The 53,705-nt window shown below is 64.2% G+C and carries 58 protein-coding genes, 1 tRNA gene and 6 pseudogenes (2 of these 65 only partly in view); 41 read left to right on the plus strand and 24 right to left on the minus strand.

All coding sequences use genetic code 11. The features are described 5' to 3' along the window. Positions 1–1,111 carry the 3' portion of a sensor histidine kinase gene (locus tag ACZ1G0_RS11845; protein WP_472737125.1) on the plus strand. Its footprint begins 149 nt before the window's first position, so only the last 1,111 of its 1,260 coding nucleotides appear in the window; its start codon lies off the left edge, out of view; it ends in the stop codon at positions 1,109–1,111. 86 nt (positions 1,112–1,197) lie between these two features. Here the strand turns inward: ACZ1G0_RS11845 and ACZ1G0_RS11850 are convergent. Further along, a tRNA-Thr gene (locus ACZ1G0_RS11850) sits at positions 1,198–1,273 on the minus strand. A gap of 42 nt (positions 1,274–1,315) precedes the next feature. Continuing rightward, a complete protein-coding gene (cobT, locus tag ACZ1G0_RS11855) occupies positions 1,316–2,320 on the minus strand; it encodes a nicotinate-nucleotide--dimethylbenzimidazole phosphoribosyltransferase (RefSeq protein WP_472737126.1) in 1,005 nt (334 codons plus the stop codon). A 68-nt stretch (positions 2,321–2,388) separates the two neighbouring features. Here cobT and ACZ1G0_RS11860 point away from each other — a divergent pair, with 68 nt between their 5' ends. Next, entirely contained in the window at positions 2,389–3,132 is a 744-nt protein-coding gene (locus ACZ1G0_RS11860; protein ID WP_472737127.1) for an adenosylcobinamide-GDP ribazoletransferase, read from the plus strand. Positions 3,133–3,191: 59 nt separating this feature from the next. Here ACZ1G0_RS11860 and ACZ1G0_RS11865 read toward each other — a convergent pair whose 3' ends face one another. Further along, positions 3,192–3,704, minus strand: coding sequence for a CarD family transcriptional regulator (locus ACZ1G0_RS11865; protein ID WP_472737128.1), 513 nt, complete (start codon positions 3,702–3,704; stop codon positions 3,192–3,194). A 267-nt stretch (positions 3,705–3,971) separates the two neighbouring features. After that, positions 3,972–4,310, minus strand: coding sequence for a ferredoxin FdxA (gene fdxA, locus ACZ1G0_RS11870; protein WP_472737129.1), 339 nt, complete (start codon positions 4,308–4,310; stop codon positions 3,972–3,974). A 124-nt stretch (positions 4,311–4,434) separates the two neighbouring features. Here fdxA and yddG point away from each other — a divergent pair, with 124 nt between their 5' ends. Then, positions 4,435–5,304 (plus strand): aromatic amino acid exporter YddG, encoded by an 870-nt coding sequence (gene yddG, locus ACZ1G0_RS11875; protein ID WP_472737130.1) that lies wholly within the window; start codon positions 4,435–4,437, stop codon positions 5,302–5,304. Here yddG and ACZ1G0_RS11880 read toward each other — a convergent pair. The 3 genes and pseudogenes from ACZ1G0_RS11880 to ACZ1G0_RS11890 form a co-directional block, all read right to left on the minus strand. After that, positions 5,290–5,652, minus strand: coding sequence for an RNA-binding S4 domain-containing protein (locus tag ACZ1G0_RS11880; RefSeq protein WP_472737131.1), 363 nt, complete (start codon positions 5,650–5,652; stop codon positions 5,290–5,292). The genes yddG and ACZ1G0_RS11880 overlap by 15 nt on opposite strands. Beyond that, positions 5,653–8,407, minus strand: a pseudogene (locus ACZ1G0_RS11885) (helicase-related protein). It lies immediately after the preceding gene. An 18-nt stretch (positions 8,408–8,425) separates the two neighbouring features. After that, positions 8,426–8,980 carry a tetratricopeptide repeat protein gene (locus ACZ1G0_RS11890; protein WP_472737132.1) on the minus strand — a complete coding sequence of 185 codons (555 nt, stop codon included), beginning with the start codon at positions 8,978–8,980 and terminating at the stop codon, positions 8,426–8,428. An 84-nt stretch (positions 8,981–9,064) separates the two neighbouring features. On the opposite strand from ACZ1G0_RS11890, the gene ACZ1G0_RS11895 reads away from it, so the two are divergent. Together ACZ1G0_RS11895 and ACZ1G0_RS11900 are read left to right on the plus strand one after the other, a co-directional pair. Then, on the plus strand, positions 9,065–9,349 hold the full coding sequence (locus ACZ1G0_RS11895) for an SCP2 sterol-binding domain-containing protein (protein WP_472737133.1): 285 nt from the start codon (positions 9,065–9,067) through the stop codon (positions 9,347–9,349). Then, on the plus strand, positions 9,349–10,281 hold the full coding sequence (locus tag ACZ1G0_RS11900; protein WP_472737134.1) for an alpha/beta fold hydrolase: 933 nt from the start codon (positions 9,349–9,351) through the stop codon (positions 10,279–10,281). The genes ACZ1G0_RS11895 and ACZ1G0_RS11900 overlap by 1 nt, the downstream gene beginning before the upstream one ends. A gap of 22 nt (positions 10,282–10,303) precedes the next feature. Here the strand turns inward: ACZ1G0_RS11900 and ACZ1G0_RS11905 are convergent, their stop codons facing one another. From ACZ1G0_RS11905 to ACZ1G0_RS11930, 6 genes are all read right to left on the minus strand, one after another. Further along, positions 10,304–10,975, minus strand: a complete 672-nt coding sequence (locus ACZ1G0_RS11905) for an ABC transporter ATP-binding protein (protein WP_472737135.1) — start codon at positions 10,973–10,975, stop codon at positions 10,304–10,306. Then, positions 10,968–12,278: a lipoprotein-releasing ABC transporter permease subunit gene (locus tag ACZ1G0_RS11910; RefSeq protein WP_472737136.1), complete on the minus strand. Its 1,311-nt coding sequence runs from the start codon at positions 12,276–12,278 to the stop codon at positions 10,968–10,970. Before ACZ1G0_RS11910 ends, ACZ1G0_RS11905 begins: the two co-directional genes overlap by 8 nt. A 79-nt stretch (positions 12,279–12,357) precedes the next feature. Beyond that, the gene (locus ACZ1G0_RS11915) at positions 12,358–13,362 is read right to left on the minus strand and encodes a GGDEF domain-containing protein (protein ID WP_472737137.1); all 1,005 of its coding nucleotides are present in this window, start codon (positions 13,360–13,362) and stop codon (positions 12,358–12,360) included. Beyond that, complete coding sequence (locus ACZ1G0_RS11920) at positions 13,359–13,964, minus strand: heme NO-binding domain-containing protein (RefSeq protein ID WP_472737138.1); 606 nt, start codon at positions 13,962–13,964, stop codon at positions 13,359–13,361. The genes ACZ1G0_RS11915 and ACZ1G0_RS11920 overlap by 4 nt, the downstream gene beginning before the upstream one ends. A gap of 105 nt (positions 13,965–14,069) precedes the next feature. After that, a complete protein-coding gene (locus ACZ1G0_RS11925; RefSeq protein ID WP_472737139.1) occupies positions 14,070–15,635 on the minus strand; it encodes a trimethylamine methyltransferase family protein in 1,566 nt (521 codons plus the stop codon). Between the two features lie 148 nt (positions 15,636–15,783). Next, positions 15,784–16,896: an acetoin utilization protein AcuC gene (locus ACZ1G0_RS11930; protein WP_472737140.1), complete on the minus strand. Its 1,113-nt coding sequence runs from the start codon at positions 16,894–16,896 to the stop codon at positions 15,784–15,786. A 98-nt stretch (positions 16,897–16,994) separates the two neighbouring features. Here ACZ1G0_RS11930 and ACZ1G0_RS11935 point away from each other — a divergent pair, with 98 nt between their 5' ends. From ACZ1G0_RS11935 to modC, 5 genes are all read left to right on the plus strand, one after another. Continuing rightward, positions 16,995–17,468 (plus strand): NUDIX hydrolase, encoded by a 474-nt coding sequence (locus ACZ1G0_RS11935; protein WP_472737141.1) that lies wholly within the window; start codon positions 16,995–16,997, stop codon positions 17,466–17,468. 86 nt (positions 17,469–17,554) lie between these two features. Further along, complete coding sequence (locus tag ACZ1G0_RS11940; protein WP_472737142.1) at positions 17,555–17,962, plus strand: DUF1178 family protein; 408 nt, start codon at positions 17,555–17,557, stop codon at positions 17,960–17,962. 40 nt (positions 17,963–18,002) lie between these two features. Then, positions 18,003–18,680, plus strand: coding sequence for a molybdate ABC transporter substrate-binding protein (modA, locus tag ACZ1G0_RS11945; RefSeq protein ID WP_472737143.1), 678 nt, complete (start codon positions 18,003–18,005; stop codon positions 18,678–18,680). Beyond that, positions 18,677–19,375, plus strand: a complete 699-nt coding sequence (gene modB / locus ACZ1G0_RS11950; RefSeq protein WP_472737144.1) for a molybdate ABC transporter permease subunit — start codon at positions 18,677–18,679, stop codon at positions 19,373–19,375. Before modA ends, modB begins: the two co-directional genes overlap by 4 nt. Then, positions 19,375–20,424 (plus strand): molybdenum ABC transporter ATP-binding protein, encoded by a 1,050-nt coding sequence (gene modC / locus ACZ1G0_RS11955; RefSeq protein ID WP_472737145.1) that lies wholly within the window; start codon positions 19,375–19,377, stop codon positions 20,422–20,424. Before modB ends, modC begins: the two co-directional genes overlap by 1 nt. On the opposite strand, the pseudogene ACZ1G0_RS11960 reads toward modC, so the two are convergent. Both ACZ1G0_RS11960 and ACZ1G0_RS11965 read right to left on the minus strand, forming a co-directional pair. Next, a pseudogene (locus tag ACZ1G0_RS11960) lies at positions 20,414–20,925 on the minus strand (NUDIX domain-containing protein). The gene modC and the pseudogene ACZ1G0_RS11960 sit on opposite strands and share 11 nt — an antisense overlap. A gap of 64 nt (positions 20,926–20,989) precedes the next feature. Next, positions 20,990–21,385 carry a DUF983 domain-containing protein gene (locus ACZ1G0_RS11965; protein ID WP_472737146.1) on the minus strand — a complete coding sequence of 132 codons (396 nt, stop codon included), beginning with the start codon at positions 21,383–21,385 and terminating at the stop codon, positions 20,990–20,992. A 164-nt stretch (positions 21,386–21,549) separates the two neighbouring features. Here ACZ1G0_RS11965 and ACZ1G0_RS11970 point away from each other — a divergent pair, with 164 nt between their 5' ends. The 4 genes from ACZ1G0_RS11970 (at position 21,550) to ACZ1G0_RS11985 (ending at position 23,531) form a co-directional block, all read left to right on the plus strand. After that, positions 21,550–22,053, plus strand: a complete 504-nt coding sequence (locus tag ACZ1G0_RS11970; protein WP_472737147.1) for an EF-hand domain-containing protein — start codon at positions 21,550–21,552, stop codon at positions 22,051–22,053. A gap of 56 nt (positions 22,054–22,109) precedes the next feature. Next, positions 22,110–22,718, plus strand: a complete 609-nt coding sequence (locus tag ACZ1G0_RS11975) for a sigma-70 family RNA polymerase sigma factor (RefSeq protein ID WP_472737148.1) — start codon at positions 22,110–22,112, stop codon at positions 22,716–22,718. Continuing rightward, a complete protein-coding gene (locus ACZ1G0_RS11980; RefSeq protein WP_472737149.1) occupies positions 22,711–22,971 on the plus strand; it encodes a hypothetical protein in 261 nt (86 codons plus the stop codon). Before ACZ1G0_RS11975 ends, ACZ1G0_RS11980 begins: the two co-directional genes overlap by 8 nt. Before the next feature lie 92 nt (positions 22,972–23,063). Next, positions 23,064–23,531 (plus strand): periplasmic heavy metal sensor, encoded by a 468-nt coding sequence (locus tag ACZ1G0_RS11985; protein ID WP_472737150.1) that lies wholly within the window; start codon positions 23,064–23,066, stop codon positions 23,529–23,531. Here ACZ1G0_RS11985 and ACZ1G0_RS11990 read toward each other — a convergent pair. Continuing rightward, complete coding sequence (locus ACZ1G0_RS11990; RefSeq protein ID WP_472737151.1) at positions 23,528–24,892, minus strand: diguanylate cyclase; 1,365 nt, start codon at positions 24,890–24,892, stop codon at positions 23,528–23,530. The two genes, ACZ1G0_RS11985 and ACZ1G0_RS11990, sit on opposite strands and share 4 nt — an antisense overlap. Before the next feature lie 75 nt (positions 24,893–24,967). Between ACZ1G0_RS11990 and ACZ1G0_RS11995 the strand changes: the two genes are divergently transcribed. The 5 genes and pseudogenes from ACZ1G0_RS11995 to ACZ1G0_RS12015 all read left to right on the plus strand — a co-directional run bounded on the left by ACZ1G0_RS11995 (position 24,968) and on the right by ACZ1G0_RS12015 (position 27,720). Next, on the plus strand, positions 24,968–25,246 hold the full coding sequence (locus tag ACZ1G0_RS11995) for a DUF3572 domain-containing protein (protein WP_472737152.1): 279 nt from the start codon (positions 24,968–24,970) through the stop codon (positions 25,244–25,246). A gap of 4 nt (positions 25,247–25,250) precedes the next feature. Then, positions 25,251–25,952 carry an HAD family hydrolase gene (locus tag ACZ1G0_RS12000; RefSeq protein WP_472737153.1) on the plus strand — a complete coding sequence of 234 codons (702 nt, stop codon included), beginning with the start codon at positions 25,251–25,253 and terminating at the stop codon, positions 25,950–25,952. 1 nt (position 25,953) lies between these two features. Then, positions 25,954–27,113, plus strand: a pseudogene (locus ACZ1G0_RS12005) (M20 aminoacylase family protein). A gap of 142 nt (positions 27,114–27,255) precedes the next feature. Then, positions 27,256–27,423 (plus strand): hemin uptake protein HemP, encoded by a 168-nt coding sequence (gene hemP, locus ACZ1G0_RS12010; RefSeq protein WP_472737154.1) that lies wholly within the window; start codon positions 27,256–27,258, stop codon positions 27,421–27,423. Positions 27,424–27,444: 21 nt separating this feature from the next. Then, complete coding sequence (locus tag ACZ1G0_RS12015) at positions 27,445–27,720, plus strand: DUF1289 domain-containing protein (RefSeq protein ID WP_472737155.1); 276 nt, start codon at positions 27,445–27,447, stop codon at positions 27,718–27,720. On the opposite strand, the gene ACZ1G0_RS12020 is transcribed toward ACZ1G0_RS12015, so the two are convergent. The 4 genes from ACZ1G0_RS12020 to dksA form a co-directional block, all read right to left on the minus strand. Continuing rightward, the gene (locus ACZ1G0_RS12020; RefSeq protein ID WP_472737156.1) at positions 27,703–28,173 is read right to left on the minus strand and encodes a Dps family protein; all 471 of its coding nucleotides are present in this window, start codon (positions 28,171–28,173) and stop codon (positions 27,703–27,705) included. The genes ACZ1G0_RS12015 and ACZ1G0_RS12020 overlap by 18 nt on opposite strands. 86 nt (positions 28,174–28,259) lie before the next feature. After that, a complete protein-coding gene (locus ACZ1G0_RS12025) occupies positions 28,260–28,670 on the minus strand; it encodes a hypothetical protein (protein ID WP_472737157.1) in 411 nt (136 codons plus the stop codon). An 82-nt stretch (positions 28,671–28,752) separates the two neighbouring features. Further along, on the minus strand, positions 28,753–29,892 hold the full coding sequence (locus ACZ1G0_RS12030; RefSeq protein WP_472737158.1) for an FAD-dependent monooxygenase: 1,140 nt from the start codon (positions 29,890–29,892) through the stop codon (positions 28,753–28,755). Between the two features lie 72 nt (positions 29,893–29,964). After that, the gene (dksA, locus tag ACZ1G0_RS12035) at positions 29,965–30,387 is read right to left on the minus strand and encodes an RNA polymerase-binding protein DksA (protein ID WP_472737159.1); all 423 of its coding nucleotides are present in this window, start codon (positions 30,385–30,387) and stop codon (positions 29,965–29,967) included. Positions 30,388–30,590: 203 nt separating this feature from the next. Between dksA and ACZ1G0_RS12040 the strand changes: the two genes are divergently transcribed. From ACZ1G0_RS12040 to ACZ1G0_RS12080, 9 genes are all read left to right on the plus strand, one after another. Further along, positions 30,591–31,427, plus strand: a complete 837-nt coding sequence (locus ACZ1G0_RS12040; RefSeq protein WP_472737160.1) for an AAA family ATPase — start codon at positions 30,591–30,593, stop codon at positions 31,425–31,427. Between the two features lie 78 nt (positions 31,428–31,505). Beyond that, on the plus strand, positions 31,506–31,964 hold the full coding sequence (locus ACZ1G0_RS12045; RefSeq protein WP_472737161.1) for a GNAT family N-acetyltransferase: 459 nt from the start codon (positions 31,506–31,508) through the stop codon (positions 31,962–31,964). Beyond that, positions 31,964–32,257: a hypothetical protein gene (locus ACZ1G0_RS12050; protein ID WP_472737162.1), complete on the plus strand. Its 294-nt coding sequence runs from the start codon at positions 31,964–31,966 to the stop codon at positions 32,255–32,257. Before ACZ1G0_RS12045 ends, ACZ1G0_RS12050 begins: the two co-directional genes overlap by 1 nt. Further along, complete coding sequence (locus tag ACZ1G0_RS12055; RefSeq protein ID WP_472737802.1) at positions 32,223–33,323, plus strand: DUF2927 domain-containing protein; 1,101 nt, start codon at positions 32,223–32,225, stop codon at positions 33,321–33,323. The genes ACZ1G0_RS12050 and ACZ1G0_RS12055 overlap by 35 nt, the downstream gene beginning before the upstream one ends. Before the next feature lie 29 nt (positions 33,324–33,352). Next, positions 33,353–33,517, plus strand: coding sequence for a hypothetical protein (locus tag ACZ1G0_RS12060; RefSeq protein WP_472737163.1), 165 nt, complete (start codon positions 33,353–33,355; stop codon positions 33,515–33,517). Next, entirely contained in the window at positions 33,518–34,699 is a 1,182-nt protein-coding gene (locus ACZ1G0_RS12065) for a vWA domain-containing protein (protein ID WP_472737164.1), read from the plus strand. A gap of 113 nt (positions 34,700–34,812) precedes the next feature. Then, positions 34,813–35,079, plus strand: coding sequence for a hypothetical protein (locus ACZ1G0_RS12070; RefSeq protein WP_472737165.1), 267 nt, complete (start codon positions 34,813–34,815; stop codon positions 35,077–35,079). After that, positions 35,037–35,657: a DedA family protein gene (locus ACZ1G0_RS12075; RefSeq protein WP_472737166.1), complete on the plus strand. Its 621-nt coding sequence runs from the start codon at positions 35,037–35,039 to the stop codon at positions 35,655–35,657. Before ACZ1G0_RS12070 ends, ACZ1G0_RS12075 begins: the two co-directional genes overlap by 43 nt. A gap of 27 nt (positions 35,658–35,684) precedes the next feature. Continuing rightward, positions 35,685–36,389: a M48 family metalloprotease gene (locus ACZ1G0_RS12080; RefSeq protein WP_472737167.1), complete on the plus strand. Its 705-nt coding sequence runs from the start codon at positions 35,685–35,687 to the stop codon at positions 36,387–36,389. Between the two features lie 20 nt (positions 36,390–36,409). Here ACZ1G0_RS12080 and ACZ1G0_RS12085 read toward each other — a convergent pair. After that, positions 36,410–38,217, minus strand: a pseudogene (locus tag ACZ1G0_RS12085) (extracellular solute-binding protein). A 270-nt stretch (positions 38,218–38,487) separates the two neighbouring features. Between ACZ1G0_RS12085 and ACZ1G0_RS12090 the strand changes: the two are divergent. Both ACZ1G0_RS12090 and ACZ1G0_RS12095 read left to right on the plus strand, forming a co-directional pair. Continuing rightward, a complete protein-coding gene (locus tag ACZ1G0_RS12090; RefSeq protein WP_472737168.1) occupies positions 38,488–39,273 on the plus strand; it encodes a 3-hydroxybutyrate dehydrogenase in 786 nt (261 codons plus the stop codon). A gap of 72 nt (positions 39,274–39,345) precedes the next feature. Continuing rightward, positions 39,346–40,353 carry a patatin-like phospholipase family protein gene (locus ACZ1G0_RS12095; RefSeq protein WP_472737804.1) on the plus strand — a complete coding sequence of 336 codons (1,008 nt, stop codon included), beginning with the start codon at positions 39,346–39,348 and terminating at the stop codon, positions 40,351–40,353. A 6-nt stretch (positions 40,354–40,359) separates the two neighbouring features. Here ACZ1G0_RS12095 and ACZ1G0_RS12100 read toward each other — a convergent pair whose 3' ends face one another. Beyond that, a complete protein-coding gene (locus ACZ1G0_RS12100; RefSeq protein ID WP_472737169.1) occupies positions 40,360–41,409 on the minus strand; it encodes an ABC transporter ATP-binding protein in 1,050 nt (349 codons plus the stop codon). Between the two features lie 4 nt (positions 41,410–41,413). Further along, positions 41,414–42,214, minus strand: coding sequence for an IclR family transcriptional regulator (locus tag ACZ1G0_RS12105; RefSeq protein ID WP_472737170.1), 801 nt, complete (start codon positions 42,212–42,214; stop codon positions 41,414–41,416). A gap of 146 nt (positions 42,215–42,360) precedes the next feature. Between ACZ1G0_RS12105 and ACZ1G0_RS12110 the strand changes: the two genes are divergently transcribed. The 11 genes and pseudogenes from ACZ1G0_RS12110 to ACZ1G0_RS12160 all read left to right on the plus strand — a co-directional run bounded on the left by ACZ1G0_RS12110 (position 42,361) and on the right by ACZ1G0_RS12160 (position 53,026). Then, a complete protein-coding gene (locus ACZ1G0_RS12110; protein ID WP_472737171.1) occupies positions 42,361–43,608 on the plus strand; it encodes an ABC transporter substrate-binding protein in 1,248 nt (415 codons plus the stop codon). Positions 43,609–43,727: 119 nt separating this feature from the next. Continuing rightward, complete coding sequence (locus ACZ1G0_RS12115; protein WP_472737172.1) at positions 43,728–44,636, plus strand: carbohydrate ABC transporter permease; 909 nt, start codon at positions 43,728–43,730, stop codon at positions 44,634–44,636. After that, a complete protein-coding gene (locus ACZ1G0_RS12120) occupies positions 44,633–44,998 on the plus strand; it encodes an MmcQ/YjbR family DNA-binding protein (RefSeq protein ID WP_472737173.1) in 366 nt (121 codons plus the stop codon). The genes ACZ1G0_RS12115 and ACZ1G0_RS12120 overlap by 4 nt, the downstream gene beginning before the upstream one ends. A 40-nt stretch (positions 44,999–45,038) precedes the next feature. Continuing rightward, positions 45,039–45,845, plus strand: a complete 807-nt coding sequence (locus ACZ1G0_RS12125; RefSeq protein WP_472737805.1) for a carbohydrate ABC transporter permease — start codon at positions 45,039–45,041, stop codon at positions 45,843–45,845. After that, positions 45,845–47,956, plus strand: a pseudogene (locus tag ACZ1G0_RS12130) (alpha-galactosidase); the annotation flags it as partial. The gene ACZ1G0_RS12125 and the pseudogene ACZ1G0_RS12130, both read left to right, overlap by 1 nt. A gap of 60 nt (positions 47,957–48,016) precedes the next feature. After that, positions 48,017–48,781 (plus strand): SDR family NAD(P)-dependent oxidoreductase, encoded by a 765-nt coding sequence (locus ACZ1G0_RS12135; RefSeq protein ID WP_472737807.1) that lies wholly within the window; start codon positions 48,017–48,019, stop codon positions 48,779–48,781. After that, on the plus strand, positions 48,778–49,683 hold the full coding sequence (locus tag ACZ1G0_RS12140; RefSeq protein WP_472737174.1) for a 2-dehydro-3-deoxygalactonokinase: 906 nt from the start codon (positions 48,778–48,780) through the stop codon (positions 49,681–49,683). The genes ACZ1G0_RS12135 and ACZ1G0_RS12140 overlap by 4 nt, the downstream gene beginning before the upstream one ends. Continuing rightward, entirely contained in the window at positions 49,680–50,300 is a 621-nt protein-coding gene (locus tag ACZ1G0_RS12145) for a 2-dehydro-3-deoxy-6-phosphogalactonate aldolase (RefSeq protein ID WP_472737175.1), read from the plus strand. Before ACZ1G0_RS12140 ends, ACZ1G0_RS12145 begins: the two co-directional genes overlap by 4 nt. Continuing rightward, positions 50,297–51,157 carry an SMP-30/gluconolactonase/LRE family protein gene (locus tag ACZ1G0_RS12150; protein ID WP_472737176.1) on the plus strand — a complete coding sequence of 287 codons (861 nt, stop codon included), beginning with the start codon at positions 50,297–50,299 and terminating at the stop codon, positions 51,155–51,157. Before ACZ1G0_RS12145 ends, ACZ1G0_RS12150 begins: the two co-directional genes overlap by 4 nt. 71 nt (positions 51,158–51,228) lie before the next feature. Further along, positions 51,229–52,202 (plus strand): annotated as a pseudogene (locus tag ACZ1G0_RS12155) (beta-galactosidase); the annotation flags it as partial. Between the two features lie 5 nt (positions 52,203–52,207). Then, a complete protein-coding gene (locus ACZ1G0_RS12160) occupies positions 52,208–53,026 on the plus strand; it encodes a beta-galactosidase (protein ID WP_472737809.1) in 819 nt (272 codons plus the stop codon). 8 nt (positions 53,027–53,034) lie between these two features. Here the strand turns inward: ACZ1G0_RS12160 and ACZ1G0_RS12165 are convergent, their stop codons facing one another. After that, positions 53,035–53,705: the 3' portion of a type I glyceraldehyde-3-phosphate dehydrogenase gene (locus ACZ1G0_RS12165; RefSeq protein WP_472737177.1), read on the minus strand. The gene runs 328 nt beyond the window's last position; only the last 671 of its 999 coding nucleotides appear in the window; its start codon lies off the right edge, out of view — the gene reads right to left on this strand; its stop codon occupies positions 53,035–53,037.

Consider the following 53,705-nt stretch of genomic DNA (forward strand, 5'->3'; position numbering starts at 1 on the left):
CCTTGCCGTGCTGTCCCCGGACATCACCTACAACATCGCCGATCTGCCCAACCGTACCGGCCAGACCGCGGCAGAAACCACCGGCGCTGTCACCGCCAAGTTCGCGTCTTTCTGCAGCGACCCGATTGTCCTCGCCCGGATGGGCGACGGACCGTGGCTGCGCATTGACGGCAACCCGGTGTGGGGCTGCGACGCCAGCCCGGCGGACCTCAGATTGCTGGCTGTGTTTTTGGCAATTGTCGCCATGGGTACGATGATTACGCAGGCGCTCAACCTGTCGGCAGGCTTTACCTCCTTTGCGCACCAATTGCGCAACCGCCGCCGCGTCGGGGGGCCGACGCAGTACAACGCCACCGGCCCGCAAGAGCTGCGCGAGATTGTCGCCGCGGTGAACGGCTATCTGGAACTGGAACGCGAGCAACTGGCCAGCCGCGCCGCTGTTCTCTCGGGCGTCAGCCACGATCTGGGCACGCCTGCAACACGCCTGCGACTGCGGGCGGCCCTGATCCCGGACACCGAGCTGCGCCAGAAATTCGAGAATGACATCGACACAATGACCGGCATCATCGAAAGCGTCTTGAACTATACCAATGTCGAAATGAACGCCGAGACGCCGCGCCAACTCTCGCTCAGCTCTCTCGTGGATGCGATCGTGGCGGATTACCACGACACCGGGCGGCCAGTGAGGCTGCATCACAGCAAAGAGGTGATCGTTCAGGGCGGGCGCTCCATCTTCATGTCGCGCCAGGGTCAGGGCATCGTCCCAGGGGAACAGGACGTCATCGTCTGCGCGCGTCCTGTGGCCTTGCAACGCGCAGTTACCAACCTGATCGAAAACGCCCTGAAATACGGGCGCCGCGCCCATATCTCCATCGAGGCAACCGCCGCGACTGCGACCGTTGTGGTCGAGGATGAAGGCACCCAGTCCTGTGCACAAGACATCGAGGCCCTCATGGCCCCGTTTCAACGCGGCGAGGACACCGCCACCATCGACGGCCACGGATTGGGCCTGACGATTGTTGCGACGATCGCCAAACTGCACGGCGGCACTTTGGAATTTGAAGACGGATCGAGGGGCGTCGCAGCACGGCTCGAAATTCAGCGCAATTGAGACGCGCGCACTCAGTGTTTCCAAGGCGACCTGCACGCAGGTGCAGCTGCCTAAAACACAACGAAGTCTCAACCTTTTGGCAAAGATGGTGCCCCCACACGGACTCGAACCGCGGACCTACTGATTACAAATCAGTTGCTCTACCAGCTGAGCTATAGGGGCACTGCGCAGCCTGTTACCGGGCTGCGCGGGGTTTGGCAAGCCTCAAGCGCCGTCTGAAACGCCTGCTTCTGCAAAAGTTGCCATGCCGGAGTGGCAGGCCAAGGCCGCCTTTAGAATTCCGATGGCCAGCGCGCCGCCGGACCCTTCCCCCAGCCGCATGTCCATGGACAAAAGGGGCGTTTTTCCAAGCGCTTCCAGCACGCGGCCATGGGCCCCCTCGGCCGAGACATGGCCCGCCACGCAGTGATCCAGCGCGCCCGATTGCGCCTTGGCCAGCACCAAGGCCGCTGCGGTGCAGATGAAGCCGTCCAAGATGACCGGGATGCGGTGGTGGCGGGCGGCGGCGATGGCGCCGGTCATGGCGGCAATCTCGCGCCCGCCCAGACAGCGCAGCACCTCTAGGGGCGCGCGATCTGTGTGCAGGGCCAGACCAGTGGCTACGGCGGTTGTCTTGGCGGCCAGCCCCGCGTCGTCCACGCCGGTGCCCCGCCCCGTCCAGTCCGACGCCTGCCCGCCCAGCAAGGCCGCCGCGATGGCCGCGGCGCAGGTGGTGTTGCCGATGCCCATTTCGCCCGTCACCAGCAGGTCAGCCGCCGGGTCCACGGCCTGCCAGCCAGCGGAGAGGGCCGCCAAGAACTCGGCCTCCGACATCGCGGGGGCGGTGGTGAAATCGGCGGTGGGTCGTTCCAGATCAAGGGGGTGCACGTCCAGCTTGGCCCCGAAGGTCCGAGCCAACTGGTTGATCGCCGCCCCGCCATGTTCAAAGTTGGCGACCATTTGCACCGTCACCTCTGCTGGAAAGGCAGACACGCCCTGTGCGCAAACCCCGTGATTCCCGGCAAAGATCACGATCTGCGGGGCCGTGATCGTGGGGCGGGGATCGCCCCGCCACGCGGCGTACCATTGGGCCAAATCCTCCAGCCGCCCGAGGGCACCCGGTGGCTTGGTCAATTGCCCATTGCGATCCGCAGCAGCGGCAGCCGCCGCAGTGTCCAGGGCGGGCGCATTTGACAGGGCGTCCAAAAACGCGGCAGGGGTGGCAAACATGGGCGAACTCCGGTCTGTGTGGATCACGATGGGACCAGATAGCCCAAGGTTTCGGAAAGGAACAACTGATGAAACGAGCGTTTATCACAGGCGATCTGCGTTTGGCGGTGTCCCTTTTGACGCGGTTTCCAATTCATGCGGATTTTTCGAGTGGGCGGACGGCGCAGGCGGCTTGGGCCTATCCGTTGGCAGGTGTCCTTGTGGCCGGGCTGGGTGTGACCGCTGGCGTGGGGGCGCTGTGGGCTGGGCTGCCCGCGATCGCGGCGGCCCTGATCTGCCTGACCGTGCTGGTGATCACCACCGGGGCCATGCACGAGGACGGGTTGGCCGATACCGCCGATGGGCTGTGGGGCGGATGGACGGTGCAAAAACGCCTTGAGATCATGAAGGACAGCCATATCGGGGCCTACGGTGTCATCGCCTTGGTGCTATCGCTGGGCCTGCGGGCCGCGCTGTTGGCGGTGGTTCTGCCCCTCGCCCCGTGGTGCGTGCTGGCCATTGCCGCGCTGTCGAGGGCGGGCATGGTCGCGGTGATGTGGGCCCTGCCCCATGCGCGATCAACGGGGCTGTCACAGGCCACCGGGCGGCCCGGCGGGGTATGCGTGGTGGGTGCAATCCTCGTGGCCGGGATCGTCGCCCTTGCAAGTGGCGTTGCGCCCTTCGGATTGATCGTATCGGCCGCAGCTGCCACCGTTGCTGTGGCCGCGATTGCCAAGGCCAAGATCGGGGGGCAAACGGGCGACATCCTTGGAGCCACGCAGCAAGTCACTGAAATCGCTTGCCTTATGGTCGTGACCATAGCCCTGACGTGACAGGCGGAACGTGAAAAGGGCGCCCCACTGGACGCCCTTTTGTGTGGTTTGTTCGCGCGTCAGGCCGCTGCGACGCGCGCCGTCAGAACGGCACCGATCCGTTCGGAGGCGAGGGTTTCATTGCCCCCTTCGACCGCCCCAAGCTCGCGGGTCAGACGTTCCAACGCGGCTTCGTACAACTGACGTTCGGAATAGGATTGCTCGCGCTGATCATCGGTGCGGTGCAGGTCGCGCACAACCTCGGCGATGGCGATCAGATCCCCGGAGTTGATCTTTTGCTCATACTCTTGCGCACGGCGGGACCACATGGCGCGCTTGACCTTGGCCTTGCCCTTCAGGGTCTTCATGGCATGGGCCACGACGTCCGGGCTGGACAGGCCGCGCATGCCAACTTCGGTCGCTTTGTGGGTCGGGACGCGCAGGGTCATCTTGTCTTTGGCAAACGAGATCACGAACAATTCCAACGCAAAGCCCGCAACTTCCTGTTCTTCGATGGACACGATCTGGCCAACGCCATGGGCCGGGTACACAACGAAATCATCGGGACGGAATTCTGGTTTGGACTTGCTCATATGCAGGACCCTTTCTCACGTTTTTCAGCGCAAAATGCCACACAGCCAGACAGGTCCGGCCGGTTTGCACATCGCGCTTTTCAGTTTTTCGGCGCAGGGGTGGCAGACACCCTGCGAGCGACAGGCACCCATCGCATGAGTATACATACCATAAAAACCGGCCCCATGTAAGGGCCACACAGCTAGGATTGCGTGAAAACAGACCTATTCACAGCACCTTAGCCCACCCAAAGGTGTTGACTTTGCGCGTTTCCAGCGATTCGCCGATCAACCGCCCTCGCCCGCCGCCTCGGAAAAATGCGACTCGAGCTTGCCTTCCTGACCATCCAGCGCCTCTGCATCGGGCAGAGGATCTTTCTTTGTGATGATCACGGGCCACGCCTCGGAGTACTTGCGGTTGAACTCAACCCACTTTTCCATGTCAGGCTCTGTGTCCGGGCGGATCGCGTCGGCGGGGCACTCAGGCTCGCACACGCCGCAATCGATACATTCGTCCGGGTGAATCACCAGCATGTTCTCCCCCTCGTAGAAACAATCCACGGGGCAAACTTCGACGCAGTCAGTGTATTTGCAAGCGATGCAATTGTCGGTAACGACATAAGTCATGGGAAAGGTGCCTTGGTCCGTTGCTAACTTGCGGTGGGTTTAGTCCGCGTTTTCGAGTTATTCAAGCACCCGAAGGTGTCAACCCAGATTGACAGACAGCTATCGCGCAGATGGACAGGTTTCAATGACACAAAATGCCGCCACCGCCCTTGGGTTCGGGGCGGTCGTGACCTGGGCGCTGTTGGCATTGTTCACGGCTGCCGCAGGTCCCGTGCCCCCGTTTCAACTGGCGGCCATGGCCTTTGCCATTGGCGGCGGTGTCGGGGCACTCTCGTGGCCCTTTCGCCCACAGGCACGGGCCAGCCTGCGCCAACCGTGGCAGGTTTGGGCGGTCGGCTGTGTCGGGCTGTCGGCCTATCACGTGATGTATTTCTTTGCCTTGCAGAACGCCCCGGCGGTAGAGGCGTCTTTGATCGCATATCTCTGGCCCCTTTTGATCGTTGTCTTTGCGGCGCTGCTCCCGGCGGAGGACTTGCGCCCCGGGCACATCATCGGCGTTGTTCTAGGGCTGGCGGGGGCTGTGCTGGTGATAACCGACGGGCTGTCCACGGGTCTGGCAGGCGGGCTGCAATCGGGCCATGTGTTTGCCATGGCCTGCGCCGTGATCTGGTCGGGCTATTCGGTCCTGACGCGCCGGTTCGGGGACGTCCCCACGGATGTCGTCGCGGGCTATTGCCTCGTGTCGGCTGTGGTCTGCGCAGCGCTGCACGGCGCGTTGGAGGAGACGGTTTGGCCCGCAGACGCACGGGCCTGGGCCAGCGTGGTCGGCCTTGGCCTGCTGCCCATGGGGCTTGCGTTCTACGTCTGGGACTACGGATGCAAGCGGGGCAATATCATGGTGCTGGCGGCCCTGTCCTACGCGGCCCCCGTGCTGTCCACCTTGGTCCTGCTGGCCGCCGGGGTCGCCGTCTGGCACTGGTCCATCGGCGCGGCCTGCGCCTTGATCACGCTGGGGGCGGTGATCGCCAGCCGGTCAAAGTCAAAGGCCCTTTAGCGCATCGGTCTGACGGCGGTCCCGCCCGGTGGGACGCCCGCCCACACGATCCTCGATCTTGGGTTTGGGGACAGGCGGGGCGGAATGATCGGCATAGCAGGCCTGCGCCTCGGGGGCCGGGCCGCGCCGCTTGGGCACATCGGTGATCTCGATCACCCGCACCCACGTGCCCGTCGCAAAGGTCAGCGTGTCCCCTGCCCCAACCTTCATCGCCGGTTTCAACGCCTTTTCACCATTGACCCGGACGTGCCCCCCCGCAACCAGTTTGGTCGCGAGGGAGCGTGTCTTGAAAAACCGCGCCATCCAGAGCCACTTGTCCAAGCGCTCTTTCTCGGTCGCAACTTCCATTCAGGTGTTCTTGAGGCCCGCCAAGGCGGCCGCAAAGGGATTGTCCGGGTCGATCTTCTTTTCCTTGCGGGGCGGACGGGCGGTCGCGTTCTGCGGCGGCTTGGGGCCGCGCTTGGGCTTGCCCTTGCCTTTGCCGCGCGGGGCGTTGTCCCCACGGGGACGCCCGCCGCCCGCGTTACGGCGCTTGGGTTCCCACTTGAACGTGTAGAAGACCTCGCCTTCGGGCGCTTCGACCTGCGCATCGTTTTCGGGGGTACTTTCGGGGTGGGTTTCGGGGGTGTTTTCGGGGGGCGCCGTTTCGGCCTCTGCCGCCTCGGGTTGCGCCACCGCTGCCGGGGTCTGTTCGCCTTCGGGGGCCTTGGCCGCGGGCTCGGGGGTGGCTTTCACCTTGGGCCGCTCGCCCCGCTCCGCGCCATAGCCCAGACCCTGCATCAGGTCCGCGAATTGTTCCAGCGTCATGCCCGTGATCGACAGCATGTCCGGCGTCGCCTCGAAGCCGCCGCGGGTGTCCGCCGCGCGCAGCATGTCCGCCAGCCGTTCCAGCATGTCGATGCGGATCGCGCGCGCCCCCGCAAGGCGATAGCCTGCGCGGGTAAAGTACCCCTCTGGCATCCCTTCCAGACCGGGCACAGTGACCAGACCGGGGGGCGGTGCCTCGGGGAAGTCTTGCAAACCGGAATGCAGCGACCACAGCACCAGCCGCAGACGCGTGGGCGCGGGTTTCAGCAGAAGCGGCATGAAGATCGTAAATTGGCCGAACCGGACACCGTGTTTGCGCAACGCGCCACGTGCGTCTTGATCCAGCGCCTTCACATCGTCCGCCACCTCCGCCCGGGGCAGAACGCCCATGGCCTCGGCCAGTTGGAAGGCAAAGCCTTTGGCCAGCCCCGTGATCGTCTCGTCCCGCTGCATCGCCAGCATGGGTTCAAAGGCCGCCGCCACCTTGCGGTCGATGAAATGTTGCAGGCGGCGCTGCACTTTCTGCATGACCTCGGGGCCGGCCTCGTCATCGACAAACGCCTCGACGGCGGGCTTCAACGGCTCCGCCCCGGCGACAAGTTTGCCCACCGCATGTTCGCCCCACATCAGGCCACCTTGTTCGGTGAAATCCATCTCGGTGTCGGGGGCGTTGTAGAAACGATCGGCGCGCAGGTGGAATTCGGGGCGCAGGGCCGCCGTGGCCGCTTGGCGCACGGTCTTTGCCTCGTCCGGGGTGGCCGAAGCCTCTTGCCGGAAACGGAACCCCTCCAGACGGCCCAGGACTTCGCCCTCGACTGTCACTTCACCCTTGTCATTTATGTCGGCCACGAGGCCCTCCTTCATCTTCAACCGGCGAAGCAGAACACTGGTCCGCCGGTCAACAAATCTTTGTGTCAACGCACCGTGCAGTGCGTCAGATAGGCGGTCTTCTACGGCACGCGTGGCGTCTCGCCAATGCAATTCGTCCTGAACCCAGCCTTTGCGCTGCGCAACATAGGTCCAAGTGCGAATAAAAGCGAGGCGTTTGGACAGGGTGTCGATATCCCCATCCGTCCGGTCAATGCGTTTGACCTGCCGCGCAAACCAATCCGTCTGCACCTGCCCGTGTTCATGCAGGAACTCGAACAGACGCGCCAACAGGCTTGCGTGTTCCACATTGCTGATGCCGCGAAAGTCCGGCACCCGGCACACGTCCCACAGCAGACGCATGTCCCGCGCGTCGCGCAGGCGCACGCGGATCCCCTCCAGTTCGCTGATCGCCTTGAGGGCGGCCACATCATCGGCCTCGCGCCCGCGCACAAGGCGCATGTCATCGGGGGCTGCCTCGAGGCTGTTGATCAGGGCTTCGGGGCTGCCAAAATCCAACTGGTTGCTGCGCCATTGCAATTTCTGGATCGGGGTGAAGCTGTGGTTGCCAATCGCCTCGACCACGCCGTCGTCCAGCGGGCTGGCCTCGCCCGTCACACCGTAGCTGCCCGGCGACATGTAGCGCCCGGCCCGGCCTGCGATCTGCGCCAGCTCGTTGGGGGCAAGGGGCCGGATGCGGCGGCCATCGAATTTGGAGGTCGCGGCGAAGGCCACGTGTTTGATATCAAGGTTCAGACCCATACCGATGGCGTCCGTGGCGACCAGATAATCCACCTCTCCCTCTTGGTACATGGCGACCTGGGCGTTGCGGGTGCGGGGCGACAACGCTCCCATGACGACCGCAGCGCCCCCTTTTGGCGGCGCAACAGTTCCGCAATCGCATAGACCGCATCCACGCTGAACCCCACGATGGCGGACCGGGGGGCATGCGGCTGATCTTTTTGGAGCCCGCGTACGTGAGATCAGAAAACCGTTCCCGCCGCAAAAACTGCGCCTCGGGCACCAGTTCGGCGATGGCCCCCTTCATGGTGTCGGCGCCCATGAACAGCGTCTCGTGCAGGCCGCGCATGTGCAGCAGACGGTCGGTAAAGACATGGCCCCGCTCGGGGTCGGCGCACAGCTGGATTTCGTCGATCCCCACAAAATCCGCGCCAATGCCCGTCGGCATCGCCTCGACGGTGCACACCCAATAGGCGGCCCGGGGAGGTACGATCCGCTCTTCACCCGTGACCAGCGCCACCACCGATGGCCCCCGGATTGCGACGATCCTGTCATAAACCTCGCGCGCCAGCAGGCGCAGGGGCAGGCCAATCACCCCCGTGCGATAGGACAGCATCCGGTCGATGGCATAGTGGGTTTTGCCCGTGTTGGTGGGGCCTAGGACAGCCGTAACCTGTGCCTGTCGCATCTTGTCCCCTCCGGGGTCTTAGAGGGCGGAACCTGCGGTTTTCGCAACCAACCGCGCGCGCACGTCATCCATACCATCCATGTGCGGGTGGATGGCAAGGGCCGCGTCCAATGCCTTAAGCGCCGCGTCCGGGCGATCCACACGTTCCAGAACCGCTGCCACGGCGGTCATCGCGCCAAAGTGGCGGGGGTTCAATGCCAGTGCACGTTCCAGATCCGCCATGGCCATGCCGAACCGTTCCATGCGCAGAAAGGCCGACCCCCGGATCACCCAGCCTTCCGCAAACTCGGGCGCGTGGTCCACCACGGCGGTCAGGTGGTCGAGCGCCGCGTCAAAATCCTGCGCCTCGACCGCCTCGCGCCCTTCGCGCAACAGCAGGTCCATCGCGGCAGAACCCGACCGCGACCAGCGTTCCAGCACCTCGTTGCCGATCTTGCGCGCTTCGACCGGTTCGGCGGACTGCAACTGGGCCAGCAAATCCTCCACCTCCTCCGTCTGGGCCATGCCGGACGTTGCGTAAGAAACAGCCAGCGCGGCCAGAAGGGAGTTGTATGCCAGAGGTAGGTATTTCATCTTGCCTGTAATCTTAGGCCCGCGCGCAGGAATTGCGAGGGCCTTTGCACCGATCCAGGACAACAATCAGGTGAGGACACCGAAATGAGCGATATCGTGAACCAGGCCGTGGCCGTTTTGAACGAAAAGATCGGCAGCTTTGACGGATCCGTCAAGTTCGTGATCGAAGGCGAAGGGGCCTTGATGGTCGACAGCGACGGCGTGCGCGCAGGCGACGAAGAGGCGGAGTGCACGATGACCGCCGACGCCGAGACCTTTCAAGGCATCCTGAGCGGGGACGTGAACCCGACCTCCGCCTTCATGACCGGCAAGCTGACCGTGGACGGCGATATGTCCGAGGCGATGAAGCTGGGTGCCGTGCTGAGCTGATGTCAGCCCCCGCCCCCTATTTCGCGGACATCGCCCGCGGACCCGAGGGTCACGCGCAATGGGTGACGGCCAGTGATGGTCGTCGCCTGCGCGTGGGGCTTTGGCCGCTGGAGGGGGCAAAGGGCACGGTCCTGATCTTCCCGGGCCGTACCGAATTCATCGAGAAATACTCCGACGCGGCGGCGGAACTGGCCGCGCGCGGGTATGCAAGTGCCGCCATAGACTGGCGCGGGCAAGGCCTGGCGGATCGTACGGGGCGCGACGCCAAACAGGGCCACGTGGACAACTTTGCCGAATACCAGCTGGATGTGGCCGCGTTCTTGTCTGTGGTCCGTGACGCGGGACTTCCCGAACCCTTGCATCTGCTGGCCCATTCCATGGGCGGGTGCATCGGGTTGCGCGCCTGTCTGGACGGACTGCCCGTGCGCAGCGCCGCCTTCAGCGCACCTATGTGGGGCCTGACCTTGACGCCCGGTCTGCGGGTGGCGGCGTGGGGCGTGTCCACTGTGGCGGGCTGGGTTGGGCAATCTCTGCAGTACGCCCCGGGCACGGATGCAGCCGCGCGCCCCGCCTCTGTGCCCTTTGACGAGAACCGCCTGACGACCCACCGGCCCATGTACGACTGGATGCAGGACATGGTGCGCGCCCGGCCCGAATTTGTGTTGGGTGGGCCATCGCTGGGCTGGCTCAATGCGGCCCTGCGCGAGATGCACAGCCTCGCCCGGGCGCCGGTGCTGGATTTGCCCGGGGTCTGCGTGCTGGGCACCCGCGAGGATATCGTGGAGCCGGAGGCCATTCACATCCGCATGAACGCCTGGGATCGTGGTCGGCTGGATGTGATCGAAGGCGCGCTGCACGAAGTCCTGATGGAAGGGCCCGCCGTCCGGACCGCCGCCTACGACAGCTTTGCCACCCTGTTCGACACCGCCTAGGCCTGCGGGCTTGGCGCATCGGTCAACGCGCCCCCTGCAACCGCACCACCCGGTCCATGCGGGCCGCAAGCTCCATGTTGTGTGTCGCCACCAAGGCCGCCAACCCTGTATCGCGCACCAAAGCGACCAGAGCATTGAACACGGTGTCAGAGGTTGCGGGATCAAGGTTGCCCGTCGGCTCGTCCGCCAGCAAAAGCGCCGGAGCGTTGGCCAGCGCGCGACAAAAGGCGACGCGCTGCTGCTCTCCGCCGGACATCTCGGCCGGGCGGTGTGTCACGCGATCCGACAACCCCACCCGCGCCAACAAATCACGGGCCCGGTCCGCCGCCTGATCGGACGGGATGCCATTGGCCAGTTGTGGCAAGGTGATGTTTTCGAGGGCCGAAAACTCCGGCAGCAGGTGGTGGAATTGATAGACGAAACCGACATTCTGCCGCCGCATGCGCGTGCGTTCTCGGTCCCCCCGCCCGGTCATATCCTGACCGGCGATCTGCACTTGCCCTTGGTCGGCGCTGTCCAGCAGGCCCGCGATGTGCAGCAGTGTCGATTTCCCGGCACCGGACGGCGCGACAAGGCCCACAATCTCTCCGGCACGGACGGTCAGATCCACACCGGACAGGACTGTGATCTGCGTCGCAAGCCCCTTGTTGTAGTGCTTTTGAACTCCAGTCAGCTGTAGGGCCAGATCATTCATAGCGCAGCGCCTCGACCGGGTTCATGCGGGCCGCCCGGCGCGCCGGAAAGATTGTGACGACGAAAGACAGCCCAAGGGATAGCGCAACTGCGGACATGACATCGCCCAGTTCCAGACGCGCGGGAAGGGTGGACAACAGGCGCACGGACGGATCCCATGCGCCCCCGCCCGCAATCATGTTCACGGCTTGGAAGATCGGATCAATGTAGATGGCAAAGGCACAGCCCAGAACCACACCGATGATCGTTCCAGCCACACCGATGGAGGCCCCGCAGATGAAAAAAACGCGCAGGATCGTGCCCTCGCTGAGACCCATCGTGCGCAAGATACCGATATCGCGCCCCTTGTTCTTGACCAGCATGATCAGGCCGCTGGTGATGTTGAGAGTCGCAATCAGGACAAGGATCGACAGGATGATGAACATCACATTATCCTCCATCTTGAGGGCCTGCAGAAACGCGCCAGAGCTGTCTTTCCACGTCCACAGCAGGGTGCCATCGCCCCCTGCGGCCAGAAGGTCCAATGCCCAGTCATCCACGCGTTCGGGATCCTCGACACTGACTTGGATCGTATCTGCCACGCCCGTGCGGTTGAAGTAGGTCTGCGCCTCGTCAAATGGCATGAACACCCGCACCCGGTCGATATCCCACCGCCCGACCTGAAAGATGTAGGTGACGGTATAGGCCTTTACCCGGGGGCTGGTGCCGAAGGCCGTGCGCACCCCGTCGGGCGAGATCAGCCGGATGCGATCGCCGACGTCCACCCCCAAGGTCCGCGCCACGCCAGAGCCGATGGCAATCCCGTCTGCAAAATCCGCCGGGTCGCCCATGGACCATTCAGGCTGCGCAATGCGGGGGATATTCCACAAATCATCGGGGGCGATGCCGATCACCTGAACGCCCGCGTTGCGACCGCGCCCGGCAGCCATGACCTGTCCCTCGATCACAGGCGTTGCCCGGACAACGCCCGGGACCTGCCCGATCCGGGCCGCCCGTTCGGCATAGTCGGCCATGGTGCGGGTCAGGCGGTTGGTCGCTGGATCCACCACACCGGTCGAGCTGACAGCGACGTGGGGGTTTGCTCCGACAATTGTATCCACGAATTCGTAGCGAAAGCCTTCGCGGACCGCCAATGTGGCGATCAGCGCCCAAACAGCCAGCGCGATGCCAATCAACGATATCCAGCTCATGACGCTGATGCCGCCCTCGGCACGGCGGGCGCGTAGGTAGCGCCACGCGATCAACCACTCAAAACGTGCAAAGGGTACGGGGGTTGGGCCACGTTGGGCCTCCTGCTCAATCATTTCGATGCAACGTGGTGTATCGCTGGCCGGGGGTCAAGCCGGGTCAGCGAGACCGCCAGTCGCAGCGCAGCATTCCGCCCTAGCTGGCCAGAGCAGAGCCATGATCGCCCGGAAAAAACGTCGCCTGCGCCCGCCCTTTATGCTTGCTTTCATAAAGCGCATGATCGGCATCTGCCATCATTTGATCAATGTCCACAGGATCATAGGCCGTGGAAACGGTGATGCCGATGCTGCCTGAAATCTTGCAAACCTGATCATTCCAGACAATCGGCCGCTCCAACCTCTCGATGATCCGCTCGGCCACGGAACCAAGGGTTTCGAAATCGACACAGTCGGGAAACAATAGAACGAATTCATCACCGCCAACCCGTGCAATCAAATCGCCTGGTCGCGTCGCGCTGTTCAAAATGTCCGCGACGACCAGCAGAACGTGGTCGCCGGCCGCATGGCCGAAGGTGTCATTGACGTGCTTGAAGTAGTCGAGATCCAGATTCATCAGTCCAAAGGGGCGTTGCCTTTCGCCCTGCGTCAGCCGGCCAAAGGCGTCTTCCAGCGCGCGACGATTGTGCAGGCCTGTCAGTCCATCCGTCTCGGCCTCTTTTTCTGCGGCGGCGCGTGCGTCGGCCAACCTTTCTGTCAGGCGACGGCTTTCGGTCATGGCAGCGGTATTGGCCTCAATCAGGAAAAGGATTTCGACTGCATTGTCGCAATGAGCAAAATCCGTCGCAGTCAAGCCATAATCCCGCACCGCGTCGTGGATGGAATAGCCCAACGACAATTGCAGCAGCCCACCACCGTCGCCCAGAGGTTGCACAAAACCCCTGAGCTTGGTCCGAGGCTCTGCCCGAAATTCGAGCGCGAGGGCTTTGCCAGCCGACGCAATCAGATCCTGTGCCCCCATAAACGTCAGTTTGGGGCGCACCGGCACGAACAAATCGTCAAGAGTTTGATCTTGCAGTGACACGCCCGGTCTGAGCCGTTGCAGCGTGCGCCCAGCGTGCAGGATCTGTCCCTGAGCGTCAAAGACGAGGGCCATTGGCATCAATTCATCCAATGCCGCAGCATTCAGTTGCACGACCGTCATTCCGCAGCTCCATTTTGCGCCAGATGGAACGTGCGCCCGGATGCAAAGTCATGCTGCACAATGCGCACTTCGATGGTTTGGGCATAGCCTTCATCAGCCGCGTAACCGTCGTGCACATCCAAAACGGCCAAGGCCCCATAGTCATCCGCCATCGCGCGCAGCACCCCCAAGAGCAGTGGCCCCGCACCCGCGACACCCCACCAGGTGTGCAATTGAAATGACCCGTCCTGCCTTTCATCCACCGAGATCTGCGGCAAGGACAGGTTTGGCATCGCGAGCCGACCGCGGTCGTGCAACTCGTTCAACGATATCAAAAAATCTGCAAACCCCTCACCGCCAAATCGCAAAAGCCTGCGCACAGCCTCTAGGCTTGGGGTCGTCACGAGGTATGCACCGATGTCTTCCAGTATCTCTTCCCGCGCACGGCCCAAAACCTGCTCCACACCCGTCAGAAGTCCTTGGGTTTCCGTGTCCGCATAGGACAACAAAGCCTCGTAACGCCGTTCCCGTAGGCCAGCCTTCACGACGATGCGATCCCACATCTCGGCACCGTAAGTATTCAGCACAAATCCCTGCACACTGGCATTTATCAAACCGTGCATCGCAACGCTCCTTTCGGAACGAGGCTAGAACGAAAACCCTAACGCAAACCTAAGCGCAGGCCGGGGTATGGTACCAAAACGCCGAAAAGTGACCGAAATGATCGACTAGAAGTCTGTTGGCGCGCCGCCTTCTTCTTTGCGCTTGGCCACAAACGTGGCCAGTTCTTCGCGGATGCCCGGGTCCATGTAAGGGGCCTCGAACCCATCGACGATATCCCGGTACATCTTATGCGCGCGATCCGGGGTCCAAACCGCACCAGCCGCGTCCCAGGCCTCATAGTTGCGCCAATCGCTGAGGAACGGCTGGTAGAAAGCGTCCTGATAGCGGTCCTGCGTATGCTGACAGCCAAAGTAGTGGCCGTCCTTACCCACCTCTTTGATTGCATCGATGGCGATGTCATCCGGGGTGGTGGCGGTGATTTGCGGGTCGAAATAGCGTTGGATCTGCTGCAAGACCTCGCAATCCATGATGAACTTTTCGGGCGATGCGATCAGCCCGCCCTCCAACCAACCCGCCGCGTGATAGACCACGTTTGTGCCAGATTGCACGGCGGCCCACAGGCTGGCGGTGGTTTCCCACATGGCTTGCCCGTCGGGCACGTTGGCTGCGCACACACCGGACGAACGGATCGGCAGGCCGTAGAACCGGCCCATCTGGCCCGTCATCTGCGTGGCGCGGATGTATTCGGGCGTGCCAAACGCGGGCGCACCGGATTTCATATCCACGTTGGACGTGAAGGTGCCGATCGCCACGGGCGCGCCCGGGTTGATGTATTGCAGCAGGGCAATCGCGGCCAACCCCTCGGCCAGTGACAGGGTGACGGCGCCGGACATGGTCACGGGGGCCATGGCACCCGCCAGCGTGAACGGGGTCACGATCACCGGCTGGTTGCGCCGGGCGTGGATCATAGCCCCCTCCAGCATGGGGAAGTCGTGTTTCAGGGGGCTGACAGAGTTGATGTTGGTGTACATGTGCGGCTTTGCGTCAAACTCCTCACGTGTGATGCCTGCGGCGATCCGTGCCATCTCCATCACGTCCTCGACCCGTTCCCGACCAAGGGAGTAGGCATGCACCACCTTGTCCGCCAAGGTCAGCTTGGTGAACAGGCAATCCAGGTGCCGCACGCTGGCGTGTACATCAATGGGTTCCACCGGGTAGCCGCCGGCAAAGTGGGTGCAGTTAAAGTACTGGGTCAGCTTGATGAAATCCTCGTAGCCCTGCCAGTCGCCAGACCGTTTGCCCCGCTTCAGATCCCACATGTTGGGCGGGCTGGAGACGTTGCCAAATGCCATGTACTGCCCGCCGATGGTCAGTTTCTTGGCAGGGTTGCGCGGGGTGATGTCGAACTGACTGGGGGCATGGCCCAGCATTTCCATCAGGAAATCTTCGTCCATTTTGACGTTGGTGCCGTCCACCGTGCAGCCAGCTTCCTTTAGAAGGCGGCAGGCCTCGGGGTTCAGGAAATCAATGCCGATCTCTTTGAGGATGCGAACCACCCCCTTGTGGATGGCCTGCACGCCGTCGGGGTCCAAAGGTTCTGTCGGGCGGTCATTGTTCAGGGGTTGCTTGAAGGGCATCTGTTCGATGACAGCCGTGCCCGCGCGGTCCGCGTGGCCCCGGCGTCCCCCGGCACGGCGGCGGCGGGGTGGATCGATGGTCGCGTCGGTCATGGGCATCCTCCGGTTGGCTCGCTTCATTGCACACCGTGGGACACGGGGCGGCCTGCCAATGGGCGACGAATACAGGGGGGATATGTCGCAAACGGTAGGGTGGGACTTGTCCCACCGCCCGGGCGGCAGCGGCGGGATAAATCCCGCCCTACCGTGTCCGTAGTGCTGCTACGCGGTCCGTGATCGCCGGGCGCAAAGGGCCGAGACGCGGCGCATCGCGCAAGGTGGTGAACAGGGTGTCGGGCGGGTTGCGCGCGCGGGAGTGCCCTTCCCATGTCAGGGCACGCTGGACGGCCTCGGCCTCAGGCGTCAGTCGTTCTGGAATGTCGTGTTTGTTCACGGTCGCCCAGACCCCTGCCCAAAGCCGTCCGACCGTCCAGGGATTGTAGCCCCCACCGCCCAGCACCACCGTGCGCGGGGCGACATCGCACAGGGCGGAGACGATATCCCAATGGGCGTTGTTGGACAGGGACAGACGGGACAACGGGTCCTCCTCCACCGCGTCTGCCCCGCATTGCAGCACAAGCGCATCAGGGGCAAAGGCCTCGACCACCGGGCGGATCAGATGGTCGCGGATATAGGCCATTTCGGTGTCGTTCAGCCCGCTGGGCACCGGCAGGTTGTAGACCTGCCCCACGCCTCGATCCGACAGCGCGCCCGTAAAGGGCCAACGCCGTTCCTCGTGGACGGAGATTTGCAGCACGTCAGGGTCAGCGGCAAACCCATGTTCCACCCCGTCCGGATGATGGGCGTCGATATCCACATAAGCCACCCGCGGTGCCCCGTTGCGCTGCAGGGACAGGATCGCCAGCACAGGGTCGTTGAGATAGCAAAATCCATTGGCCCGGTCCGGCATGCCGTGGTGGGTGCCGCCGCCGGGGTGATAAATCACTCCGCCTTCGCGCAGCAACTCTCCGGCCAGCAGGCTGGCGCCCGCAGCGGTGGAGGGTCTGCGCCACACCTCGGGGTAAATCGGGTTGGTGTGGGTACCAAGGGTGTGGCGGACCTTCATCTCCTCAGTGGCAAGCTGCGTCGCCTCGGCCTGTTGCAGCGCGGCCAGATAGTCCGGCGTGTGCCACACCTCAAGGGCTTTGGCCTTGGCGCGAGGGGAGGTCACGAACTGCTTCCGCTCCAACCACCCCATGGCCCGCGCCAGATCCGTCGCCGTCGAGACCCGCGGGATCCGCAGCGGATGCCAGCCGCCATAGCTGGACCCACGATAAATCTCTGACCCCAAAAACAGAGGTCTGTCCAATGCCATTGCGTGTCGTTCCCTTGCCTATTTGATTTCAAAGGTAAAACGCTCTATGTTGTGTACAAGCCGTCAGGTCAGGAACGGCAGCAGTGACACAAAAGAAAATGACATACGCACGCCCGATCAAACAACGCCCCCTGAACATGGGGGGCCATAAGAAACGCGAGATGCGCACCCAGTTCGGTGCCCTGTGCTGGCGCGAGAAGAACGGCAAGGTGCAAATCCTGATGGTCACCTCGCGCAACACCAAGCGTTGGATCATCCCAAAAGGCTGGCCCGCCGATGGTCAGACCGCTGCCCAAAGCGCCGCCGCCGAGGCCTGGGAAGAGGCCGGCGTGCAAGGCAAGGTCGGCACCCAGTGCCTTGGTCTTTACACCTATTTCAAGATTTTCCCCAAGATGAAGCTGCCGGTGATGGTCGCCGTCTTCCCCCTCAAGGTGTCCAAACGCAGCAAGGACTTCCCCGAAGCATCCGAGCGGCGCAGCAAGTGGATGTCCCCCAAACGCGCCGCCGCCAGCGTGGCAGAGCCGGAGTTGCGCGGCATCTTGCAGACTTTTGATCCAAAGCGGTTGACGTAAGCCTTGCGAGACGGGGCCGTCTGCCTACATGCTGGACAGACCGAGATGGGGCCGACGACATGGGTCCGACATAGGGCACACGACCGATGATCCGCTATGCACTGAAATGCGACCAAGGGCACAGCTTTGACAGCTGGTTCAAATCCGCCGATGCCTTTGACGGGCTGGCGGAGAAAGGTCTCGTGTCCTGCGCCGTATGTGGGGGCACCAAGGTGTCCAAGGCGATCATGGCCCCGGGCGTCGCCACCGAAGGGGCCCTGACCGCCCCCGCCTCGCCCGCCGAACAGGCCATCACGGAAATGCGCAAACAGCTGGAGGCGCACGCAGACTACGTCGGCACAGATTTCGCCGCCGAGGCCCGCGCGATCCATGACGGCGAGGCACCGGATCGCCTGATCTGGGGCAAAGCCAAGGTGGCGGATGCCAAGGCACTGGCCGAAGATGGCGTTCCGGTCATGCCCCTGCCGTTCGGTCCCAAGGACAAGGCCAACTGATCCGCTTGCCCTTCGGGTGCGCTTGCCCGACAGTCGGCCCATGATCCTGCGCGCCTTACTTTTGCTCCTGCTCGCCCTGCCCGCCCATGCGGAGGCCCCCCTGCGCGTCTTCGCGGCGGCCAGCTTGGGCGAGGTCCTGCGCACCGCCAGCGCGGCGTGGGGCGGGCCTACGCTGTCTGTCTCCGTCGCAGGGTCCGGCACGATTGCGCGACAGTTGGATCAAGGCGCGCCTGCGGATGTCGTGATCCTGGCCAATGCCCAATGGATGGCCTGGCTTGTGGAACGAGGCCATGTGGGGGCCGCCACCGATGTCACCGCCAACCGTCTTGTCATGGTGGGATATGGCGATCTGACTGCCCCGGACGCACGGCTGGCCCTCGGCGATCCGCGCAGCGTCCCGGCGGGTCGGTATGCGCAACAGGCGCTGACCGCCCTCGGCCAGTGGGATGTTTGGCAAGACCGGTTGATCCGCACGGGCGACGTCCGCGCGGCCCTGACCTTCGCCCTGCGGCGCGAGGCGGATTTCGCCGTGGTCTACGCCAGCGACCTGCACGGGCTGGAGGTGCCCATCGTGCGCCACTTTGATCCCGCCACCCACGACCCGATCCTCTACCCCGCGGCCGCCCTGACCCCACGGGCCCAACCCTTCATCGACTGGCTGCGCAGCCCCGCTGGCCAGGTCCTGTTCGCGGACTTCGGGTTCGCGACCCTGCCATGATCGACCTGCCGCCAGAGGCGTGGGAGGCCCTGCGCCTGTCCCTGCGCGTGTCCGGTGTCGCAACCCTTGTGACCCTGCCCATCGCCCTGCTAACCGCCTACGCCCTTGCGCGCTGGCGGTTTTATGGGCGGGACCTGCTCAACGGCATCACCCTGTTGCCACTGATCCTGCCCCCGGTTGTCACGGGCTATTTCCTGCTGCTCGCCTTTGGGCGGACCGGGCCGTTAGGGCAGTTTTTCGAGGCAACCTTCGGCCTGACCTTCGCCTTTCGCTGGACCGGGGCCGCCCTTGCCGCTGGTATCATGGCCTTCCCGCTGGTGGTGCGCACCCTGCGACTGGCGATCGAGGCTGTAGACCCCAAGCTGGAACAGGCCGCCGCGACCCTTGGGGCCTCGCCCCTGCGGGTGTTTTGCACGATCACCCTGCCCCTGATCACCCCGGGTCTGCTTGCAGGCGCGGTCATGGGCTTTGCCAAGGCGATGGGGGAGTTCGGCGCGACCATCACCTTCGTGGCCAATATCCCCGGGCAGACACAGACCCTGCCCACGGCGATCTACGGGTTCCTGCAAATCCCCGGGGGCGAGGCGCAGGCTTGGGGGTTGGTCGTGATTGCCGTCACCGTGGCCCTTGGGGCGGTGCTGGTGTCCGAATGGCTGGCCCGCCGCGTCGCCGCCCGCATACGGGGAGAGCGGTAATGCTGCAGATCGCCCTGTCTCACAGCTTTGGCACCTTTACGCTGGATGTGCGGTTCACCGCGCCCGCTGGCGTGACAGTTCTGTTCGGCCCCAGTGGATCGGGCAAGACCACCGTGGCCCAAGGGGTGGCGGGGCTGCTGCGAGCCAAAGGCCTGGTCTCGGTCGCGGGCACAACCCTGCAGGACGAGACCCAATGGCAGCCGCCCCACCGGCGCGGGATCGGCTATGTCTTTCAAAACCCGCGCCTTTTTCCGCACCTTAGCGTAGCGGGCAACCTGCGTTACGGCGCGCCGAGGGACGTGGACCTATCCCCGATCCTTCACATGCTGGACATCGCGCCCCTGCTGCCCCGCCGCCCCGCATACCTGTCCGGCGGAGAGGCGAGCCGCGTGGCCCTTGGGCGCGCGCTGCTGTCGAACCCACGCCTGTTGATCCTGGACGAACCCCTTGCCGCCCTCGACGCCGCCCGCAAATCCGAAATCCTGCCCTACCTTGAACGGCTGCGCGACCACGGGACGCCCATGCTCTACGTCACCCACGCCATGGAGGAGGTCGCCCGCCTGGGCACCACCCTTGTGGTTCTGCGCGACGGTAAAGTGATGCGCAGCGGTCCCGTGGCCGATGTACTTGCCGATCCCGCAGCGACCCCCGACCTTGGCCCGCGCATGGCAGGCGCGGTGCTGAACGGGCGGGTGCGCGGCACAAGTGACGGGCTGACCGAAGTGGCGATCAAGGGCGGCACCCTATGGTTGCCGGGCACACCGGCCCCCGTGGGGGCGGCGTTACGGGTGCGTATTCTGGCCCAAGACGTGTTGCTTTCGACCCAAGCGCCCGTCGGCCTGTCCGCCCTGAACACCTTGAAAGGCACGGTCAAACAGATCCAAGCGGGCGCAGGCCCGGGCGCTGTGGTGGCGGTGGACGTCGCGGGGGATACCGTGCTTGCCCGGATCACGAAAAAATCTTTGCGCGACATGGGGTTAACCTTGGATCAAACCGTCTGGGCCATTGCAAAAACAGTGTCCGTCGGGCCAGAGGCGATCACCCCCTAAGCCACCGAAACACCGACGCAGGACCAGAATTGTCGAAGAACGGGACATCCGATTTCGCAGCACCGCGCAGATGCGCCGCCACTTCGGCCAGCACAACCTCGGTGATGAAGGGCACGTCCAGCGCGCGGGCCTCGGACAGGGGCACCCAATGCAGGTGGCTCAACTCGTCTTCGGCCTGGGCAAAGTCATCGGGGTCCGTGATCAGGTCACCGGCATCCACCAGAAAGAACCGCGCATCGAAATGCCGGGGCCGCCCGGGGGGGTGATGGCGCGAAAGATGAACCGTAAGGGACTGGCATCGCTCAACTTTTGGCCCGTTTCCTCTTGCAACTCGCGCAGGGCGGCACCGGCCAGCGCAGCGGGCGGCGTGTCCGACGCCTCGGCCAAACGCGCCGCCATTGCACCAGACAGCCCCTCTGCGTGATCGCCCGGATCCACAGCACCGCCCGGAAAGACGTACTTGGACGGCATGAATACCGCCCCTGCCCCGCGCTGACCCATCAAAACCCGATCACCGCGTACCAGCACGACGGTGGCGGCGTCCTTCACCGCGACTCGTGTCGATTCACGCACGAGTCCGCCCAAACCCGTGCATCCTATTGGCCCATTGGATGCCCACGATGACCCCCTTGAGGCGCGGCAGCAGATACAGGGACATGGCCACCGTTGCGATCAGGGAGACCGTGACAAGGATCATCGGATCCGGCAAAAACTCCGTATAGCCCCACAGCATCGCCGGCCCGACAATGTGGCCCACGATCAGGATCGTCAGATAGGCCGGGCCATCGTCGGCGCGGTGGTGGTGCAGCGGCTCGTCACAGACGGGGCACTGGGTCGTGATCTTGAGATAGCCGTCAAACAACTCTCCGGCGCCGCAGCTGGGACAACGACAGCGCCAGCCGCGCAGCATCGCTGGTTTCGACGGCCGGTCCGGCAATTGATCGTGTGTATCTGTTGTCATGTTCTTCACCCATTCGCGAAAAACACCATAGGGCGACGGTCCCCGCCCCAACCATGTGACAGAACCGACGCGCGGCGGGGTGTCGCAACTTTTGTGAACTTTTTGCGACGGAAGTTTTCGCACCGCCCGTGAAAGGGGCATCAACCCACTAAGGAGATGTCAAAATGACCACCAAATTGAACCTGACCCGCGCCCTGACCGTGACCGCCATTGTCCTCACCGGTGGGGCCATGCTGCTGACCGCAGGGGCCGAAGCCCGCGAGGGACGCGGCGGCCATGAACGCCCCACCTTCGAGATGCTGGACACCAACGGCGACGGGGCCATCACAAAGGCCGAGCTGGAAGCCCGCGCGGCGGTCCGCTTTGCCACCATGGACACGGACGGCAACGGCACCCTGTCGTTGGAGGAACTGCAAGCCGCCGGGGCCGAACGGGTCGCCAAACGGGCGGAGCGGATGATGGAACGCCTCGACACCGATGGGGACGGCGCGATCAGTCAGGCAGAGATCGAGGCACGCGGCCAGGGCCGTGGTGGCAATCGGGGCAAAGACCGCGCGGACCGCATGTTCGACCGGATGGACGCCGACAAGGACGGCAGCATCTCGGCCGAAGAGTTTGCTGACGCCCCCGGCCCCCGAAAGGGCGGCACAGGCCCGCGCCGCGACTAGGACCAAACCGGGCCAATCCGTCACCGGGTTGGCCCACCCGCCTCAAACCGCTACGCATGACCATGGACCCCGCGCACCCGATGTCAGACCTTGAACACCTGAGCGATGATGCTCTGCTGCTGGTGTATGCCGGGGGCGATGTGCAGGCGGCGGCTGTGCTGACCGAACGGCTGGCTCCGCGCTGTCTGGCCTTTGCCACGCGCATGCTGTCTGGCGACCGGGCCGAGGCGGAGGACATCACCCAAGAGGCGATGCTGCGCCTGTGGCGGCACGCGCCCAAGTGGGACGCGGGCGGTGCGGCGCAACCGGGCACTTGGCTGCTGAAGGTCGCGGGACGCCTGTGTATCGACCGTTTGCGGCGCAAGCCCCTGTCTGGCAGTGACCCGGGCATCGACGATGTGGCCGAACCCGTGGACCCCGCCCCAAGCGCAGAGGCGCAGCTGCACAGCGCCGCGCGCCTGTCCGCGCTGGACGCGGCCTTGGCCCAACTGCCGGACCGGCAACGCCAAGCGGTGGTGCTGCGCCACATCGAGGGGTGGTCCAACCCCGAAATCGCCGACGCGCTGGACATCAGCGTCGAGGCCACCGAAAGCCTGACCGCCCGGGGCAAACGCGCCCTGACCGCGATCCTGGCCCCGCAACACAAGGAGTTGAGCCATGGCTAGAGACCCATTGGACGATCTGTTCGCCGCCGCGCGCGCCGACACGGATCAGCCCCTGCCGGGGGATTTGCACGCGCGTCTTCTGGCCGATGCGGACCGCGAAGTGCCGCGCCCAGTGCAGGCGCTGCGTCCCAATTCCAGTGCCAAAGGTTGGCGCAGCTTCCTTGCCGAATTGGGGGCTGGCCCGCCCTTGCGGGGCTGTCCACAGCGGCGCTGGCCGGTGTGTGGATCGGCGTGGCGCAGCCCGTGGATCTGAGCGCCCTGCCCCTCGCCACACCCTATGACGATACGACGGACCTGACAGACTACTTCCCGGATTACGCCGGCCTATACGAGGATATCTAAGCCATGGCTGACCCCCAAATCCCCCGCCGCGCCCCGCGCTGGATGAAGATTTTGCTGGTCCTGTCGCTGGCGTGCAACCTGTTGATCGCCGGTGCCATGGTCGGGGCCCGCGTGGGCGGGCCGGAGGGGCGCGCCGGTGGGCCGGACATGCGCGGGGGTGCCTTGGCCCGGGCGCTGGAACCGCAGGACCGGCGCGCCCTTGGCCAAGCCCTGCGCCGCGCGGGAGATCCCCGCGACCGCCGAGCCCAGATGCAAGCGGCGGGGCAACAGGTTTTGCTGGCTTTGCGGGCAGAGCCGTTTGACCCCGCGGTGCTGGCCGCCGCGTTGGAGGCACAAAGGACCGTTGGACAGTCTTTCGCCGCCAGCGGGCGCACGGCTTTGTTGCAGGTGATTGCCGATATGTCGGACGCGGAGCGGACCGCCTTCGCCGATCGGTTGGAAGCCCAGATGCAGCGTCGCCCCCGGCGCTAGGCGGCGACAATCACCGTGTTGCGCCCACATGCCTTGGCGGAATAGAGCGCCTTGTCTACGATTTCCAAGGTCGCCTCCGGGTCGTAGTCGTCGGGGGTCATCAAGCCGACACCGATGGACAGGGTGATCTGGATGCTTTCCCCGGTGGAGGTTTCCAGCACCATGTCCGCCACCTCTGCCCGCAGGCGTTCGGCCACATGCTGTGCCTCGTCGGCGCGGATGTCGGGCAGGATGGCCATGAACTCTTCGCCGCCGATGCGGGTCACAGTGTCTTCACCCCGCAGGCTGTCGCGCAGGCGTTGCGCCACGGCAATCAGGAACCGGTCCCCCATGGGGTGGCCATGGGCGTCGTTCACGGCCTTGAAGTGATCAATGTCGATCAACAGCACCGCCGAGGTGATGCCCTGCTGGGCGCACCGCTCTGCCACCCGGTCCAGGTGGCGCATCCCGTAGCGGCGGTTATACAGGCCCGTCAGCGGGTCAATCACCGCCAGCCGCAAGCCGTCGTCCAGTTTCAGGCGCAGCTGATCCGAACGCTGTTTGCGCGCCAGCTGTGTCCGGATCCGCACCGTCAGCTCCTCGGCCAGAAAGGGGTCATAGCTGATATCGCTCGCCCCGAGGTCAAGGGCCGTGGCCGCCCGTTCACTGTCCCCTTGGGGCAGGACCACAATGCAGGCGCTGTGCCGGGTGGCCGCGCGCGACCGCAGGTCCGACATCAGGCGCAGACCGCCATTGCGCCCCCCTGCATCCACAGCCACGACAAACAGGTCCGGCACATCGTCTGATTGCGCAACACGCAACGCATCCGAGGGCGTGGCAGGTTTGAACTGCATGGTGGAGCGGGCCTGAAGCCGCTGCAACCACTGCTCCGTCTCGGTGTCAGAGCGTCCCAAGACCATCACATGGGACGCCGCGTTGAAGGTCGACTGTGCCTCGGCAAATCCCATCTCGGCAAAGGTGGCCTCGCGCAGGGTCAACTCACGTTCCTGATCGCGCAGGCGCAGAAGGCTGCGGACCCGGGCCAGCAGGGCCAATTCATCCACGGGGCGGGACAGGAAATCATCCGCGCCCGCCTCCAGCCCCTCGACCCGGCTTTCGATATCGTCAGAGGCGGTGATCAAAACGATCTTGCTGTGCATGGTGGCGGGCGCGGATTTCAGCTGTCGCGCCACCTCGAACCCGTCCAACCCGGGCATGAGAACGTCCATGAGGATCAAATCCGGGCGTTCCCGCCGGGCGATCTCGAGGGCCTGCGCCCCGCTGTCCGCCAAAAGCGTCTCGTACTGGGCGGCTTCCAGCTTCACCTTCAAAACGATCCGATTGGTCGCAAGATCATCAACAATGAGAATACGCGCTGTCATGACCTCAGTTATACCTTTACCCAACTGTGTTGATACTGTTTCTTACGGAAACGTTAACAAAGGGTTTCCAAAACGTTGAAACGCCAGACAGCAGAGCAAATTGCAGCCGACGCCCTGACTTGGATCGTCGGGGAAGAAGGATTGATCGAGGTCTTTGCCGGCGCGTCCGGCGTCGATCTGGGCGACATCCGTGCGCAGGCTGGCGATCCGGGGTTTCTGGGGGCGGTTTTGGACTTTTTGGTGATGGACGATGCCTGGGTCAGAGGGTTCTGCGACACCCATGGCCTGACCTATGACACGCCGATGCGGGCCCGCGCCTATCTGCCCGGTGGCGACCTGCCTCATTGGACATAACACCATGACATTCAAAGGCATTCTGTTCGACAAGGACGGCACCTTGTTCGACTTTCAAGGATCGTGGGGGATTTGGGCGCACCGTATGTTCATGGATCTTGCAGAAGGGGACGCCGCGCGGGCGGACCGCTTTGCGGCTGCGGTGGATTTTGACATGCAAACGCGCACATTTGCCCCCGAGAGCGTCGCCATCGCGGGCACCTTGTCGGGCATCGCACAGGCCCTGTCAGGGGCCGGAGCAGGCAAGATCGACGTCCTCACCCCGTGGCTGCGCGACCGGGCGGCGGATGCGGAAATGCTGCCGCCCCTGCCCCTGCGCCCCCTGCTGGGCGGCCTGCGCGCGCGCGGCTACGTCTTGGGCGTGGCCACGAATGACGGCGAGGCCCCGGCCCGGGCCCATTTGGCGCGCGAAGGGATCACGGACCTGTTCGACTTCATCGCAGGTTACGACAGCGGCCACGGCGCGAAACCCGACCCCGGCATGTGTACTGCCTTTGCCGAACAGCACGGATTAGCGCCGGCCCAGTGCATCATGGTGGGCGATAGCATGCATGACCTGCTGGCAGGCGAAAACGCAGGCTTTACCACGGTGGGGGTGCTGACCGGGGTGGCCGACCGCATGGACCTGACACCCCACGCCACGGTCGTGCTACAAGACATCGGAGAGCTGCCCGCATGGCTCGCCACCCACGCACAGGAGAGATGACATGCCCGTAAAGAACCGCCTGGCCGAAATGGCAGACGAAATCACCCGGTGGCGTCGTGACATACACGCCCACCCCGAAATCCTGTTCGAGACCCACCGCACCTCCGCCCTTGTGGCGGACAAACTGCGCGCCTTTGGCTGTGACGAGGTGGTCACGGGGCTGGGCCGCACGGGCGTGGTCGGGGTGATCAAGGGCCGCGCCAACACCACGGGCCGCGCTGTGGGCCTGCGCGCGGACATGGACGCCCTGCCGATCGAGGAGGCGACTGGGCTGGACTATGCCAGCACCACGCCCGGGGCGATGCACGCCTGCGGGCATGACGGCCACACCTCGATGCTGCTGGGCGCGGCCAAGTATCTGGCCGAGACGCGCAATTTCGACGGCACGGTCGTGGTGATCTTTCAACCGGCCGAAGAAGGCGGCGGCGGCGGGCGCGAGATGTGCGAGGACGGCCTGATGGACCGTTTCGGCGTGGACGAGGTTTACGGCATGCACAACTGGCCGGGCCAAGAGGCGGGCAAATTCGCCATTCGTCCCGGCCCATTCTTTGCGGCCACGGACCAGTTCGACATCACCTTGCAGGGCAAGGGGGCCATGCCGCCAAACCCCACGAGACGATTGATCCCGTGGTCATGGCGGCCCAAGTGGTGACGGCCCTGCAATCCATCGCCGCGCGCAACACCGACCCGGTGAAACAATGCGTGGTGTCGGTGACCAGCGTGCAAAGCGCCTCGACCGCCTACAACGTCATTCCGCAATCGGTGCACATAAAGGGCACCATCCGCACGTTGGAAAAGGACGTGCGCGCCATGGCCGAACGCCGCCTGCACGAGATTGCCCAAGGAATCGCCATGGCCGCCGGGGGCACGGCGGAGATCCAGTTCCACAAGGGTTATCCCCCCATGGTCAACCACGCCGCCGAAACGGATTTTGCCGCCGAGGTTGCCCGCGGGATCACTGGGCAGTGCGATGACGCGCCCTTGGTCATGGGCGGCGAGGATTTCGCCTACATGCTGGAGGAACGCCCGGGCGCCTACATCCTTGTGGGCAACGGCGACACAGCCCCGGTCCATCACCCCGAATACAACTTCAACGACGAGATCATCCCGGCAGGCTGTTCATGGTTTGTCGAAGTGGCGGAACGGCGGATGGCGATCTAGTTCGTCCGCGCGACAGCACAAAGCCGACTTTTTTAGTCGGGTTGACATATCCGCGTCTTTTAGTCAGGATTGGATCCAGAATGATGACTGAAAGACCGGATCATGCACAGTTGCACGCCCCCTTTGCCCATGAAACGCCGCCATGTCCTGCACTGACCGGACAGACGCGGCGGCGGGCGACCCACGGGCGGTGCCATCCCATGACGCGCGCGAGCTGACGCAAGGGGGCGACACTGCGCTAATTACCCTTGATCAAAACTGCTACACCCTGCGGATCACCCGTGCGGGCAAACTGATCCTGACAAAGTAACCCCTTTGATCGGAGCGACCGATGCCCAAGAAACTGCCCAGTCCCTGCGTAGATGTCTGCAAGTACAAGCGTGCGAGCCATTGCATTGCCTGTTCCATGACCAAGGCGCAGAAGTCGCTGTTCAAGGGGCTAAAGAAAGACAGCCACCGCGTGGCCTTCGTGGACATGCTGGTGGCGCAACAGATGCAAATGGGTAAATTCCCGGCATGGCCAAAGATGTACGAAAAACGCTGCGCCAAGAAAGGCGCAGCGTTGCCGTCGTCCGTCGCAGGGGTGCTGTCAGCCGAGGTGGGCTGACACCAACCAAGCAAACTTTTCGTGGGTCTGGCCGCGCGCGATGCACAGGTCTTGGGTCAGCAGATCACCGTGTTTCTCGGCAATGGCACCGGCCCCGGCCAGCGTGGCGGCAACCGTGCGCTGCGCCTCGGCAAGGGTGGCGATCATGGTCTTGTCGTCGGCGTGTCCGTCATGCTCTGACACCTTGGAGGCGGCGACCATATCGGCCAGTTTGCCGTTGGCATGTCCGCCAAGGGCTTTGACACGCTCGGCAAGATCATCTTGGGCTGTGAAGTGATCTTCGTAGATCTCTTGGAACAGGGCGTGCAGGGGGCCAAAGGCCATGCCGGTCACGTTCCAGTGAAAGTTTTGTGCCAACATGGTTGTGACAACGGTTTCTGCGACGCATTGGTTCAGGGCGGCGCAGATTTCGGTTTGGGCGTCTTGCGACAGGCTTTGTGCGGTTTGGCTCATGGGTCCCTCCGGGGGTCTTGAATTTCTGGCTCGCATGGTCGCTGGCTAGGGCAATACATAGCAGGGACGCGGCGCAGGCCAACTGTCTAGTCCAGATTACGGGCCAAATTGGTCACCAACATGCCAAAAAGGCGCCGTTTGGCCGGTGCGATCCGCCGCATCGTCAGAAACATAAAACTGTCGTCGTCCCCATCCCGGCGCGTCTCGATCACCTGCGCCAGCCAACGTTCATCAAAGGTCAGCGTCGGTTCTGCGGGTCTGTGCCATTGCGGAACACGGTCCAGGGCCTGTGGCAGAACCCGCAACAGGGTCGTGGCGGCCACTTGCTCCGACGCGTTGGGGTCAATGGCCTGACACGCGGCATAGAGGTCCAGATAGGCAGAGGCCCTGCAAAAGGACGCATGGAAGCGCAGCCGGTTGATCAACGCCATAGTGGACGCATCAACCCGGCGTGAGGGATCGCGAACAGGTGCAAGCGCGGTCAGTTGGGCAACCATTTCGGATTCGCCTTTGAGATTACCCGACAAATATACTCAGCAATGCGAAGGGTGCAAAGGAAAACGGCTGCGGCATACTTTCCTACTCGGTGGCGGACGTCACATCGTGGTCATAAAGCCACGCGTACTGGCCCAGCATCCGCTGTGGGGCGACGCGGTTGATCAGGCGCAGGGCCTTGTGGGCGACATATCGGGTCGGGCCGCGCAGGTGATAGTTCTTGGCATTCCCGTTGGCCGCCTCGATGGCACGGGTGACCCTTGGCAGGCGCGTGGCTTGGTAGCGGGCCAATGCTTCGGCCCGGTCGTGGGTGGCCAACATGTCTGCCAGAACCCACGCATCTTCGAGCGCTTGCACAGCGCCTTGGGCCAGAAACGGCAAGGTCGGGTGGGCCGCATCGCCCAGCAGAACGACATTGCCGCGGGACCACTGGGGCGCAATGGCGTGGCGGAACAGGCCCCAGACGTGGACTTGGTCCACGTGCGCCAGCAGATCCTCGACCTCGGGCGCAAAGCCAGAAAAGGCCGCGCGCAGATTGTCGGGGTCGTCTTTATGCGCCCAACCTTCGGCGGCCCATGCATCCCGCTCTTCGACGGCGACGATATTGGTCAGCGTGCCCCCGCGCAACGGGTAGGTCACGAGGTGGCACCCCGGTCCTGTGTGCACCTGCGCCTCGGCCGGGTGGTGCGTGCCGGGCACAAGAGCACGCCACGCGACTTGGCCCGTAAAGAACGGGTCCGTATCGCCCAGCACCGCCGTACGCGTGGGCGCATGCAGCCCGTCCGCCCCGATCAACAGATCAACGCCTTCAACCCGTCCGTCCGCGTAATGCACGCGCGCCCCGTTATCCGCATCCACGGCGCGCACCTCTTGGCCCAGTTGGATATCCACCCCGGCCCCGCGTGCCGCACGCTCCAGAGCGTTGATCATGTCGGCCCGGTGGACCAGTTGGAACCCCTCGCCCAAAGCCATGCGCAACAGCGTCTGACCCGACAGCCCGTCGCGCAGGTGCACCCCGCGGCTGGGATCGCCCACCGGACCGATGCCAAGCGCCTGTAGCACGCGGGTTCCATTGGGACTGACCTGAATGCCCGCGCCCACCTCGGTGATCGCCTCGGCCTGTTCCAACACCCGCACCTGTGCGCCCCGTTGCGCCAGCGCGGTGGCCACGGCCAACCCGCCGATCCCTGCGCCCAGAACCGTGATCTCTTGCCCAATCAACATAGCGTCACCTTCAACAAAAAACCGCGCGCGGCCAAGCCGTGCGCGGTCTGAATTTCAGCACTGGTCCCGCGATCAGTCGTCGCGGTGCACTTTCTCGCGGCGCTCGTGACGTTCCTGCGCCTCAAGGCTCATGGTCGCGATGGGGCGCGCATCCAGCCGTTTCAGGCTGATCGGCTCGCCGGTGACTTCGCAATACCCGAACTCCCCTTCGTCGATCCGGCGCAGGGCTTGATCAATCTTGGAGATCAGCTTGCGCTGACGATCCCGAGTGCGCAGTTCCAGCGCACGGTCCGTTTCCTCGGACGCGCGGTCGGCCACATCCGGAATGCTGCGCGCGGTGTCTTGCAGTCCTTCGAGTGTGTTTGCACTTTCGTCCATCAGGTCCTGTTTCCACGCAATCAACTTGCGGCGGAAATACTCGGTCTGACGTTCGTTCATGAACGGTTCATCTTCAGCAGGACGGTAATCCTGTGGTAGGAATGTTTCAGCTTTCATGGTCGCTCCCTCTTCGGAGCCGGTAGGCTTTTCAACAGTTTCAAAAGTCATCGGCTCACCCCGCGGTCCGGTTACATCACTGCATGGCTGGTGCCAACTCCTTACTACCGGCATCGGGGGAAGGGAATGAATTTTAGGGTGTGGACCCGGTAAAAAACCCGTCATAGTTGAGAAAGCGAACAAATCTTGGGCAGGGAACCACCATGCATTTCACAGGCACCGACTCATATGTGGCCACCGATGACCTGACCGTTGCGGTCAATGCGGCCATCACCTTGCAACGCCCCTTGCTGGTCAAGGGGGAACCGGGCACAGGCAAGACCGAACTGGCCCGGCAAGTGGCCAGCGCCTTGGGCGCGCGCATGTTGGAATGGAACATCAAATCCACCACCCGGGCGCAACAGGGCCTTTACGAATACGATGCCGTCAGCCGCCTGCGCGACAGCCAGTTGGGCGAGGAACGGGTGCACGACGTGCGCAACTATATCAAGAAGGGCAAACTGTGGGAGGCGTTCGAGGCCGAGGATCGCGTGGTCCTTCTGATCGACGAGATCGACAAGGCCGACATCGAGTTTCCGAACGACCTGTTGCAGGAACTCGACCGGATGGAGTTCTTTGTCTACGAGACCGGCGAAACGATCCGCGCGGACAAGCGGCCCATCGTGATCATCACGTCGAACAACGAAAAAGAGCTGCCCGACGCCTTCCTGCGCCGGTGTTTCTTTCACTACATCCGTTTTCCCGACCCAGACACCATGCGCAAGATCGTCGAGGTGCACCATCCCGGCATCAAGGACCGCCTTCTGACCACCGCCCTGACCCAGTTCTACGAGATCCGCGAACAGCAGGGTTTGAAAAAGAAGCCCTCCACGTCCGAGGTGCTGGACTGGCTGAAACTGCTGCTGGCCGAGGATCTGGAGCCGGAGGATCTGAAAAAAGACCCCGCGTCCGCCCTGCCCAAGCTGCACGGGGCGCTGTTGAAGAACGAACAGGACGTGGCCCTGTTTGAACGGCTGGCCTTCATGGCCCGGCGCGGCTGACGCAGAAAGAAACAATCGGCCCAATTTCCGCCACATTGTCGCCCTAGCCTGCCTTAAACAACAAACGTCGAGGCAGGCGTGCAGGCAGTATCAGATATCACCATTCGGCCCATCGTGGCCGCGGACAAACCCGCGTGGGCCGCCCTTTGGCGCGCCTATCTGGCGTTCTATGACACGGAACTGCCACAGGCGGTCTACGACACGTCCTTCGCGCGACTGTTGGACAATGATCCGGCAACCTTTCGGGGGCGTCTGGCCTGTCTGGGCGGCACGCCGGTCGGTTTGGTGCATTTCGTGTACCACCCCCATATGTGGAAACAGGCCCCGGTCTGTTATCTGCAAGACCTTTATGCCGCGCCGGACACCCGGGGCACCGGCGTGGGCCGCGCCTTGATCGAGGCGGTCTATGCCCAAGCGGACACCGATGGCGTGGCAGACGTCTACTGGATGACGCAAGACCACAACCACAGGGCGCGCAAACTGTATGACCGGATTGCAACCCTGACCCCCTTCATCAAATACGCGCGGGCGGCGTGATGTGGCGCGCACTGGCCGTGGCGGTCACGGTCCTTGCCTCTTGCACGCCCATGGGCACCACCGCCCCGCCGGACCGAGCGGTGCAGGCGGCCCTGCCGCCCTTGCCCGCCATGAACCGGTTCGACGGCACGCAGCCCCGCCACGTGCCCCTGCCCGACAACGCCCAACTGACCCGCGATTTCATCGAGCTGAGCTTTGGACTGGAATCCGGTCGGGGCCTGTCCACCTTCACCCGGTTCGAGGGGCCAATCACGATTGGTGTGGTCGGCGACGCCCCCTACGCTGGAGCGTGACCTGACCGACCTGTTGACCCGTTTGCGACGCGAGGCGGGCCTGTCCCTGACGCGCACAACCGGGTCCGAGCGTCCCTCGATCGCAGTACAGGCCATCCCACGCGAGACGTTGCAACGGGCGGTGCCACAGGCCGCGTGCTTTGTCGTGCCCAACGTGTCCAGCTGGCAGGGGTATCTGGCGAACCGGCGCACCCGGGTGATTGACTGGCAACTGCTGGAAACCCGCACCCGGGCAGCGATCTTTCTACCCTCTGACGTCAGCCCGCAGGAAATCCGCGACTGCCTGCACGAGGAAATCGCCCAAGCCCTCGGGCCGCTGAATGATCTGTATCGCCTCGGCCATTCCGTGTTCAACGATGACAACCTGCAAACGGTTCTGACGGGCTACGACATGGTGATGCTGCGCGCGACCTATGCGCCAGAGTTGCGGTCCGGCATGGCCCCGCAACAGGTGGCCGACGCCCTGCCCGCGATCTTTGCCCGGATCAACCCGGGCGGGCGCGGCCCCGGCATGGCCCCCGTGCCCCGGTCCACCCGGGCGTGGAGCCAAGCCATTGAACGCGCCGTGCGGCCCTCCGGCTCTGCGGCGGCGCGGATCATGGCCGCGCGGCGCGCTGTGAACCTGGCCCGCAGCGAAGGTTGGGCCGATGCGCGCCTTGGCTATTCCCTGCTGGCCCTCGGGCGCGCCACCATCGGCAGCCAGGGGGAGGCCGCCCTGACCGCCCTGCTGGACGCGGCGTTCGTGTTCCGTGCCGCCTACGGGGCGGAGGTGCATCTGGCCCACACCGCCGTGCAACCCGCCGCCTTTGCCCTGTCCTCCGGCCAGCCCAACGTCACCCTGTCCCTGACCGAAGGGGCGATCCCCGCAGCGCGCGCAGGCCAGAACGCCGCCCTGTTGTCCACCCTGCTGCTATTGCGAGCCGAGGCGCTGGCCGCCACGGGTGCCCAAGCCGAAGCCGCGCGCCTGCGCCGGGAGGGCACCGCATGGGCGCGCTACGGGTTTGGATCGGATGAAGCCGTCCGCCGTCACCTCGCAGAGGTTGCAGCACTGCGCCCCGGCGTCTAAGTGCGTAGGGAAACCTGACCGGAGGCGACATGATCTTTCTGACCTTTATGGCCGTGGGCGCGATCTCGGGCGGTCTTTATGCCAAACGCAAGGGCGGCAAACGCTTTGACGTGCTGCAATACGCGGCGGTCTGGGCGGTGATGGGGTTCATCCTTGGGATGATCACCACGATCATTGTGGACTACCAGATCTAAATGTTCCTGCGCCTGTTCGATCAGTTGCGCGCGGCTCACGTCCCTGTCTCTGTCCGCGAATACCTGACCTTTTTGGAAGGGGTCGGCGCGGGCCTTGTGACCTATGACATCGACGGGTTCTACTATCTGGCCCGCGCGGCCATGGTAAAGGACGAACGACACATCGACCGCTTCGACCGCGCCTTTGCCGCAACCTTTCAGGGCTTGGAACACATCACCGCCGAACATGTGATGGACGCCGTGGAAATCCCGCGCGACTGGCTGGAAAAGCTGGCCGAAAAGCACCTGAGCGCAGAGGAAAAGGCAGAAATCGAGGCCTTGGGCGGCTTTGACAAGCTGATGGAGACCCTGCGCAAACGGCTGGAGGAGCAAAAGGGCCGCCACCAAGGGGGCAACAAATGGATGGGCACGGCGGGCACCTCGCCCTTTGGGGCCTATGGCTACAACCCCGAAGGCGTGCGCGTGGGCCAAGACAGGTCCCGCCACCAGCGCGCGGTCAAGGTCTGGGACAAGCGCGAGTTTCGCAACCTCGATGATACGGTCGAAATCGGCACCCGCAACATCAAGGTCGCCCTGAAACGTCTGCGCAACTGGGCCCGTGACGGGGCGGCAGAAGAGTTGGATCTGGACGGCACCATCCGCGCCAGCGCCGAGGCCGGCTATATCGACGTCAAAACAAGGCCCGAACGGCGCAACGCCGTGAAGGTGATCCTGTTTCTGGACGTGGGCGGATCCATGGACCCCCATATCAAACTGGTCGAAGAGCTGTTTTCCGCCGCGCGGGCCGAGTTCAAGCATCTGGAATACTACTACTTCCACAACTGCCTGTACGAAGGCGTGTGGCGCGACAACCGCCGCCGGTGGGGCGAAAAAATCCCCACATGGGAGGTGCTGCGCACCTACGGCCCCGACTACAAATGCATCTTTGTGGGCGACGCCTCGATGTCGCCTTACGAGGTGGCGGTGCCCGGTGGTGCCAACGAGCACTGGAACGAAGAGGCAGGCCAGGTTTGGCTGGACCGCGCTCGCGCCCAATGGCCCGCAAACCTATGGTTGAACCCCCTGGACGAACGGTACTGGCGCTATACCCAGTCCGTGCAAATGATCGACCAGATCTTCGAGGGACGCATGGTGCCGATGACGTTGGAGGGGATCACGCGCGGGATGCGAATGCTGACATGACAGTGTTTGCGTGGCTCTGGCGCGCACACCGCTTACCGCTGATTGGATTTATGTGCGCAGTCGTCGCACTTGGCTACTTTGCGATAACCACAGTACTGGCAGCGAACTATTGGATGGACCCCGCCCATCAGGATCAGGCGCTGAAGCCTTGGATCACCCCCGGGTATGTCGCCCATTCCTACGACCTGCCCCGCGCGGCCTTGGCAGAGGCCTTGTTGCTGGCACCCGATCATCCGCGTCGCATCCGGTTGGAGGACATTGCCGCTGAAACGGGTCTGACGCTAGACCAGCTTCAGTCCCGGGTGGACGCCGCCGCAGCAAAGATCCGACCAAACCCATGGGTGCGGTATTGCTGTCATTGGTGGCCGAGTACGGGGTGACCATCGTTTTCTGCGTGACCTTCCTGAGCTGCCCTGCCATGCCCGTGCCATCATCGCTGGTGATGTTGGCGGCGGGCGGGTTTTCGGCCACCGGAGACCTTGATGTGGCCACCGTTGCAGCGGCCGCCTTTGGCGGGGCGGTTCTAGGCGACAACGCAGGATATTGGATCGCCCGCAGATTGAGCATGCCATTGCAGGGCTGGTTGGACGGCACGCCCAAACGGGCCAGACTGCATGCCCGCGCCGTTGCCTTCATGGCGGCTTGGGGTGGGTCCAGCGTGTACTTTTCGTGTTGGCTGGTGGCGCCACTGGGTCCTTACGTCAATTATATCAGTGGGATAACCCGGATGGCCTGGCCTCGGTTTGCAGCATGGGGGGCGGCAGGCGAGGTCACATGGGTCACTCTTTACGTGGGTTTGGGCTATGCCTTTGCAAACAACATCACAGCCCTTGCATCCCTGCTTGGAAATGCCAGCGGTCTTGTGACGGCCTTGCTGGTGGCAGGCCTGCTTGGGGGGTGGCTTTGGCGGGCGGCCCGACGGCGCGCGATGGACAATCACGGCAAGCCCCTTCCCTAAGACCACCCCGCGCCCCATATCTATCCCATGTTGAAAATCGCACCCATCCTGCTTGCCATCGCTTACGGACTTGTCATGTACCGGTTTTCGGCGTGGCGGACGTCCAAGATGTTGGATCAGCAATCCACCGAACTGGCCGATGCAGAGCTGCGGGGGCTGACGCAGCAGATGGCAAAGGTCCTCGACCTGCCGAAGATCAAAGTGCACATCTACGAGGTGGAACCTGTGAACGGCCTCGCCGCCCCCGACGGGCGCATCTTTCTGACGCGCGGGTTCTTTCGCAAATACAAAGCGGGCGAGGTCACGGCGGAGGAGATGGCAAGCGTCATTGCCCACGAATTGGGGCACGTCGCCCTTGGTCATTCGCGCCGCCGCATGATCGACTTTTCCGGGCAAAACGCGATCCGGGTGATCCTGACCACGGTGCTGGCGCGGTTCGTGCCGTTTATTGGCCCTTGGGTCGCAAACATCCTGACGTCCATGCTGGCGGCCCGTCTGTCGCGGCAGGACGAATACGAGGCCGACGCCTACGCCGCCGCCCTGATGACCAAGGCCGGGATCGGCACCGCGCCGCAAAAGTCCCTGTTCACCAAGCTGGAAACCCTGACCGGCATGGGTGGGCACGGCGCGCCCGCGTGGCTGATGTCGCACCCCAAGACCGCAGAACGGATCGACGCCATCGAGAAGTTGGAGGCGAAGTGGGGCGGCGGGACAAGTCCCGCCCTACAGTAACCGCCCCGCGCCGGTGGCCCTTACTCGCGCCACCACACATCGGGCTGGAACCCGATCCAGTCACCATAGATGGCCACGTTATCCACGGGATAGGTCAGGTCCGCATCGTGGGCGATCCAGCTTATGGGATTGTGCCATGTGGGGATCACGTAGCGCCCTGCGGTCAGGACCCGGTCCAGCGCCCGCACACCCGCCACATAGTCCGCTTGGGTGGGGGCGGCCAGCATGGCGTCCACGATCCCCTCGATGGCGGGCATATCCGCCCCCATCCAGTTGCGAGAACCCGGCGTTTCCACCCCGTCTTGGCCCCAATACAGGCGCTGCTCGTTGCCCGGGGACAGGGACAGGCCCCGGCGATACCACGTCATGTCGAAATCATAGACATTGGTGCGTTCCTTGAACTGCGCCCCGTCCACCGAGGATAGGGTCACCTCGATGCCCAAGGGGCGCAGCGCCTCGCGGTAGATATCCACGACCGAAGAAACTTCAGCAGATCCGTTCTGGGTCAGGATTTCAAAGGTCACAGGGCCGTTCGGGCCCGTCATCACGCCGTTCTGAACGCTATACCCCGCCTCTGCGAACAACCGGGTGGCCGCGCGCAGACCGCGCCGATTGCCAAGCTCCCCGTCTGTTTCGGGCAAGGTGTACCCTTCCAGCGTGCCGGGCAGCAGGTCGTCGGCATAGGGGGCCAGGATTTCCGCCACTTTGCCCGTGGCCGGGCCAGGCTGCATCGACAGGGGCGAGTTCGAGAAATAGGAGGTGATGCGCGGCAAGGCCCCGCCGTTCAGCACCTTGTTCACATACTCGTAATTGAACACCTGGATCAGCGCCTCGCGCACGCGCCAGTCGTCAAAGGGCGCGCGGCGGGTGTTCATGACCAGCCCCGTGATGCCAGAGGGGCGCCGGTGCGCGACTTCCGATTTCACGACCGCACCGGATTGGACACGGGGGAAGTCGTATTGCTCGGCCCACTTTGATGCGTTGGTCTCGCGCATCGTCGACAACTCTCCGGCTTTGAAGGCTTCGAACATGGCCGTGGCGTCCCCGAAGAACTCCATCCGGATGGTGTCCAGATTGTTGGTGCCGCGCCGGAACGGCAGATCCGCGCCCCAGTAATCAGGGTTGCGGGACAACTCGACAAAGCGGCCAGGATCAAAATCGGTGATCACATAGGGGGCAGAGGAGATCGGGATCGTCTCCAGACCCGACTGCGCGAAATCCACCCCCTGCCACTGGACCTTTTTCAGCACCGGACGCATGCCAAGGATCATGGCCAACTCGCGGTTGGGCTTGTCGAGGGTGAAGCGCACGCCACGCTCCCCCACCGCTTCCATCCCAGTGACTTGCGCCCAAGCCCCGCGATAGCGCGCGTGGCCCTCGGTGCCGAGGGTTTCGAACGACCACATCGCATCCTCGACCGTGACGGGTGTGCCATCGGAAAAGCGGGCGGCGGGGTTCAGGGTGTATTCCACCCAGGTGGCATCAGGGCCAATCTCGACGGTTTCCGCCAACAGACCATACAGGGTGAAGGGTTCGTCATAGGACCGCCCCATCAGGGACTCATAGGCAAGAAACCGCAGCTGCCAGGGCACGCGCCCCTTCTGGATATGGGGGTTCAGACTGTCGAAACTGCCGACCTGACCATCCACAAACGCCCCCCTTTGGGCGCGTCGGGGTTGGCGTAGGGCAGATGCGCGAAACCCGCAGGCAAGGCCGGTTCCCCGAAAAGCGCCACCCCATGGCTGGAATCGGCAAGAATCGGCCCAGTGGAAAGGGCGATTCCGGCAATGATCTGCACAAGCGTGCGTTGGAAACGATGTCGCGCCATTGGTGATGAAACCCCTGTTGTCCTTTGTTTATTGGGTTTAAGCGTAACTGGCGTCACGCAAATGTGCAAAGATTTTAACTTGGACTCTGCGGCCCCCATCCCCTATATTGAAGTCACTGCTCGATAGGTTTCTTGCCTGTATGAAACCTGCCTCAATGACTTGGCCCCTGCTTCGGCAGGGGCTTTTTTTGTGTAGGGTCAGCACGCGTATTGGGCGTGCATTTCGCAAACGCAGCGGCTACTTTGCCGCAACTGCGAAAGGAACATACCATGGCTATCGTTACAGACCTTGGCGGCAAGACCGCCGTTATCACAGGCTCGAACTCCGGTATCGGGCTGGGGATCGCTTGGGAAATGGCAAAGGCCGGGGCGGATGTCGTCCTGAACTCCTTCACGGACCGGGACGAAGACCACGCGATCGCTGCCGAGATTACAGAACAGACCGGCGTGACCGCCCGCTACATCCAGGCCGACATGTCCAAGGGCGCGGAATGCCGCGACCTGATCACCAAGGCCGGCAAATGCGATATCCTGATCAACAATGCGGGCATCCAGCACGTGGCCCCGATCCAGGACTTCCCCATGGACAAGTGGGACGCGATCATTGCGATCAACATGAACAGCGCCTTTCACACGACCGCCGCCGCCCTGCCCCTGATGCGGGCCGCCGGGTGGGGCCGCGTGATCAACATCGCCTCGGCCCATGGCTTGACCGCCTCGCCCTACAAATCCGCCTATGTGGCCGCCAAGCACGGGGTTGTGGGCATGACCAAGGTCGTGGCTCTCGAGACGGCAGAAGAACCGATCACCGCCAATGCCATCTGCCCCGGCTACGTCCTGACCCCGCTGGTCGAGGCGCAGATCCCAGACACGATGAAGGAATACAACATGTCCCGCGAGGACGTGATCCGAGACGTGATGCTGAAACGCCAGCCGTCCAAGGACTTCGCCACCGTGGAGCAGATGGGCGGCACCGCGGCCTTCCTGTGCTCGGACGCGGCGGCCCAGATCACCGGGACGACGATCAACGTGGATGGCGGCTGGACCGCGCTGTGACGGGCAACTGGGGGCCAGCCCCCAGACCCCCGAGGGTATTTTTGGAACAATGAGGGGCCCAGAATGGCGCAGATGAAACGGATCAATCTGGCCCTGCAGGGGGGCGGCGCCCACGGTGCCTTCACTTGGGGCGTTCTGGACCGCATCCTCGAGGATGAGCGGATCGAGATTGCCGCCATGTCCGGGACCTCTGCCGGGGCGCTGAACGGGGCAGCTGTGAAGGCCGGGCTGGCGCGCGGGGGGCGCGCGGATGCCAAGGCCAACCTGGCTTGGGTCTGGGGCAAGGTCGGCGCGATTGTGGAGCCTGCCTTTGCGCCTTGGCTGGATGCGTTTTCACCCATGGCCGTCAGCCGGGCGATCGAGACGTCCCTGCCCTTTGCGCTGTCCGATGCGACCTCGCGGATGATCTCGCCCTATATCTACGCCGGGGCCACGCAGGATCCGTTGCGCCGGATCGTCGAGGACCTGAAGTTCGACGCCATCTGTTGCCCCGACGGACCCGAATTCCATATCTGTGCCACCAACGTGCGCAGCGGCAAGATCAAGGTCTTTACCCGCGACGAGATCAGCCCCGATGCGATCCTTGCCAGCGCCTGCCTGCCCACCCTGTTCGAAGCCGTGGAGATTGACGGCGAGGCCTATTGGGACGGCGGCTATACCGGCAACCCGGCCCTTTTCCCACTGTTTCACAAAGACTTACCGTCTGACATCGTGGTGGTGAACATCAACCCGCTGTACCGCGAAGAGGTGCCGCGCACCGCCCGCGATATCCAGAACCGGATCAACGAGATCAGTTTCAACACCTCGCTTTTGCGCGAATTACGGGCCATTGAATTCGTGCAGCGGTTGCTGCATCGCGGCCAGATCGACCCAGACGCCATGAAGGACGTGCTGGTCCATATGGTGGCTGACGATGACCTGATGAGACAGCTGTCCGTAGCCACCAAGATCGTGCCCAACGCCGCCGTGTTGCACCAGTTGCGCAAGGCGGGGTGGGCCGCCGCCAATCGTTGGCTGGACGCGCATTTCGACCAGATCGGGCAGGAAAGCAGCGTCGATCTGGCCGCGATGTTTGGTTAGCCGGGGCTAACGGATGCGGGCCTCGGTGGTGGCGTCAAACAGCATGGCGGCGCCTTCGGCAACGGTCAGACCAACGCGCTGACCGGGTTTCAGGACCACGTCGCCACGGGCCTCGACCGTGACGCGGTCCCCGCTGTCGGCGTTCAGGTAGACATAGCTGACACCGCCTAAATTCTCTGTGATATCAACGGTATGGGTGTCGCCGTCCGTGACCTTGAACTGCTGGGGGCGGATACCGACAATGACTTTGCCATCGGCGGGCACGGCATCCGTGGGCACCTCGCCACCAAAGCCCGGAGCGTTGACCTTGCCGTTGTCGGCCCCACCTACCGCGAAATTCATGGAGGGGGAGCCGATGAAACCGGCCACGAATTTGTTGTCGGGGTCGCGGTACAAGTCCATGGGTGCGCCAACCTGTTCGATGTGGCCCGCGCGCAGCACGACGATCTTGTCGGCCAGGGTCATCGCCTCCACCTGATCGTGGGTCACATAGATCATGGTCGCGCCGATCTCGTTGTGCAGGCGGGCGATTTCGACCCGCATCTCCACCCGTAGCTCGGCGTCGAGGTTCGACAAAGGTTCGTCAAACAAGAACACCTCGGGGCCGCGTACAATGGCACGCCCGATGGCAACGCGCTGTCGCTGACCGCCGGACAGAGCGGCAGGCCTTCGGCTAAGATACTGATCCAGCTTGAGAATACGGGACGCCTCGGCCACCTTGGCCTGGATTTGCGCCTTGGGGTGGTTGTTCATTTTCAACCCGAACCCCATGTTTTCCTCGACTGTCATATGGGGGTAGAGCGCGTAGGTCTGAAACACCATGGCCACGCCGCGATTGGACGGATCGGCGTGGGTCACGTCCCGCGCGCCGATGGTAATCTGGCCTTCCGTCGTCTCTTCCAGCCCTGCGATCATGCGCAAAAGCGTGGACTTGCCGCAGCCGGAGGGGCCGACGAAAACGCAGAACTCCCCCTCGTTTATCTGCAGGTCCACCCCGTGGATGACCTGCGTTTCACCGTATTTCTTGATGACCTTTTGCAGTGTGACGCCAGACATGGGGCTAGCCTTTCTGTTCTTGTTGGTCGGGAAAAGTCCAATTTTGCAGGTCCCGGGCAATGGCCTGGGCGGCCTGTGCGACTCGTGCACGATCTGTGGCAAGTCGCGCCAGACTCGTGCGTGATGTGGAGCCAGTCACCGAAATCGCCCCTGCCACGCGGCCCGTGTCCGTCAGGATCGGCAGGGCCAGACAGATGATGCCGACCTCGTGCTCTTCGTTGTCGAAACTATGGCCGCGGTCGCGGATGGCGGCCAGCTCGGCGCGCAGGGTCGCTGGCGTGGTGAAGGTCTGATCGGTGAAGCGGTGGAACGACTGCTGGGCCAGGACCTGCTCCAACTCCGGCTCTGGCAGGTGGGCCAGCATCGCCTTGCCCACGCCAGTGCAATAGGCCGGGCCGATCTTGCCGGCGGCGGAATACATCTCGGGCGCTTGGGCGGGGTTGCATTTGTCGAGGTACAGAACCTGCGCCCCGTCCAGCTGTGCCAAGTGGACGGTCAGCCCCATGTCCCGGGACAGGGCCAAAAGGTGGGGACGCGCGATGGGCGCGATGGAACTTTGGCGCCATGCGCCATGGGCCATACGCACCAGACGCAGGCCAAGGGCATAGGTCTGGCGATCAGGGTCATAGGCCAGCATCCCCTGGGACGTCAGAGTCTGCACCAATCGGTACAGGGTCGCCTTGGGAAAGGGGGCCTGGGCCTGCAACTCGGCAAAGCGGACCGGGCGGCCCATGGCCACGACCATGTCCAGCACGTCCAGTGCCTTGCCGACGGTTCCGTCCCGCGATGGTGCCTGATGTCCCATGAGCCCTCCCAGACCAGCGGGCTGCCCCGCAAAGGTGTTGACAGGCTATGCACATCCATCCATGATTTCAATATAAGAAACACGGTTTCATTATTTGGAACTTTAATCCAAAAGAAACCACCATAGGAACCAAAGGGGAGGACACCATGCGTTCCATTCTAAAGGCGTCGTTTGCGGCGCTGCTTGCCACATCTATGCTATCTGCACCGGCATCGGCAGAGCTGTCTGGCGATCTGCGGATCGTGTCGGACATGTCGAACCCGGCCCCGCGTGCCGTGATGGAGGGATTGGCCGCTGACTTCGGCGCGTTGCACCCCAACCTGAACGTGGAGTTGGAGATCGTTGACCGCGAGGCGTGGAAAACGCAGATCCGCAACTCTTTGTCCGCCAATGCGCCGGACGTGATCAACTGGTACGCCGCCAACCGGATGCTGCCGTTTGTGGATGCGGGTCTGTTCATGGATGTGTCGGACCTGTGGGCAGAGCCTGCGTTTGACGCGCTGGCCTCGACCAAGGGGGCGATGACCCTGGACGGCAAGCAGTGGGGCGTGCCCTATACCTACTACCAGTGGGGCATCTACTACCGCGCCGACATCTTCGAAGAGCTGGGCCTGTCGGAACCCACCACCTGGGAAGAAGAGCTGGCCAACTGTCAGGCGATCCTCGATTCGGGGCGCAAGTGTTACACCATCGGGACCAAGTTCCTGTGGACCGCAGGCGGCTGGTTCGACTATCTGAATTCGCGCACAAACGGCTATGACTTCCACATCGCGCTGGCCCGCGGCGAGGTCGAATGGACCGACGACCGCGTGCGTCAGACCTTTGCCAACTGGCGTCAGCTGATCGACATGGGCGCCTTCATCGACGACCACCAGACCTACAGCTGGCAAGAGGCGTTGCCCTTCATGCTGGACGGCGAAGCGGCGGCCTATCTGATGGGCAACTTTGCCGTGGCCCCCATGCGCGACGGTGGGCTGACCGATGATCAGCTGGATTTCTACCAGTTCCCCACGATCAACCCTGACGTCGCCCCCGCCGAGGATGCGCCCACGGACACGTTCCACATCGCCAGCGGGGCCTCGAACGTCGAGGCGGCCAAGGAATTCCTGCGCTTTGTGACCTCTGCCGATGTGCAAGGGGCGATCAACGCCGATCTGGGCCAGTTGCCCGTGAACGCCAGCGCGACCGTGTCCGATGACAAGTTCATCCAGCAGGGGTTCGATATGCTGTCCAACAACGCAGGCGGCGGCATCATGCAGTTCTTTGACCGCGACTTCCCGGCGGAAATGGCCAGCGTCGGCATGGAAGGCCTGCAGGAGTTCATGGTGTTCCCAGACAATCTGGACGACATCCTGGCCCGCCTCGAAGACGCGCGTCAGCGTATCTACGAGTGATCCAAACAGGGGGTGGGACAAGTCCCACCCTACCGTAGGGCGGGACTTGTCCCGCCCCGCGTCACCCCATCCGCAAGCCCGAACCGGGCTTTCGCATGTGTTGACCTTCGGAGAGCACGATGGCCCTGACAGACACCCGCAGCTGGTACAAACGCAACGAAATCGCGGTCACCCCGTGGCTGTTCCTGTTGCCCGGCATCTTGTTCTTTGCCCTTTACGTGATCATCCCGATCTTCCAGTCGGTCTGGATTTCGTTCCACGAATGGGACGGGTTGGGCGAAAAGGAATGGGTCGGGCTGGCCAACTACGAGCGTCTGCTGGGCGGGGATCGCAAGTTCGAGACCAGCTTTTGGAACAACATCAAGTGGCTGTTTTTGTACCTGCTGGCGATCCCCATGGGCCTGTTCATCGCCTTGTTCCTGAACCAGACCGTGCGCGGCATCCGGGTCTACAAGTCCCTGTTTTTCTTTCCCTTCGTGATCAGCCAAGTGGTCGTGGGCCTTGTGTTTTCGTGGTTCTACCTGCCGCGCGAGGGGCTCTTGAACGCCTTTCTGGCGGTGTTTGGCGCGGGCCCCGTGAACATTCTGGGCGACCCGTCTATGGCAACCTATGGGATCATCGCCGCGGGCCTGTGGCCCCAGACCGCCTATTGCATGATCCTGTACCTGACGGGCCTGAACGCCGTGGACCCCGAACAGGTCGAGGCCGCGCGTCTGGACGGGGCCAAGGGCCACAAGATGCTATGGTATGTGATCCTGCCGCAGCTGAAACCTGCGACCTTCATCGCCTTTGTGGTGACGATCATCGGGGCGCTGCGGTCCTTTGACCTGATCTCGATCATGACCAACGGCGGGCCCTTCGGGTCCACCAGGGTCCTGTCGTTCTATATGTTCGAGGAATCCCTGTCGGAGTTCGGGTTCCGCATGGGGTATGGCGCGGCCATCGCGGTGGTGCTGTTTTTCATCATGCTGTTCTTCATCGCCTACTTCCTGTGGTCCATGTACCAAGACGAAAAGGCCGCGCGATGACACGGGATCAGTTCGACGCGATCTGTGCGGCCCAGCCCGGCGCGGTCCTGTCCGGCCCCGGAGAGTTGGACGCGTGGAAGATCGGCGGCAAGATGTTTGCCTGCTATGGCCACACGGACACCCGGGCCACGAACACCGACACGGTTGTCGTGCGTGTGCGCGACACGGACACCGCCCGTATGCTGATGGACGCCGGGGCCGCCCACAAGCCCGCATACTTTCGCGGGGCTTGGGTCGGGCTGACCTTGGGCGCGATCGACACGGACGAGGCCACCCACCGCATCACCCTGTCCTATGACACCATCCGCGCGGGGCTGACCAAAAAGGTGCAAGCCACCCTGCCCCAAAGGGAGACGAGCTGATGTTCCCCACCCCCTCGAAAAAACCTCGCGCGCGTGGCAAATCACTTACCAGATCCTGCTGCCCATCGCGCTGATCCTGTGGCTGCTGCCCCTGATCGCCGTGGCCATCTTTTCGATCAAGCCGGACGCGGATTTCACCAACGGCAATTATTGGGGCCTGCCCTCGACGTTCGAGTTCTTTGCCAACTATGGCCGGGTGTTTTTTGACAGCGACATGCCGCGCTATCTGCTGAACTCGCTGTTGATCACCGTGCCCACGGTCCTTGGCACCATCGCCCTGTCGTCCATGACGGGCTTTGCCCTTGGCATCTACAAATTCCGCGGCAACCTGTTGATCTTCTTTCTGTTCATCGCGGGCAACTTTGTGCCCTTTCAGATCCTGATGGTGCCCGTGCGGGACCTGACGCTGGGCCTTGGCCTTTATGACACCAAAACCGGGTTGATCCTGTTCCACATCGCGTTTCAGACCGGGTTCTGCACCCTGTTCATGCGCAACTTCATCCGCGCCCTGCCCTATCCCTTGATCGAGGCGGCCCGGGTCGAGGGTGTCGCGGAATGGAAGATTTTCTGGTACGTCGTCCTGCCCCTGATGAAACCGGCGCTGGCGGCGCTGGCCGTTCTGATCTTTACCTTCATCTGGAACGACTATTTCTGGGCCATCGTCCTGACCCAAGGGCCAGACAGCCAGCCGGTCACCGCAGGCATCACCAGTTTCAACAGCCAGTACCGCGCGGCCTATCACCTGATGAGCGCGGGCAGCATCGTTGCCGCCCTGCCGCCCGTGCTGATGTTCTTTTTGATGCAGCGCCACTTTATCGCCGGGCTGACATTGGGGGCGGTGAAGTAATGCCCGCCACAGCGCCTTTGCCTGCCGCTGTGCCTGCGTTTGTGCGCAAGTGGCGGCTGGATACGGATGTTCAGACCCTCGTGCTGTCTGCCCACACGGACCGCCTGCCGCAGGTGATCCACTGGGGTGTGCCCTTGCCGGCGGGGGCGGACCTTGCGGCCCTGCACGCGGCCCACACGCTGGATGTGACCGGCGGGATGCTGGACGAAAACCCGGACCTGAGCCTGTGCCCCGAGGCCACGCGCAGCTTTCCGGGGCAGCCGGGCATGGTCCTGCGCGGCGGCGACGGAACGCCCCTGTTTCCGCGCTTTGCCTATGGGTCGGACAGCACCCACAACGGTAAGCTGGCGCTGACCTACACGGACAGTGCACAGGGTCTGACCCTGACCTTTACCTTCGCCGCCGACAGGGACACCGGCGTGATCACCGCCCAAACCCACCTGACCTCTGCGGATCCGGTGCACCTGTCGTGGCTGTCTGCCCCCGTCCTGCCCGGGGCGGCGGCATCGGACGCCATGATCGACGTCTCTGGCCGCTGGTGCGGAGAGTTCCAGTTGAACCGCACCCCATGGTCCCCCGGCGCCCGCCTGCGCGAAAGCCGCACAGGCCGCACGGGGCACGAACATTTCCCGGGCCTGATCCTGACCACGCCGGGCACCTCCAACACCGCCGGGCAGGCTTGGGCGCTGCACTACGGCTGGTCCGGCGGGCACAGGATGATCGCCGAAGAGCTGCCCGATGGCCGCCGCCAGATCCAGTTCGGTCACGCCGCAGACATGCACCACGGGGCGGGCACGGCGTTTGCCACTGCCCCCCTGACGCTGGCCTATTCCCAAACGGGGCTGAACGGCTGCGCGGTGTCGTTCCAACGGCACGTACGCGACCGGATCGTCAGATGGCCCCGTCCCCACACCGCACGGCCCGTACACTACAACTGTTGGGAGGCGGTCTATTTCGACCACGACCTGCCCACCCTGCGCGACATCGCCAGCCGCGCCGCCGATATCGGGGCCGAGCGCTTTGTGCTGGATGATGGCTGGTTCGGGCGGCGGGATGACGACACCACCAGCCTTGGGGACTGGAGCATTGATACGCGCAAGTACCCCGATGGCTTGACGCCCCTGATCGCCCATGTCCACGCCCTTGGCATGACCTTTGGCCTGTGGTTCGAACCCGAGATGGTCAACCCCGACAGCGCCCTCGCCCGCGCCCACCCCGATTGGATCCTTGGCCCGGCGGATCAGGTCCTGGGGCGACAGCAGATGGTCCTGAACATGGCCCTGCCCGAGGTGCGCGCCCATCTGTATGACCATATCGCCGCCATCCTGCGGGACCACGCCATCGACTACATCAAGTGGGATCACAACCGTGTCCTGCCCATGGCCGACGCCGCCCAGACCGAGGGCACCTATGCCCTGCTGGACCGGCTGCGCGCGGATTTCCCGGCAACGGAAATCGAGACCTGCGCCTCTGGCGGGGGTCGCATCGACTTTGGCATCCTGTCCCGCACCCAGCGGGTCTGGCTGTCCGACAGCAACGACGCGCTGGAACGCCTGCGCATCCAGCATGACGCGGCGCTGTTCCTGCCGTCTGTCGTCACCGGCAGCCACGTGGGCCCCCGGCACTGCCACACCTCTGGCCGGACGCTGGACATCACCATGCGCGCTTGGGTGGCGGCCCAACGGCACATGGGGTTCGAGATGGACCCGCGCGAGTTGGACGCCCGCGAACACGCAATCCTGTGCGAGGTGACGGCGTGGTGGAAGGCAAACCGCGCGTGGATGGCCGATGCCGATATCCTGCGGCTGGACAGTGACGACGGGGCGGTGATCGCGGAACAACAGATCGCACGCGGCGGGGACCGGTTCGTGGTCTTTGCAGGCAAGGCCGCGACCAGCGCGCAGATCCTGCCCCGGCCCCTGCGTCTGACCGCCCTTGACCCCACCGCAACCTACCGTATTGACCTGCGCAACCGGGCGGACGCCCACGGCCTGTCCCGGGGGGCACCGGCCCTGAAACACGGCCCGCTCGAGGTGCCGGGCGCATGGCTGATGCACCACGGGCTGTCCCTGCCATGGGCCTTTCCCGAAACCATGTGGGTGATCGAGGGCACCGTCGTGCCTAAATTTTCGTACGAAAATTTACACCGCCCCCGAAACGTGAGGACAACCATGACCCCGACCTTTCCCGACCTGCGCGACGCCTCTGTCTTCATCACCGGCGGAGGGTCCGGCATCGGCGCTGCACTGACCGAGGGGTTTCTGCGCCAAGGGGCGCGGGTGGCCTTTATCGGGCGGTCCGACGCCAGTGCCTTCGTCGAAGAGGTCGCCGAGGCCACGGGCAACCGCCCCCTGTTCATCCAAGGCGACATCACCGACACCGCCGCCCTGCGCGCGGCCATTAACCAAGCGGCGGCGGCCCACGGCCCCATCACAACGCTGGTCAACAACGCCGCGAATGACAAGCGTCACGCCACCCTGGAGGTGGACGAGGCGTTCTGGGACTGGATGCAGGCCATCAACCTCAAGGCCTATTTCTTTGCCGCCCAGACGGTCATTCCGGGGATGCAGACCGCCGGTGGGGGCAGCATCATCAACTTCAGCTCCATCAGCTATATGATGGGGAACGCGGGCTATCCGGCCTATACGGCGGCCAATTCGGGGATCAACGGGCTGACCCGCAGCCTTGCGCGGGAATTCGGCCCCGACCGGATCCGCGTCAACGCGCTGGCCCCGGGGTGGGTTCTGACGCAAAAGCAAAAGGACCTGTGGGTCACCGAAGAAGGCCTCGCCGCCCATCTGGACCGCCAGTGCCTCAAGGATACCCTGGCCCCCGCGGATATCGTGAACCCGGTCCTGTTTCTGGCCAGCGGGGCCAGCCGGATGATGACCGGACAGGCCATGGTCGTGGACGGCGGCGTGGTGGTGACGGGATGAACATCGACTGGATTGCCGTGGATTGGGGCACCAGCCGCCTGCGCGCCTACGGGATGCAAGGGGCTGCGGTCGTGGCCGAGGCTGCCTGCGACAAGGGCATGGGCACCCTGACCCCCGACGCCTACGAGGATGCGTTGCTGTCTCAGATCGCCCCCTGGCTGACCGGTCCCACAAGGGTGTTGGTGGCGGGCATGGCGGGGGCGCGCACGGGCTGGCACGAGGCGCCCTATGCCCCGGCCCCGGCCCGGCCCGGCGATCTGACACCTGTGCCCGTGCCCACCCGCGACGCGCGTCTGGACGTGCGGATCGTGCCCGGCGTGTCGCAGCGCACCCCTGCCCCGGACGTCATGCGCGGGGAAGAGACTCAGATCGCGGGGCTGCTGGCGGGCCACAAGGATTTTGACGGCGTGTGCTGCCTGCCCGGGACCCACACCAAATGGGCCCATATCTCGGCCGAGGAGATCGTCAGCTTTCAGACCGCCATGACCGGCGAGATGTTCGGCCTTCTGTCCGAGGCGTCTGTGCTGCGCCATTCCGTGCGCGATGCGGACGACCGCTGGGACGACGCCGCCTTTCTGGCCGGGGTGGACACCACCCTGTCCCGGCCCGAACGTCTGGCGGCAGAACTGTTTACCCTGCGTGCCGCCGACCTGTTGACGGGCACGGACCCAGGCGCGACAAAAGCCCGGCTGGCGGGCCTTCTGATCGGGGCAGAGATCGCGGCGGCCAAACCTTATTGGCTGGGGCAACCCGTGGCCCTGATCGGCACGCCGGACCTGTGCCGCCACTACGCCAACGCCCTGACCGCCCAAGGGGTGCAGACCACATCCCACGATGCCGGGGCCATGACCCGCGCGGGCCTGCACGCCTGCCACCAACGCCTGACGGAGGATACCCCATGACCGCGCCCAGACCCCTGATCGCCATCCTGCGCGGTGTGACCCCGGCGCAGGCGGCCGAAATTGGCCATGCCCTGTGGGACGCGGGCATCTCGACCATCGAGGTGCCCCTGAACTCCCCGGATCCATACGCCTCGATCACGGCGCTGGCGCGGGCGCTGCCACAGGCGACCGTGGGGGCGGGCACGGTCCTGACCGTGGATCAGGTCCACGCGGTGCGCGATGCGGGCGGGCAGATCATCGTCAGCCCGAACACCGACACGGAGGTGATCCGCGCCACGGTGGACGCGGGCCTGCAAAGCTGGCCCGGGGTTTTTACCCCGACCGAAGCCTTCGCGGCATTGCACGCAGGTGCCACGGGTCTGAAACTGTTTCCCGGGTCCATGGCCGGGCCGGGCGGCTTGCAAGCCCTGCGCGCGGTCCTGCCCCCCGGCACCCAGGTCTACGCCGTGGGCGGCGCGGGGGCCGAGAACTTTGGCGACTGGATCGCCGCCAGCGCCGATGGCTTCGGCCTTGGCAGCGCGCTGTACAAACCAGGCATGACCGCGGAGGATGTGGGGGCACGTGCGACCCGGATCGTTGCCGCCTACGACACCGCCACCCAACGGACCACCCAATGACCAGCACCGTATTCGACGACATCACCTGCAGCCTTGGGGAAGGACCGCTGTGGCATCCGTCGCTGGGCCAGCTGTTCTGGTTCGATATCAACGCCATGCGCCTTTACACCCGGGCCGATGACGCCACGCGCCACTGGCAATTCGATGAACCGGTCTCGGCGGCGGGTTGGGTGGATAACGACACCCTGCTGATCGCCTCCGCCTCGGCCCTGTCGCGCTTCAGCCTCGGCACCGGCGCGCGGGAGTGTGTCGCGGCCCTGGAACGGGACAACCCCGTGACCCGGTCCAACGACGGGCGCGCCGACCCCCAGGGCGGGTTCTGGATCGGCACCATGGGGCGCGGGGCAGAGCGGGGCGCCGGCGCGATCTATCGGTTTCATCGCGGCGAGCTGCGCCAGCTCTACCCCGGTATCACCATCCCCAACGCCATCTGCTTTGCCCCCTGCGGGACGCTGGCCTATTTCGCGGACACCGCCCAGCGGCGCATCTGGCGACAAGCGCTGGATGCGCAGGGCTGGCCGGACGGGGACCCCGAGGTCTATCTGGATTTCTCCGGCCACGGGTTGAACCCCGACGGGGCGGTGATCGACCGGGGCGGCAACATGTGGCTGGCGCAATGGGGGGCCTACCGGGTGGCCTGTCACGCGCCGGACGGGCGGTTCCTGACCTCTGTGTCCTTTCCCGCCGCCCATATGACCTGCCCCGCCTTCGGAGGGTCCGATCTGGCCACGATGTTTGCCACCTCCGCCACCGAAGGGCTGTCGGCCCTTGATTTCAACGCCCAACCGCAGGCGGGTAAAACCTTTGTCGCGCGGGTCTCTGCCCGGGGCCAGGCGGAGCATCAGGTGATCCTATGAAACGCACGCTGGGCACCTGTTACTATCCCGAACACTGGCCCGAGACGATCTGGGCCGAGGACGCCGCCCGCATGGCCGACCTTGGCCTGACGTGGGTCCGGATCGGAGAATTCGCGTGGTCCCGGATGGAACCTACGCCGGGCCAGTTCACCTTTGACTGGCTGGACCGCGCCATTGACACCCTGCGGGATGCGGGCCTTCGGGTCGTGCTGGGCACGCCATCGGCCACGCCGCCGCGCTGGATGCTGGACCGGTTCCCGGACATGCTGGCGGTGGACGATCAGGGCCGCGCGCGCAAGTTCGGGTCCCGGCGGCACTATTGTTTCAGCCATGCAGGCTACCGCGCCGCCGCCGCCGAGATGGCCGCGCGCCTTGCCGCGCGCTACGGCGACCGGGTGGCGGCATGGCAGACGGACAATGAATACGGCTGTCACGACACCACCCTCAGCTATTCGCCCGCGGCCCGCGATGCGTTCCGCGATTGGTGCGCCCAGCGGTATCAAAGCGTGGATGCCCTGAACCGCGCTTGGGGCAATGTGTTCTGGTCCATGGAGTACAGCGATTTCAATGACATCGACCTGCCCAACCTGACCGTGACCGAACCGAACCCGGCCCATGTGCTGGCGTTCCGGCGGTTTTCGTCCGACCAGGTGGTGGCATGGAACCGGGCGCAGGTCGCGGCGATCCGCGCCCATTCCGACGCGCCGATCAGCCACAACTACATGGGGCTGGTCACGGATTTCGACCACTACACCCTCGCCGCCGACATGGAGATTGCCACATGGGACAGCTACCCCATGGGCTTTCTGGAGGACCGCGTGCCCGCCAGCCCCCACCACCAGCGCGCGTTCCAGCGCCAGGGGGACCCGGATTTTCAGGCGTTTCACCATGACCTGTACCGCGCCTGTGGGCGGGGCCGTTGGTGGGTGATGGAACAACAGCCCGGCCCCGTGAACTGGGCCCCCTCGAACCCGGCCCCCTGCCCGGCATGGTGCGCCTGTGGTCGTGGGAGGCGTTCGCCCACGGGGCCGAATGTGTCTCGTGGTTCCGCTGGCGGCAGGCCCCTTTGCCCAGGAACAACAGCACGCAGGCCTGCTGCGCCCCGACAGCAGCGCCGCCCCGGGCCACGGCGAGGCGGCAGAGGTCGCCGCCGAGATCAAAGACCGACCAGAGGTCGCCACCGCCCGCGCCCCCATCGCCTTGGTCTTTGACTACGACAGCCAATGGGCGTGGCAGGCGCAGCCCCAAGGCGTGGGCAACAGCCACTTTGCCCTGTGCTTTGATCTGTACCGGGCCTTGCGGGAACTTGGGCAAAGCATCGACATCATCCCCCCCGACACCGCCGACCTGTCCGGCTACCGCATGGTGATCGTACCCGGTGTCATGTGCCTGTCCGACGCGCTGCGCCGCGCCCTGACCACCTTTACGGGCAGTGTCCTGACCGGCCCGCGCACGGATCTGAAAACCGCCGAGCTGTCGACCAAGGTGCCCCTCGGCCCCTATGTCCCCGGCCTCAGCGTCAAGGTGACAGAGGTCGAGACCCTGCGCCCGGATGTGGCGCGCGAGGGGCGGGTCAAGCTTTGGTTCGAACACGTGGACACGGACGACGAGGTGGTCCTGCGCTGCGAGGGGCGGCCCCTGTTGATCCGCAACCGCCGCCGCTGGCATCTGGCGGGCTGGCCCACAGCGCCTTTCGCGCGCGGGATCATGAACCGGGTCCTGATCAGCGCGGGCCTGACGCCCACGGAAATGCCCGAAGGGGTGCGCCTGCGTCACCACGGGGCCGAGCGTTTCGTGTTCAACTATTCGTCCGAGCCGCAAGTGTTCGAGGGCGAGACCCTGCCCCCCGCTGGCGTGCGGTTCACCTGACGGGCGCGTCAGCCCAGCGCGGCCATACGCAGGGACATGTCAATCATCCGGTTCGCAAAGCCCCATTCGTTGTCGTACCAGCCAAAGACGCGCAGCAGGCCGCCCTCGGTTACAAAGGTTTCAGGCGTCGCGTGGATATAGCTTTCGGGACGCGCCCGTAAGTCGACGCTGACCAAGGGGCGGTCCGTGGTGCCGATCACCGGGCCTGCGGCTTGGGCGAACAGGGCGTTGACCCCGGCCACATCGGGGGCACGCGCCAATTGCACCGTCAGGTCCACCGCCGACACGCTGGCCACGGGCACCCGGACCGAGGTGCAGGTCACGCGTCCCGCAAGGGCCGGCAACACCACATCCACCAGCGCCCCCGCCGAGGTGGTCGTGGGCACCATGGACACCGCTGCCGCGCGGCTGCGCGCAAGGTTGGGGCCGGGTTTGTCCACGGTGGGTTGCGACCCGGTATAGCAGTGGATCGTCGTCATCGTCCCCGTGACCAGCCCGTAGGCCTGATCCAGCAGGCGCACCACCGGGGCCACGGCGTTGGTGGTGCACGAGGCGTTGGAGACGACGCGCAACTCCGCCGTCAAATCCGCGTCATTGGCCCCCATGACGATGGTCGCATCCGCCACTGCGGACGGCCCGGACATCAGCACGCGCGACGCCCCGGCCAGCAACCCACGCT

Source organism: Thalassobacter sp. HA4-2, from assembly GCF_055693705.1.

Coding starts and splice junctions, on each gene's coding strand:
- cobT (WP_472737126.1), bottom strand. CDS start 2,320: ATGTTTGCCACCCCTGCCGCGTTTTTGGACGCCCTGTCAAATGCGCCC.
- ACZ1G0_RS11860 (WP_472737127.1), top strand. CDS start 2,389: ATGAAACGAGCGTTTATCACAGGCGATCTGCGTTTGGCGGTGTCCCTT.
- ACZ1G0_RS11865 (WP_472737128.1), bottom strand. CDS start 3,704: ATGAGCAAGTCCAAACCAGAATTCCGTCCCGATGATTTCGTTGTGTAC.
- fdxA (WP_472737129.1), bottom strand. CDS start 4,310: ATGACTTATGTCGTTACCGACAATTGCATCGCTTGCAAATACACTGAC.
- yddG (WP_472737130.1), top strand. CDS start 4,435: ATGACACAAAATGCCGCCACCGCCCTTGGGTTCGGGGCGGTCGTGACC.
- ACZ1G0_RS11880 (WP_472737131.1), bottom strand. CDS start 5,652: ATGGAAGTTGCGACCGAGAAAGAGCGCTTGGACAAGTGGCTCTGGATG.
- ACZ1G0_RS11890 (WP_472737132.1), bottom strand. CDS start 8,980: ATGAAATACCTACCTCTGGCATACAACTCCCTTCTGGCCGCGCTGGCT.
- ACZ1G0_RS11895 (WP_472737133.1), top strand. CDS start 9,065: ATGAGCGATATCGTGAACCAGGCCGTGGCCGTTTTGAACGAAAAGATC.
- ACZ1G0_RS11900 (WP_472737134.1), top strand. CDS start 9,349: ATGTCAGCCCCCGCCCCCTATTTCGCGGACATCGCCCGCGGACCCGAG.
- ACZ1G0_RS11905 (WP_472737135.1), bottom strand. CDS start 10,975: ATGAATGATCTGGCCCTACAGCTGACTGGAGTTCAAAAGCACTACAAC.
- ACZ1G0_RS11910 (WP_472737136.1), bottom strand. CDS start 12,278: ATGATTGAGCAGGAGGCCCAACGTGGCCCAACCCCCGTACCCTTTGCA.
- ACZ1G0_RS11915 (WP_472737137.1), bottom strand. CDS start 13,362: ATGACGGTCGTGCAACTGAATGCTGCGGCATTGGATGAATTGATGCCA.
- ACZ1G0_RS11920 (WP_472737138.1), bottom strand. CDS start 13,964: ATGCACGGTTTGATAAATGCCAGTGTGCAGGGATTTGTGCTGAATACT.
- ACZ1G0_RS11925 (WP_472737139.1), bottom strand. CDS start 15,635: ATGACCGACGCGACCATCGATCCACCCCGCCGCCGCCGTGCCGGGGGA.
- ACZ1G0_RS11930 (WP_472737140.1), bottom strand. CDS start 16,896: ATGGCATTGGACAGACCTCTGTTTTTGGGGTCAGAGATTTATCGTGGG.
- ACZ1G0_RS11935 (WP_472737141.1), top strand. CDS start 16,995: ATGACATACGCACGCCCGATCAAACAACGCCCCCTGAACATGGGGGGC.
- ACZ1G0_RS11940 (WP_472737142.1), top strand. CDS start 17,555: ATGATCCGCTATGCACTGAAATGCGACCAAGGGCACAGCTTTGACAGC.
- modA (WP_472737143.1), top strand. CDS start 18,003: ATGATCCTGCGCGCCTTACTTTTGCTCCTGCTCGCCCTGCCCGCCCAT.
- modB (WP_472737144.1), top strand. CDS start 18,677: ATGATCGACCTGCCGCCAGAGGCGTGGGAGGCCCTGCGCCTGTCCCTG.
- modC (WP_472737145.1), top strand. CDS start 19,375: ATGCTGCAGATCGCCCTGTCTCACAGCTTTGGCACCTTTACGCTGGAT.
- ACZ1G0_RS11965 (WP_472737146.1), bottom strand. CDS start 21,385: ATGACAACAGATACACACGATCAATTGCCGGACCGGCCGTCGAAACCA.
- ACZ1G0_RS11970 (WP_472737147.1), top strand. CDS start 21,550: ATGACCACCAAATTGAACCTGACCCGCGCCCTGACCGTGACCGCCATT.
- ACZ1G0_RS11975 (WP_472737148.1), top strand. CDS start 22,110: ATGACCATGGACCCCGCGCACCCGATGTCAGACCTTGAACACCTGAGC.
- ACZ1G0_RS11980 (WP_472737149.1), top strand. CDS start 22,711: ATGGCTAGAGACCCATTGGACGATCTGTTCGCCGCCGCGCGCGCCGAC.
- ACZ1G0_RS11985 (WP_472737150.1), top strand. CDS start 23,064: ATGGCTGACCCCCAAATCCCCCGCCGCGCCCCGCGCTGGATGAAGATT.
- ACZ1G0_RS11990 (WP_472737151.1), bottom strand. CDS start 24,892: ATGACAGCGCGTATTCTCATTGTTGATGATCTTGCGACCAATCGGATC.
- ACZ1G0_RS12000 (WP_472737153.1), top strand. CDS start 25,251: ATGACATTCAAAGGCATTCTGTTCGACAAGGACGGCACCTTGTTCGAC.
- hemP (WP_472737154.1), top strand. CDS start 27,256: ATGTCCTGCACTGACCGGACAGACGCGGCGGCGGGCGACCCACGGGCG.
- ACZ1G0_RS12015 (WP_472737155.1), top strand. CDS start 27,445: ATGCCCAAGAAACTGCCCAGTCCCTGCGTAGATGTCTGCAAGTACAAG.
- ACZ1G0_RS12020 (WP_472737156.1), bottom strand. CDS start 28,173: ATGAGCCAAACCGCACAAAGCCTGTCGCAAGACGCCCAAACCGAAATC.
- ACZ1G0_RS12025 (WP_472737157.1), bottom strand. CDS start 28,670: ATGGTTGCCCAACTGACCGCGCTTGCACCTGTTCGCGATCCCTCACGC.
- ACZ1G0_RS12030 (WP_472737158.1), bottom strand. CDS start 29,892: ATGTTGATTGGGCAAGAGATCACGGTTCTGGGCGCAGGGATCGGCGGG.
- dksA (WP_472737159.1), bottom strand. CDS start 30,387: ATGAAAGCTGAAACATTCCTACCACAGGATTACCGTCCTGCTGAAGAT.
- ACZ1G0_RS12040 (WP_472737160.1), top strand. CDS start 30,591: ATGCATTTCACAGGCACCGACTCATATGTGGCCACCGATGACCTGACC.
- ACZ1G0_RS12050 (WP_472737162.1), top strand. CDS start 31,964: ATGTGGCGCGCACTGGCCGTGGCGGTCACGGTCCTTGCCTCTTGCACG.
- ACZ1G0_RS12060 (WP_472737163.1), top strand. CDS start 33,353: ATGATCTTTCTGACCTTTATGGCCGTGGGCGCGATCTCGGGCGGTCTT.
- ACZ1G0_RS12065 (WP_472737164.1), top strand. CDS start 33,518: ATGTTCCTGCGCCTGTTCGATCAGTTGCGCGCGGCTCACGTCCCTGTC.
- ACZ1G0_RS12070 (WP_472737165.1), top strand. CDS start 34,813: ATGGACCCCGCCCATCAGGATCAGGCGCTGAAGCCTTGGATCACCCCC.
- ACZ1G0_RS12075 (WP_472737166.1), top strand. CDS start 35,037: ATGGGTGCGGTATTGCTGTCATTGGTGGCCGAGTACGGGGTGACCATC.
- ACZ1G0_RS12080 (WP_472737167.1), top strand. CDS start 35,685: ATGTTGAAAATCGCACCCATCCTGCTTGCCATCGCTTACGGACTTGTC.
- ACZ1G0_RS12090 (WP_472737168.1), top strand. CDS start 38,488: ATGGCTATCGTTACAGACCTTGGCGGCAAGACCGCCGTTATCACAGGC.
- ACZ1G0_RS12095 (WP_472737804.1), top strand. CDS start 39,346: ATGAAACGGATCAATCTGGCCCTGCAGGGGGGCGGCGCCCACGGTGCC.
- ACZ1G0_RS12100 (WP_472737169.1), bottom strand. CDS start 41,409: ATGTCTGGCGTCACACTGCAAAAGGTCATCAAGAAATACGGTGAAACG.
- ACZ1G0_RS12105 (WP_472737170.1), bottom strand. CDS start 42,214: ATGGGACATCAGGCACCATCGCGGGACGGAACCGTCGGCAAGGCACTG.
- ACZ1G0_RS12110 (WP_472737171.1), top strand. CDS start 42,361: ATGCGTTCCATTCTAAAGGCGTCGTTTGCGGCGCTGCTTGCCACATCT.
- ACZ1G0_RS12115 (WP_472737172.1), top strand. CDS start 43,728: ATGGCCCTGACAGACACCCGCAGCTGGTACAAACGCAACGAAATCGCG.
- ACZ1G0_RS12120 (WP_472737173.1), top strand. CDS start 44,633: ATGACACGGGATCAGTTCGACGCGATCTGTGCGGCCCAGCCCGGCGCG.
- ACZ1G0_RS12135 (WP_472737807.1), top strand. CDS start 48,017: ATGACCCCGACCTTTCCCGACCTGCGCGACGCCTCTGTCTTCATCACC.
- ACZ1G0_RS12140 (WP_472737174.1), top strand. CDS start 48,778: ATGAACATCGACTGGATTGCCGTGGATTGGGGCACCAGCCGCCTGCGC.
- ACZ1G0_RS12145 (WP_472737175.1), top strand. CDS start 49,680: ATGACCGCGCCCAGACCCCTGATCGCCATCCTGCGCGGTGTGACCCCG.
- ACZ1G0_RS12150 (WP_472737176.1), top strand. CDS start 50,297: ATGACCAGCACCGTATTCGACGACATCACCTGCAGCCTTGGGGAAGGA.